A 55,814-nucleotide genomic window follows, 5' to 3' on the forward strand; every position below is an offset into this window, starting at 1 on the left:
ATGAGGGCTGTGGCCACGTTCCCTTGCACGTCGACTCGGCTAGTGCGTCGCTCGTTCGGTCGACGTCAATAGGTGATCCACTCGCGCGAACGAGCACATAGAGGTCGACTGCGCCCGCAAGGAAAAGCAAACCGGCCGCGAGGGCGGTGATGGTCACAGCGCCCGCCCATGATCTGAAGTCGATTGCCGGCCGGCTCGCGAAATCGCTGTTGGCGGTGCCTGCCAGAAACTGAAAGAATCCTCGGAAAATCGAAAAGAAGATTTTGCGATGGAGGTGCCAACTGAGCATCAGACTCACGAATGAGCTTGTCAGGCCAGTTAAAAAAAGCACCGTCGGAAAAAATGATCGCTCAATACCTTGGACTTGGTAGAGCGTGAACGTCCCTGCCAGGCCCGCCGCATTAATGATGACAAGGTGTTTGACGACCTCGATACCCCACGTGTCGACCCGGTTCGCCTGATCTTTCACTCCGTCTAACGTGATCTTGACTGTCTGATCAATTTTCTGCGGTTCCATTTCCCCGATTGCTTGGGACGGAACTTTGACAGTGCTGAAATCGAAGCCAAAGATAAACTCACCCACCCGCTCTTTTAGTTTCATAGTTTGGAAGATGAATGTTGCTCGCGCCAGTTAAAGGGCAGTGAATTCTGCATCGCCATGCAGATGGGTAGCTAGCGCGTTTTTCGGTGGCCGGAGATCCATCAAACCCGTAACCCAAAAGGGTCGTGGCAACTACATCAAAACAATGTCGTAGCGTTCCTACCTCGGTTACAGACCGCAAGGATTGCATTCGAGGACGGCTGTGACGCAAACCGCTAGGTCTGCTTCTATTTCATCGGCGGCTTTCCCGCGGCCGCGAGCTTAGCGTCAAGAGCTGCTCGCCGCTGACGAGCCCTTTCCGGCTGCACATAGAAGAAGTCGAACAGATCTTCGAGAACGTCAAGGTTCCACTCGGCTTCTTCCGGCTCTACAGGAAGAATTTGGCCCGTGCTCGTATCTTTCATCGGGTGCGCCGCGAAATTGCCGATGTTGCGGATAGCGTCGATATTCTCCGCGACGCCGGTGGGCAGCTTGCCGGAGTCAATTACAGCCTGAATCGCTTCAGCCAGATTGTATTGCGCGTACCCATGCTCGCGTAGGATGGTTTGAAGGCAGCGACGACTGAGCGCAGCTGAAGCTTTTGGACTAGCCTGGAAAATCGCGCTTGCCTCTCGATAGTCCTCAGCAATATGCGCCGGCACCTCCGACGGCGCCGGCGCGCGCCCCGTCGTTAGTGGATATGCCAAAAAGTTGTCGACGGTCGGCTTTCGCTCGCCGTCGCCACCTAGATAAATGATCGGCTCATTACACGACGGGCAACTCATATATGAAACGGTCCAGCGACGACCGCCAATTGCGTCGTACTTGACCCCGCCTCCGGGCACCCCGGTGAGTGCCATTCGCTCATTCGTGAAACCAGGATGGATTTCAACCAAGCAATGCGGACATTTCATAAAGCCACGTGTATATGATCGTTATAACGTGCGTAGATTGTCGTAAACACCGGAAATCTTCAAGGTTTAGTCCCCGCCGATGTTTGGTGGACTGATTCGTACAGCAGCCGCCTGAGCTTTACCGGCTGTGCATGATGGGCGGTCACGCCTCCGCCAAATCTCTGTACACATCCACGGGCCGCAAGGCCCGTTTTTGTTTGTACTCGCGCCGCACACTACACGCGCGCCAGCGCCTGGCTTCGACCTTGAAGCCGTACGAACTTGCGGAACAGGTGTGCGATTGCCCGTACGCGCCATAAGACAGCACGACGACAAACAACGCCCCCACCCCGCGTCACACACTAACCGCGTCGAGCTTCTCGCGTGCGTCGGCGCAACGCCGGTTCAGATCGCGATGCATCAACTGGCTGTCAAGCAGCGTGGACACATCGGTCAAGCCGTAATCAAAGCGCAAAACGTATTCGATGTCCGTGTAATCGTGATACGCGCCGCTGTCGGCCAGCTTCCGCGCTTCGGCGAAAGCAGCATGTTGCCGCTCGCCGTTCATCAAATCTCTGATCGCCATGATTGCCGCTCCGAGGAACAGTGATCCCATCATAGCAATGCCAATTCAAAGACAAGGTCGCGTGCGCGCAACACCTGGTGTTTTCCGGTAGAAGCGCTTCGTGCACCGGGAATGCGAGTACGCACCAGGTGCAGGAACCCGGAGCGCTCTCTTTACGGCGTCCCTGCTCCGCCGCCTTTATTCCGCATCTCCATCACACCGTCCTTAGACGACAGCCACCGGCGCCTTCGTCCCGTGCCATCTAACGACCAGGATACGGCCGACGTAGCACAGCGACCCTGCGACGCCCACCACAACGCCCATACCTTTCGGCGAGCCGTCCTGCCACAGTCCGACCGCGAGGCTCGACAGCGCGCCGAGCGCCAGTTGCACCGCGCCGAACACGGCAGCTGCCGCACCCGCATTCACCGGATAGCGATGCATCAGATCCGTCGTGCAATTGGCGGACAGCAAACCCACTACGCCAACGACAAAGAACAGGCCCGCAACGATCGACCACAGCCCGCCCCAACCCGTCAACGAGACAAGACAGACGAACAACGACGCAATACAGCTCACGCTCGCGGCGAACGAAATGATCGGCAGCGACCCAAGCCTGCCGACAAGCCGCGTATTCATGAAGTTGCCCAGCATGATCCCGACGATGTTCAGCGCGAACAGAAAGCCATAATGCTGCGCCGACACGTGAAAATATTGGATATAGACGAACGGCGTCGCCGTGATGTACGCGAACATCGACGCGAATGCCATGCCGCCGCACAGCATATGCCCCCAGGCAACCGGATCGCGTAACAGCCGGCCGTATGCAGCGAACGATTTGAATAGCGCCGAATGTGCACGCTTTTCGCGCGGCCAGGTTTCCGGCACTTTGAGAAACGCGGTTATCGCGCACACCATGCCGAACAGCGTCAACGCAATGAAGACGACGCGCCAGCCGCCAAGCAGCAGCAACTGTCCGCCGATCAACGGCGCGAGCAATGGTCCGATCGACGTGACGATGGCGAGCATGGACAACACGCGCGCAGCGTCGGTCGGACCATACGCGTCGCGGGCAATGGCGCGAGCCAGCACCGATGCCGCGCCCGCACCGAGCGCCTGCACGAAACGGAACGTGACCAGCGCGCCGATCGAGAACGACAGCGTGCACGCAATGCTCGCCAGCGCATACATGATGATGCCGCCCAGCAGCACAGGCCGGCGGCCATATGTGTCGGACAGCGGCCCATAAAGCAGCATGCCGATCGAGAAGCCGAACATAAAACTGGTCAACGTGGTTTGCGCGGCGCCCGTTCCGATCGCGAACGCCTGCGCGATGGTCGGCAAGCTCGGCAAATACATGTCGATGGAAATCGGCCCGCACGCGGCAAGCGCACCGAGCAACAGAATCAGCCGGCCATCTGGCCGGCGTCCGGTGACGTGAGACATGGGAATCCAGGTGAAGCGCGCGTCCTCGGAAAACCGGCGCGCGGGGATACAAAAAGACTGCAGTTGGTCGCATCGATTGTACGCGACGGTTAAGGCATCGACTTCGCCAGCAGCGAGCACGAGCCGCAGCATGAGGCCGTTGCAGGCTTGCAGGGCAAGCGCGCCGCTGATCGGTTAAGCTGCCGCGTGAACCGTTTCGGCCGTTCAGCATCGCCTGAAGATGCCAGCGGCGCGCGTCCCTCATACCTTTCTGTGCAACGTTGCGATGACTGCCTTCCTGCTGATCTGGAGCCCCAAGAAATGGCCGTGGCCAGAACTGCCCGATGTGGCCAAACGCGTTGCGGCGGGCGTCGCCGTAGCCGACGTGTGGGGTTGTGGATTCGCGCGCGGCATTCTGCCCGGCGACCGCGTGTTTTTGCATCGTGTCGCCACGGAGCCAAAGGGAATTTTCGGTTCGGGCTATGTGACACGCGCACCGTATGAGGTCCCGGACCCAGCCACGAAGCGCGGCTACCGCCTGTGCATCGACTTCGTGTACGACTGGCTCGTCGATGCACATGAAAGCGTGGTGATCCCTCGCGACATGTTGCGCGTGCATCCATTTTCGGTGCAGACCTGGGACGCGCAGAGTTCAGGCACGGTAATCAAACCGATCGCGGAAGGCGCGCTGGAAAAACGCTGGGCTGAACTCACGGGCAAACGCAAGCCGCCGCCACTGGACGCGCCGGTTGGCCCGGCACGCTCCACCAAAGCGACAGCGCACGCGGCGCAATCGCCCACCGGCGCATCGCCTGTGAAGGCACCCATCAAGACGCCCGCAAGGAAGCGCGCGCCCCGGCGCTGAGAATGCGTCTGAAAGCCACGTGGCTCCGCAAAACCTGTTCACACCGACTCCGGTACAATTTCTCTCATCTATCCCGGCGTCGCGCGAACCGCTCGCAGGCAAGCCGCGCCGCTGCGCAACCCAATTCCAGGCATCGTCATGTCCAACAATCAAACCCTCTTCGACCGCGCGCAACGCACCATTCCCGGCGGCGTGAATTCGCCGGTCCGCGCATTCCGCTCGGTCGGCGGCACGCCGCGTTTCATCGAACGCGCACAGGGTCCTTATTTCTGGGACGCCGATGGCCAACGTTATATCGACTACATCGGCTCCTGGGGACCCATGATTCTCGGGCATGTGCACCCGGAAGTTCTGGAAGCGGTGCAGCGCGTGCTGGCCAATGGCTTCTCGTTCGGCGCGCCTACCGAGTCGGAAATTGAAATCGCCGAGGAAATCTGCAAGCTCGTGCCGTCGATCGAACAGGTGCGCATGGTGTCGAGCGGCACCGAAGCGACCATGAGCGCGCTGCGTCTCGCGCGCGGCTTCACGAACCGCAGCCGCATCGTCAAGTTTGAAGGCTGCTATCACGGCCATGCCGACAGCCTGCTCGTGAAAGCCGGTTCGGGCCTGCTGACGTTTGGCAATCCGACATCGGCGGGCGTGCCGGTCGACATCGCAAAGCACACCACGGTTCTGGAATACAACAACGTCGCCGCGCTCGAAGAGGCATTCAAAGCCTTCGGCAACGAAATCGCCTCGGTGATCGTCGAGCCGGTGGCGGGCAACATGAATCTGGTGCGTGCCACGCCCGAGTTTCTGCAGGCGCTGCGACGCCTATGCACCGAATACGGCTCGGTGCTGATCTTCGACGAAGTCATGTGCGGTTTCCGCGTGGCGCTCGGCGGCGCGCAAGAGGTCTACGGCATCACGCCGGATCTGACGTGTCTCGGCAAAGTGATCGGCGGCGGCATGCCGGCGGCCGCCTTCGGCGGACGGCGCGACATCATGGCTCACCTTGCGCCGCTCGGCGGCGTCTACCAGGCGGGCACGTTGTCCGGCAATCCCATCGCGGTCGCCGCGGGACTGAAGACGCTGCAATTGATCCAGGCGCCGGGCTTCTACGAAACACTGGCCGCGCGCACTGCCCGTCTTGCGAAAGGTCTCGCCCGGGTCGCTCGCGAAGCCAATGTGCCGTTCGCGGCCGACTCCCTCGGCGGCATGTTCGGCCTGTACTTCACCGAGTCGATTCCGACAAGCTTCGCCGAAGTGACCAGGAGCGACGTGCCGCGCTTTAACGCGTTCTTTCACAAGATGCTCGACGCGGGCGTCTACTTCGCACCGTCGGCATATGAAGCAGGCTTTGTTTCGATTGCGCACGACGACGCGATCGTCGACGCAACTGTGGATGCCGCCCGTGGCGCGTTCGCGTCGCTGAGCGCCTGAGCGACCGAGCGTCCCGAAACCGTCGCCACCCTGCCACCGGACCTAACCACACACCGATGTTTTCGCAAACCGACTTCGTCCATATGGAACGCGCGCTTGCGTTGGCCAAGCGCGGCATGTACACGACCGACCCGAACCCGCGCGTGGGTTGCGTGCTCGTCAAGAACGGCGAAGTGATCGGCGAAGGCTTCACGCAGCCGGCCGGCCAGGACCACGCGGAAATCCGCGCGATGAAAGACGCGCGTTCGCGCGGTCACGATCTGCGCGGCGCCACCGCTTACGTAACGCTCGAACCGTGCAGCCACTTTGGACGCACGCCGCCGTGCGCGAACGCGCTGATCGAAGCGCAAGTCGCGCGCGTGGTGGCCGCGATGGAAGACCCCAATCCGCAGGTGTCCGGACGCGGTCTCGCGGTGCTGCGTGATGCCGGGATCGAAGTACGCTGCGGGCTGCTCGCCAATGAGGCGTACGAGTTGAACATTGGCTTCGTGTCGCGCATGACACGCGGCCGGCCGTGGGTTCGCATGAAAGTGGCAGCCTCGCTCGACGGCCGCACCGGCCTTCCCTCCGGCGTCAGCCAATGGATCACCGGCGAGGCCGCCCGGGCCGACGGACATGCATGGCGCGCCCGCGCGTCGGCGGTACTCACCGGCATCGGCACAGTCAGGGAAGACGATCCGCGCATGACCGTGCGCGCTGTCGACACGCCGCGTCAGCCGCAACGCGTGCTGATCGACAGTCAGCTGGAAGTCTCGCCACAGGCGCAGATCCTGGCCGGCGCGCCCACGCTGATTTTTTGCGGCAATCTCGATCAACGGCATAGCGACCGAGCGCAAGCACTACGCGAGCGTGGCGCCGAGATCGTTCAGCTGGCCAACGCGGCCGGCAAAGTGGACCTTCCGGCCATGCTGAAAGTGCTGGGCGAGCGCCAGGTCAACGAACTACACGTTGAAGCCGGCTACAAGCTGAACGGCTCGCTGCTGCGCGAAGGTTGCGTGGACGAACTACTCGTCTATCTCGCGCCCAGCCTGCTCGGCATTGACTCGATGAGCATGTTTAACCTGAGCGCGCCTGAAACACTTGAAGGACGCGTCAAGCTGGCTTTTCATAATGTTGAGCGGATCGGCGAAGATCTTCGGATTCTCGCGCGCCTCGTGCCGGCGGGCCTAACCGCAACCGGAACCGACACCGCGTCCCAACCCGTTTCGTTTTGAGGATTAGTACGATGTTCACAGGAATCGTCGCGGCAGTGGGCCGCATCGAGTCAGTCAGGCCTCTCGGCACGAACGGCGACGCGGGCGTGCGCCTGAACGTGCAAGCCGGCGGCCTCGATCTCGCCGACGTGCAACTCGGCGACAGCATCACCATTCAGGGCGCCTGCATGACCGTGGTCGCGAAGACCGACCATTCGTTCGAAGTGGACGTGTCGCGCGAAAGCCTGAATCGCACAGCGGGCCTTGGCGAAGTGGGCGAAGTCAACCTGGAAAAGGCACTGCGCGCGCACGACCGGCTGGGCGGGCATATCGTCTCGGGTCACGTGGACGGCCTGGGCACGGTCACCCACTTTGCGCCGGTAGGCGAATCGCACGAACTACGCGTGCTGGCGTCGCGCGAGATCGGCCGCTATCTGGCGTACAAGGGCTCTATCACTGTCAACGGAGTGAGTCTGACCGTCAACTCGGTTAAAGATCGTGACGACGGTTGCGAGTTTTCGATCAATCTGATTCCGCACACCGTGGAAGTCACCGCACTCAAGCATCTGCGCGAAGGCACGCCGGTGAATCTGGAAATCGATCTGATCGCTCGCTACGTGGAGCGCATGCTCAACGCACCGAAGTAGCCGGCAAAAACGCCAGCAACAACGCCAACAGCAACACCAGCAGGCGGCAACAACTCAAAGCGGCAGCCGCCGCCGGGCGCCCACGCATGCGGCGCCTTGCCGCTTCTCATCAGTCCATGCGTCTATCGTTCTGCCGAGCATATCAACGGCCGGTGACGCAGCGCCAGTCGGCCAAACGGCATATGCCGTCTGGCGGAGGCGACTTGGGACCGCGCGTGGCGTAAAATACGCGCTTTCCCGAAAAACTCGCCAACATGACGCTCGCCTCCACTACAGAGATCATCGCCGAACTTAAAGCCGGCCGGATGGTGATCCTCGTCGACGAAGAAGATCGCGAAAACGAGGGCGATCTTGTGCTCGCCGCCGAATTCGTGACGCCGGAAGCGATCAACTTCATGGCGCGCTACGGCCGGGGCCTGATCTGTCTCACGCTCACGCAGGAACGCTGCAAGCTGCTCAACCTGCCGCTCATGACGTACCGCAACGGCACCCAGTATGGAACCGCGTTCACCGTCAGCATCGAGGCGGCGGAGGGCGTGACGACCGGCATTTCGGCCGCCGACCGCGCCCGCACGATCGCCGCGGCAGTCGCACCGGACGCCAAGGCGGAGCATATCGTGCAGCCTGGCCACGTGTTCCCGATCATGGCCCAGCCGGGCGGCGTACTCGTGCGCGCCGGCCACACGGAGGCAGGCTGCGACTTCACCGCGCTGGCAGGCCTGACGCCGGCTGCAGTGATCTGCGAAGTCATCAACGACGACGGCACCATGGCGCGCCTGCCCGACCTGATGGCGTTCGCAAAAGAGCACGATCTGAAGGTCGGCACGATCGCGGATCTGATCCACTATCGCAGCCGCACCGAGTCGATCGTCGAGCGTATTTGCGAGCGCACCATGCAGACGGCGCACGGCGCTTTCCGCGCGGTCATGTATCTCGATCAGCCGAGCGGTCAGCCGCACATTGCTCTCGTGCGCGGCACACCGAACCCCGAGCACGACACGCCGGTGCGCGTGCACGAGCCGCTGTCGGTGCTCGACCTGCTCGAAGTCGGCGAATCCACTCATTCGTGGACGCTCGACGCAGCCATGAAAGAGATCGCCTCTCGCGAAGTCGGCGTGATCGTGCTGCTCAATTGCGGCGACTCGAAGGAACATCTGATCGACGTCTTCAAGGCGTTCGATTCGAAAGAAAAAGCAGACGCGCTCAAGCGCCGGCCCGTCGACTTCAAGACCTACGGCATCGGCGCGCAGATTTTGCGCGAGCTGGGCGTCGGCAAGATGCAGGTGCTGTCGAATCCGCGCAAGCTGGGCAGCATGTCGGGTTACGGCCTCGAAGTCACAGGCTTCATACCCATGCCAGGCAGTGCCGCGCAGCCTCCGCAATAACGCTGATCCGGTCATTCACGCGCCTCGCGCTCACCCCAAAACACTACGGAATTCACATGGAAATCGGACAATACCAACCGAACCTCGACGGCGACGGACTGCGCATCGGCATCGTTCAGGCGCGTTTTAACGAACCCGTCTGCAACGGCCTCGCCGACTCGTGCATCGAAGAACTCGAACGCCTCGGCGTGACCGGCGAAGACGTGCTGCTCGTCACCGTGCCGGGCGCGCTGGAAATCCCGCTGGCGCTTCAAAAGCTCGCTGAGAGCGCGCAGTTCGACGCGCTGATCGCGCTCGGCGCGGTGATCCGCGGTGAAACGTACCACTTCGAACTGGTGTCGAACGAAAGCGGCGCGGGCATCACGCGCATCGGCCTCGACTTCGGCATTCCTGTTGCAAATGCGGTGCTGACCACTGAGAACGACGAACAAGCCGTCGCTCGCATGACCGAGAAAGGTCGCGACGCGGCACGCGTGGCGGTCGAAATGGCGAACCTCGCGGTCGCGCTGGAACAACTCGGCGGCGACGAAGAAGAAGACGAAGAAGAGGAAGAGGCATGAAGAGCGCACGCCGACGCTCCCGCGAACTGGCCACGCAGGGGCTTTATCAGTGGCTGCTGTCGGGTTCGCCCGGCGGTGAGATCGACGCGCAACTGCGCGGCGCGCAGGGCTTCGACAAAGCGGACCATGAGCATCTGGACGCCGTTCTGCACGGCGTGATCCGCGATTCGGAGGCGCTGTCCGCCGATATCGCGCCTTGCCTGGACCGTCCGATCGAGCAGCTTTCGCCGGTCGAACGCGCAGTGCTGCTCGTCGCCGCGTTTGAACTGAAGAATCACCTCGATATTCCTTATCGCGTGGTGATCAACGAAGCGGTTGAACTGGCCAAGACCTTTGGCGGCGCCGACGGCTACAAGTACGTGAATGGCGTGCTCGACAAGCTGGCGGCCAAGCTGCGCGTCGCGGAAATCGAAGCCGCTCGCAAGAAGGGCTAGGCATGCGTGAGGTCGGCTCGCGCAACACGGCGGCAAAACCGTCGCAAATGTACGCGACGCCGACACAACGAAATGCATCGCCTGTCACAACGCTGCCGCGCGCGAGAACCGCGCGAACGGCGGTCGCGCTTTCGCATTTGAACTGGATTTGACCGTATGAACTCCGTGACCGAACCTCTTATGCGGCTCGCCGCGCGCGTCGACTCCATCCAGCCGTTCTACGTGATGGAGCTGGCAAAAGAGGCTGCGCTTCTTGAGCGCGACGGACGCGACATCATTCACATGGGAATCGGCGAGCCCGATTTCACCGCCCCCGAACCGGTCATCGAGGCAGCAGCGAACGCGCTGCGCCGCGGCGTCACGCAATACACCAGCGCACTTGGCCTGCACGCACTGCGCGAAGCAATTTCGGCGCACTACGCAGAGGTCTACGGCGTCAACGTGGATCCCGCCCGGATCGTGGTGACCGCAGGCGCGTCGGCCGCATTGCTTCTGGCGTGCGCGGCACTGGTAGATCGCGACGACGAAGTGTTGATGCCGGACCCCTGCTACCCGTGCAACCGCCATTTCGTGATCGCCGCCGAAGGCAAACCGGTGATGGTGCCAAGCGGCCCTGCCGAACGCTTCCAACTGACTGCCGCCGACGTCGAGCGGCTTTGGAACGAGCGCACGCGTGGCGTACTGCTCGCGTCGCCGTCCAACCCGACCGGCACGTCCATCGAGCCGGCGGAACTGGAACGCATCGTCAAAGCGGTGCGCGCGCGTGGAGGCTTCACGATCGTCGACGAGATTTACCAAGGCTTGAGCTACGACGCTAAACCCGTGTCGGCGCTGTCCTATGGCGACGACGTCATCACGGTCAACAGCTTCTCGAAGTACTTCAATATGACGGGCTGGCGCCTCGGCTGGCTGGTGGTCCCGCCGGGCATGGTGAGCGCATTCGAGAAACTGGCGCAGAATCTCTTCATCTGCGCGTCAGCGCTCGCCCAGCACGCGGCGCTCGCGTGCTTCGAACCGCAAACCATCGCAACGTACGAGGCACGCCGTCTCGAGTTCAAACGTCGGCGTGACTTCATCGCGCCGGCGCTCGAATCGCTGGGCTTCACAGTGCCCGTCATGCCCGACGGCGCGTTCTACGTCTACGCCGACTGCCGGAGCGTCGCTCACCCTGCCGCAGGCGACAGTTCGGCGCTCACGAAAGCGATGCTGCACGAGGCAGGTGTCGTGCTCGTGCCAGGAATGGACTTCGGCAGCCACGCGCCAAAACAATATATCCGGCTGTCGTACGCAACCGCCTACGAGAAGTTGGAAGAGGCGGTGGAACGCCTGGCGCGGCTTTTCGGCCAACGGCAGTAGGAGCGCAAGGCAGCCGGGCCTGACGAGTGCCTCGTGCGTAGCGAGAGGTGCCCGCAGCCAGGCACAGCCGGGCTCTGGACGCTGCTGTCTGTTTGTCTTTCGGCCGCGCGACCTCCCCAAAAGCAAAAAAGGACACCCGAGGGTGTCCTTTTTCTTGCCGTTCGCGTTCGTGTCAGGCGATCAGCATGAGGCTGGCTTTGCGAGCGATTCAGGCGCCCAGTTCCGCGGCAGACGCCACGTGTTTGGGAGCGCTCGTGCTGGCATCGTCCTGCTCCGAGACCGGCGTCTTGCCCGGCGCAGCGGCGCTCAACGGATGGCTTCCTTCCAGCGTGACCTGCACCCGCTTGCCGTTGCTGTTGTTCGCAGCAGCGGACGACGATGACGACGACGCATTATTCGATGCCGTGATAACCGGCGCCTGCGGCGCGTTGATCGGCACCTTGCGGCCGCGCGCCACGTCACGCAGACGCGCGCGTTCTGCCATCACCTTGGCGCCGTAGCCGCCGTCGTCCTGCGACGTCGAGCCGACATACAGCCGCAGTCCGCCCGGCAGCGAACCGCCGCGCGCGATGCAATCCTTCAGAACCAGCGCGCCCACCTTGATGTTCGCGACCGGCTCAAGCGCAGCGCTCTCGCCGCCGAAATACTGAAACTTGTCCGAATGAACCTTGGACATCACCTGCATCAGGCCCTGGGCGCCCACGCCGCTCTCGGCGTACGGGTTGAAGCCCGATTCGATCGCCATGACCGACAGCAACAGCAGCGGGTCGAGACCGACTTCGCGACCGGTGTCGAACGCAGCCTTGACCAGCTCGCCGACAGGCTCCTGGGCGACGCGGTAGCGACGAGCCAGGTACGACGCTACGAGAGCCTGTTCACGCGACGAAATCAGCACGCGATCGTCGCGCGCGTCGGCGGACACGCGTTGCGCAGGAATCAGCCGCGCCAACGCCGAAACGCTTTGCATCGTGCGCGGATCGAGGCCGTTGAGCGCCGCGATTCCCATGCCGGCCGAGCCGGAACCGTCGAACGCGCCGTCATAACTGGTGTTGCTGACGCTCACGCCCACGTTATTGCCGACGCTTGCTGCGTCAGCGCTGTTTGGGTTCGAGTTCGCGGACAGCGTTTCGTCCGACGAGGTACGCCCCGGCGGCCCGAAAGCAGGCAGCGGGTTGCCTTGCAGCAGGCGCGCGGGGCCAGCTTGCACAGCCGCGGAAAGGACCGGCATCAGCTTCGCCGCGAGGGTGCCGCGCCACGTGGGCATCAGCCACAGCGCGATTGCCAGCACCACGGCAATGCCGCCGACAATGCTGAACAGGTGATGACTCAATTGCGTCCCGCGACGGACTGCACCGCGCACGACTTGCGCGATACGTTCGTCGGGACGCCACGATAACCAGGCGTTCATTCAGATCTCCCATGTTGCATGATCCGCGAACCCCACCGGAAAAACAGGCGGTACCACACATTCGCAGAGTCAAGACATCGCGCGCTCTGTCTGGTTAGGGCAGCAGCGACGTCGGGAAAACGGCAAATACCGTTTGTGGGGAGCCTTCCTGAAAAGCGGTCCGCGGCATGCCGAAAACATGCGGGCGGTGGCTCCCACGCGAAAAACCAGCGTCAGTTGACGCTGGCAAGGACATCGATAAGACCGACGAATACCGTGCAGGGCTTCGGTAAGCGGTGACGCGTTGCGTCTAATGGGACCGGGGGCAGTGGTAAAAGGTTCACGCCCTGCAACCAACGTGGACGGATTCTAGGGCACGGTTTTATAGATCGTCAACACTATAAACTCGCGAAAGTATAACTAATTGTAATAACGACAAGGGTTCCGACCGCTCAAATGGCCGTACGGAGCGGTTTTTCGGCATTTTGGCGATTGCTGCTCGCCCTATTACGTTCGGCCGATCTACGTGCGCTAGCCAACGCAGGTAAAATCGACAATCGTCCTGGCGCCTCCTCCGCAGTCGCGCTTCCTCTATCGCCGCTCGCGGCACACAACCGCATCAGATGAAATACAAAGACCTGCGTGACTTCATCGGCCGTCTCGAGACGATTGGAGAACTGCGCCGTATCCCGCAAAAGGTATCGCCTGTACTGGAAATGACCGAACTGTGCGACCGCGTGCTGCGCGCCGGGGGGCCGGCTCTGCTGTTTGAGAACCAGGAGGCGCATGCGTTCCCGGTGCTTGGCAACCTGTTCGGTACGCCGCGCCGGGTAGCGCTCGGTATGGGCATCGACGCTGAAGCCGGCGAAGGCGACGGCGCCGCGCTCGATTCTCTGCGCGACGTCGGCCGGCTGCTCTCTGCGTTGAAGGAACCGGAGCCACCGAAAGGGCTGAAGGACGCGGGCAAACTGTTCTCGCTTGCGAAGGCGGTGTGGGACATGGCGCCACGAACCGTGAGCGCGCCACCTTGCCAGGAAATCGTGTGGGAGGGTAACGACGTCGACCTGGAAAAGCTGCCTATCCAGACTTGCTGGCCGGGGGACGCCGGCCCGCTGATCACGTGGGGCCTGACCGTCACAAAAGGCCCGAACAAGAGCCGACAAAATCTCGGCATCTATCGCCAGCAGTTAATCGGACGCAACAAGCTGATCATGCGCTGGCTCGCGCATCGTGGGGGCGCTCTCGACTTCCGCGAGTTCGCGTTGAAAAACCCCGGCCAGCCGTATCCGGTAGCGGTCGTGCTAGGTGCGGATCCGGCGACCATCCTCGGCGCGGTGACGCCAGTGCCGGACACGCTGTCCGAATACCAGTTCGCAGGCTTGCTGCGCGGTGCTCGGACGGAGCTGGCCAAGTGCATTACGCCGGGCGTCGACGGTCTGCAGGTACCCGCGCGCGCGGAAATCGTGCTCGAAGGCTTTATCTATCCGCAGGTAGGTGCGCCCCCGCCCGCTCCGGCCGGCGCGCCGCCGCGGCCGGCCAAGGGCGCCTCGGCCGCCTATGAGCACGCGCTGGAGGGCCCGTATGGCGACCATACCGGCTACTACAACGAACAGGAGTGGTTCCCGGTATTCACTGTTGAGCGCATCACGATGCGCCGCGACGCGATCTACCATTCCACGTACACCGGCAAACCGCCCGACGAGCCTGCCGTGCTCGGCGTCGCGCTCAACGAAGTGTTCGTGCCGCTTCTGCAGAAGCAGTTCAGCGAGATTACCGATTTCTATCTGCCGCCAGAAGGATGCAGCTACCGCATGGCGATCGTGCAGATGAAGAAGAGCTACCCGGGCCACGCCAAGCGCGTGATGTTCGGCGTCTGGAGCTTCCTGCGGCAGTTCATGTATACGAAGTTCATTGTGGTCGTGGACGAAGACGTCAACATTCGCGACTGGAAAGAAGTGATCTGGGCGATCACCACGCGCGTCGACCCGACGCGCGATACGGTGCTCGTCGATCGCACGCCGATCGACTATCTCGACTTCGCGTCGCCGGTCGCGGGCCTCGGTTCGAAGATGGGACTCGACGCGACCAATAAATGGCCTGGCGAGACCGATCGCGAATGGGGCCGGCCCATCGAAATGAGCGCGGCGGTGAAGCAGCGAATCGACAGTTTGTGGAACGAACTGGGACTGTGAGCGCGTCGAGCGTACCGAGCGCGCGGCCGCATAACAAACAGATGGAGCAGTTGCAGGCATGCATGCCTTCTCGATGATGTCGGACGGGTTCTTCCTGTCTTTGTCGTTGTGCCTCGACATCGGCCTCGTGAACGTCGCGATGATTTCGCTGGCGCTGTCGCACGGATTCAAGCCGGGCTTCTGGCTCGGCCTTGGGTCGTGCGTCGGCGATCTTATTTATGCGGCGCTTGCGCTAGCGGGCATGGCTGCGCTGCTGCAGTTCGAGTCGGTGCGCTGGGTCGTGTGGATTGGCGGCGCGGTCATCCTGCTGTTTCTTACCTGGAAGATGGCGCGCGAAGCGATGTTCCCGGCGTCGGCACCGCCTGTCGCTGGCGAGGCGGACGCCAGTTCGCCGCATCTGTCTGCGTGGCGCGGCTTCCTGCGCGGGGTGTTGCTGGCGGTGTCGTCACCCTCGGCGATTCTGTGGTTTGCCGCAGTCGGGGGCGCGCTGATCGCCAAAGCCGGCGCGACGAGCGCCAAAACCGCGCCCGTATTTCTCGGCGGTTTCTTTCTTGGCGGCTTGTGCTGGACGGTGTTCATCTGCGGCCTGGGCAGCCACGGCCGCAAGCGGGCCGGCACCGGTTTGCTGCGCGCGTGCCATGTGTTGTCCGCACTGCTGTTCGCCTACTTCTCTTACAGCGTGATCGTGAACGGTTACCGCGATCTGATTCTGCAAACGGCAGAGCGCTCGCCGGTTGCACAAGCGGCGAGTTGATATGCAACGGCCCGCCCTATGAACCTGGGGCGGGCCGTCTTCCTACCCGTCAAGCCGGCTTCGCGCCGGAAAACAATCAGGCCAGGTACTGCGCGAGCTTCTCGAGATCGACGTTACCGCCGCTCACCACCACGCCCACACGCTTGCCCTTCACTGGCACCACGCCGTTGAGCACGGCCGCCGCCGCGAGGCAGCCGGTCGGCTCAACGACGATCTTCATGCGTTGGGCGAAAAAGCGCATGGTGTCGATCAACTGCTCGTCGGTGACGGTTTCGATCCGCGCAACGAGCTTGCGAATGATCGCAAACGTGTAGTCGCCCAGATGCGTCGAGGCCGCGCCATCGGCGATGGTGCGCGGTGTGTCGATATGCACGATCTCGCCGCGCGCAAGAGATTGCTGACCGTCGTTGCCCGCTTGCGGCTCGACGCCGATTACCGTGCAGTCCGGGCTCAAGGCCGCCGCCGACAACGCGCTGCCGCCAATCAGCCCGCCACCGCCCAGACACACGAATAGCATGTCGAGCGGCCCCGTTTCGTCGATCAATTCCTTCACCGCCGTGCCCTGCCCCGCGATCACATGGGGATGATCGTATGGCGGAATCAGCGTCATGCCGCGCTCCTCGGCGAGCCGTCGGCCGATTTCCTCGCGGTTCTCCTTATACCGGTCGTAGCTGATTACCTCGCCGCCATAGCCCTTGGTGGCGGCCACTTTGGCCGCGGGCGCGTCGTGCGGCATGATGATCGTCGCGCGGATGCCGGCGAGGCGCGCCGACAGCGCAATAGCCTGCGCATGGTTGCCGGACGAATAGGTCAGCACGCCGGCCTTGCGCTGCTCCGCGTCGAAATGCGAGATCGCGTTATAGGCGCCGCGAAACTTGAACGCGCCCATTCGCTGAAAGTTCTCGCACTTGAAGAATACCGACGCTCCGGTGCGCTCGTTGAACGTGCTCGATGTCAGGACTGGCGTGCGGTGCGCGACGCCCTCGAGTCGCGCTGCGGCGTCGAGCACGTCGTCGAATGTGGGAGCGGGGAGTGGGTGCATCGGCTGCATTGGCGAAGTTCTCCAGAGCGGTGGGGAAACAGCCATTCTCCCAGCTTCGCTGACGCTTTGAAACGTCGGCAACAACTCACCAATGCCGTAAAAGCAAAACGGCGTAACGCGGCGACCAAGCCGGCGTTACGCCGTTAAGACTGTCTGCCCGCCTAGAGCGAGGCGCCAACCAGGCAGGTGTCGATCACAACTCGTGGGTAAGGCAGAATTAGCGCCGATAGTAACCGTGGCCATAACCACCACCGTAATAGCCGTGGCGATAATAAGGGCGACCGTAACCGTAATACCCACCCACTACGACGGGCGGCGGGCCGTAGACCACAGGCGGCGGCGCATAGACGACGGGAGGCGGCGGCGAATAGTACACCGGCGGCGGCGGGGCATAGACGGGCGCGGCATAGACAGGATAAGCCGGCGCGACCGGTACCCCGATACCGATACCGACAGAGACGTGTGCCTGCGCGGTGGCGGCAAGCCCCACGCCTAGTGCTGCGGCAACGACGAACGGAACGATCTTCTTCACTTTGTTCTCCTGGCGCGGCCCATTGAAGGTCGCCAACTTCGCATGCCGTGCATGCTACGAAATCAATTTATCCAAAAAGCCCGCGCGACGCTGTTCGCATTTGTTGCAAATTGCAATACGCGAAAAGGTTTTGCGCTGTCGCCTCGAAAGCAGTATCGCTTGAAAAGCGCGAACGGCCTGAGGAATCAACGGATTAGGCCTCTTCGCGGTGGACACGACGGTGTTGCGAGGCAATGGCGAGTTAAACGGACGCCGCGTCGGTAATCTTTAATTACAAATTAGCTTCAATGCTGACGGCGCAGAGCAACGGCCCAATAAAAAACCCGGCGCAGAGGCCGGGCTTTGTTAAGGCTCAAAACGGGTGTCGGTCAGCCGACCTTCACGTACGCGAATTCGCGGGACACGTTGGGTGGCACGTAGGCGGCGCTGATGCGCACGCGTGGGCTGAGACGCTTCTTCTGATCCCACCAGCGACGCCGCTGAGCGTGGGTCAAGAACCGCAAGTGCTTCCGGTAAGAAAAAATATTCATCGTAGCCTCCCCGAATCCGATTGCGAAATTGCGAAGCGAATACCCATAGACAGCCACGGCCGACCGGCCATCCGGAAATTGTGAGCAGTTTTCAAGCCCGCAGGGCGCGCGCGACGCCATGATCAGCAGCTCGCGTCATATCGCAGGCAAACTCATCTGACGACCGTTGCACGCGCTGCGCGCTTGCCGATGCGCGATACTGCTTGTTCCCTATCACGCCCCGTCTGGAGCACGTCGACATGTCCCAGTCCCAGCCCGACTCCCATTTGCCACGCCTCGGCTTTATCGGCGCGGGCCGGCTCGCGCGATGCCTCGCGCTGAGTTTTTCGCGCGCAGGCTATCCGGTGACGGCAGTGGCGAGCCGCACGCCGGCTTCCACTAGCCGGCTCGCCAGTCAAATTCCCAACTGCATGGCGCTCGACGATCCTCAGCAAGTCGTCGACGGCGCCGATGTTGTCTTTTTAGCCGTTCCCGACGACAGCATCGGTACGTCAGCGCACACACTGCGTTTCGCCCCCGATGCAGTCTATGGCAAGGCGCTCGTGCATTGCAGCGGCGCGTCGCCGGTCGAGTTGCTGGCGGGCGCGCGGGACCAGGGCGCGGCGATTGGAGGCTTTCATCCGCTCTACCTGTTCAGCGGCGAACTGGCCGACCTCGACCGTATCGCCGGCTGCTCGGTGACGATCGAGGCCGACGGCGACCTGAAAGACACGCTGACGGCGTTGGCCGTCGCGCTAGGCTGTCATCCGTTGTCGATTCCGCCGGGCGGCCGCATGCTTTACCACGGCGCCGCGCACTATGCGGCGAGTTTCGCGCTCTGCAGCCTGGCTGAATGCGTCGCGCTGTGGCGCACGCTCGGTTTTGCCGAGGACGAAGCATTGCGCGCGCTGTTGCCGATGCTCGCGGGCACCATCCAGACCGCTCGCGACAAGGGACTGCCCAACGCGCTAGCCGGGCCGGTCTCGCGCGGCGACACCGGTGTCGTGCAAAAGCAGTTGGCGTTGATGGAAAGCCTCGGCGGAGATCACGCTGCGTTGTACGGTTTGCTGTCACGGCGCGCGGTCGAGCTGGCGCAACGCCGCGCCACGCCGCCGGCGGCAATCGCCGCAATCGCCGACGCGGTGGAAGATTCGTTGAGCCGCTCGCTGAATCAGGCGGCAGCAGGTGCAAGCGTCAAGTAAGCCGTGATAATGTGACGTCCGGCGCCGCGCGCAATCCGCCGGCGCCTCGCTTCGGGACCAACAGACGAGAACGCACAATGATCAAGGTCAGCATCCTCTATCCGTATCGGGAAAACGGCCACTTCGACGTGGACTATTACTGCGTCACCCACATGCCGCTCGCGGCGGAACTGTTTGGCCCGTCGCTGAAGGGCTGGTCCGTCGACGTGGGCATCAACGCGGGCCCGCCGGGTACGCCGCCGCCTTATGTGGCCGCGGGTCACTTCCTGTTCGACAGCACGGATGACTTTTACAAGGTCTTCAAGCCGGCATCCGAACGCCTGCTGGCCGACATTCCGAACTACACCGACGGCGGCAACGGCGCCATTCTCATCAGCGAAATCAAGGTTTCCGTGTGACTGGCCGCACTTGATGCGGGGGCGGCTCTTCGTCCGTCGTTGAAATGCGAGCCTTGCACGACCCGTATCATCCGCTTGGCAATGCATGCGGCCGCGTCGGCGGCCGATGCCAGTTACTGACCCGCCTGTGCTCCAGACCGAAAAGCACCGGCGCCCATGCCGTTCCACGGCTGTCATCAGAAGCATAAGGACACACGATGTTTGGCGATATCGCCCGTTTTCTGCTCAATACCGTCTTCACCCTCTTCGGCGCGGCGTTGCTGCTGCGCGCCTGGCTGCAGGTCGTGCGCATGCCGCCGTACAACCCGGTCACGAACGCAGTGCTACAAGCGACGAACTGGATCGTTCTGCCGCTGCGCCGCATTCTGCCGAGCACGCGCAACGTCGACTGGGCGAGCCTCGTCGCGGCGCTGATCGCGGCGATCGTCTACGTCGTGCTGATGGTGGTCCTGACCGGCGCCGACCCGCTCACGCTGGTGCCGACGCTGCTGATCGTCGCGGTGCTGACCGTGATCAAGTGGGCGCTGAATCTGATCATCTGGATGACGATCCTGATGGCGCTGCTGTCCTGGCTGAATCCGCGTTCGCCGGCAATGCCGATCCTTTTTCAACTGACCGCACCGTTTCTGAATCCGCTGCGACGCGTCGTGCCGCATCTGGGAGGCATCGACCTCTCGCCGATTCTTCTGTTCGTGATCGTGCAGGTGCTGCTGATGGTGGTCACGCGCGCCGCCGTCCAACTGACTTACTTCGTGATCTGAAGCAAAGCGGAATGCCGGACGATGTCGCCGCGCACAGTGCGGCATAAGGAAGAGCAGCGGCGCAGTTTGCGCTCGCTGCCCTTTCGCGAGTAAAATAGCGCGCTCTGCGGGCGTCGTATAATGGTAATACCCTAGCTTCCCAAGCTAGAGCCGTGGGTTCGATTCCCATCGCCCGCTCCAGATACTTTCCGGCAGTTTGGCAACCCGCTCGCAACTGCTGCTTCGAAGAAAGTATCTGCATTCACCGCACTGAAGTTCAGTTACGCAAAGCAGAACACGCCTGATACGTCAAATCCACTGATTGGCTTTCCACGCCAAACGGGCGGACGCCGCATTGTGATAGCGGCCGAGAATATATCGAATTCCGCCGCGGCATTCTTCCACTGCATTGCCAAAAGACTTGACGCCATCCGGATTCAATTCATATTGCGACGGCAGCAATTGATACAGCCCGCGTGCGCCGGATTTAGGATTGCGCAGGTTCACCGCACCGCCCGACTCCTGCGCCATCAGCCACAGCAGATCGTTGAATTGAGTCAGCGGCACACCTTCAGTCGACATCGCTTCCCGAAGCGCATTCACGGACGTAGCGGGAATCTTGGTGGGTTTAATCGGGCTCCAGCCGGTTTTCGCTGGTTTTGCTTCGCGGTGATTGTGTGTGTGCTTACTCATAACGTATTCGCGTAGTTTAATCGTTGAAAAGGGCTGGCTTACAGAACGATTAAATCATACAAGACCTGCACCGTTATTAAAACGTAATGTGCGCTGCCTGCGGTCGCGGCGAACGGCGCGCTGTCTGGACGCACCCTTTCGCGTTGTGCTACCTTACGCGCACTTGCAACGCCCGCTCCACCTTGTTGCCGAGCCTTGGGCACTAATCAGGCACGAGCCGCCTCTACGAAGGCGGCTTTTTTGTAGCGACGGCTAGTCCGCGCGGCGACTGATCGCAATCCGCTTGCCGACATGACAACCGGCTCGTGCTGACGCGGTGCGCCGCGTCGTCATCAGCGAGCGACGATCAGCGCCAATTTTGGCCAACCCGCGCCGAGCAAGCCGCGAAGCCTTCATCCTTGTAGCAGCATCGACCATGATCCACGATCCCAACAACGCCGGCTTGCCCGACGACCTTCCGACGTCCTCCAACGAAACAGACGATGTCGCCGCCGCCGACGACGACTCCGCGCCGCACAGCGAAGCCTTGCATCTTCGGCGCATTCGCAGCTTTGTCACGCGCGCCGGCCGCGTGTCGACCGGTCAGCGCCGCGCGATGGACGAGCTCGGCCCGAGCTTCGTCGTTCCGTTCACGCCGCAGCAGCCGGACTGGAACAGCGTATTCGGCCGTGAAGCGCCGCGCGTGCTGGAGATCGGCTTCGGCATGGGCGCGACCACCGCGGAAATCGCCTCGCACCGTCCAACTGACGATTTTCTCGGCGTCGAAGTGCACGAACCGGGCGTCGGCGCATTGTTGAAGTTGATGGGCGAGCAGGCGCTGACCAACATCCGCATCATTCAGCACGACGCCGTGGAAGTGCTCGAACAGATGATCGCGCCGGACAGCCTCGACGGCGTGCACATCTTCTTTCCCGACCCGTGGCACAAGGCGCGCCATCACAAGCGTCGCCTGATTCAGCCGAAGTTCGTCGCGCTGCTCGCGTCGCGCCTGAAGCCCGGCGCGTATCTGCATTGCGCGACCGACTGGCAGAGCTACGCCGAGCAGATGCTTGAAGTGCTCAACGCCGAGCCGACGTTGCACAACACCGTCGACGGCTATGCGCCGCGCCCCGAATATCGTCCCGTAACGAAGTTCGAGCGACGCGGCCTGCGCCTCGGCCACGGCGTGTGGGATCTCGTGTTCCGCAAACGCGACGTCGCATAAACAAAAAGGTCCGCCACCTCAAGTGACGGACCTTTTTTCCGGCCTGCGAAAAGCGGGGAGACTTACTCCGTCCAGCTCAGCGCCCCGCTATAGCCGACTAGCAGGATCAGTAATCCAAAGCCGATGCGATACCACGCGAACGCCGTGAAATCGTGTCCGGCGATGTAGCGAAGCAACCATCGCACACACAGAAAGGCACTGACGAACGCAGCCACGAAGCCGAGCGCGAAAACGCCGAGCGCGTCGACGGACAGCAGATGCCAGTCCTTGTACAACTCGTAGGCAGTCGCGCCGAACATGATCGGGATCGCGAGGAAAAACGAAAACTCAGTGGCCACGCGCCGGTCGAGTCCGAACAACATCCCGCCGATGATTGTCGAGCCCGAGCGCGACGTGCCAGGGATCAACGCGAAACATTGAGCGAGGCCGACTTTCAGCGCGTCCATTGCGCTCAGATCGTCCACGCTGGTCACGCGCGCAACCCTGGCTTGTCCGCCTTCGCGAGCCTGCGCGCGCTGGCGCGCTTCTGCCCACAAGATGACGACGCCGCCCACCACCAGCGCGAACGCCACCGGCACCGGCGAAAACAGCGCAGCCTTGATCGACTTTTCCAGCAGTAGACCGAGCACGACCGCCGGAATGGTCGCGATGATCACGTTCAACGTAAAGCGCCGCGCTTCCGGACGGCTCGGCAGGCCGGTCACCACGCTGCCGATACGGCGGCGAAACTCCCAGCACACCGCGAGAATCGCGCCGAGCTGAATGACGACGTCGAAGGTCTTGGCATGTTCGTCGGTGAAGTTGAGGAGACTCCCCGCGACGATCAGGTGCCCCGTACTCGACACCGGCAAAAATTCCGTCAAGCCTTCTACGACGCCCAGAATCAACGCCTTGCAAGCCAATAACCAGTCCATCCGTGCCCCTCATCGTTTTCGTTTGTCGGCCCTGCCGGTCACGCGCAACGTCATTTCTCGACGATTTGCACGCGTATACCGTTTGTAAGGATGGTGATTGTACCGGGTTCGTAATTAACTCCGGCAAATTGAAGTTGTTCCGGCTTGAATGTATAGATCGGGTAATTGCTCAATAACTGCGTGGCGAGCACGGCGGCGGCGGCGTTGATCTGTTGCGTATAAGCCTGCGCGTCGCCGGTCACGCTGACGTTGTCGACGTTGGGCGATTTCAGCACGACGGATTTGCTCGCGGCGTCGTACGCAAGTTCGCTCGACAACGTGAAGACGCCGTCGACCGGCTGCGGCATGAACGGGCTCGCGAGGTGCGCATCGAGCTTCACCGAAACACGGTTCGCGTCGGGCAGCAAGCCGACCACCGGATGGCTCAGCGCGACGTCGAATACTTGTGAGACAGTGCGTTGATAAGGGAATTTGCGCTGCACGGCGTCTTGCACTTGCTGCTGCGAGAACGTGTAGTGCGACGGAATGAATGGAAAGATCGACGCGGCGCAGGCCGTGAGCGAGACAACGCCAAGCGCGCCGGCACCGGCCAGCGCTGCGAGTAGAAAACGGCGCCTGGTGGGCGCGACAAGTCCAGTCATACACAATCTCCGATCAACCACAGTTGAGAGCCTGCCTCGGTCCAGGTACTTGCTTTATCCAACTTCCGGCCGGGTCTGCGCTTCGAGCAGCGTGAGCCATGCAAGCGCGCTTTCTCTGTCCGGCCCACACATTTCCAACTGCGGCTGCAGCCCCGAGCAGCATGCCGGCCGCTCGGGCCGGCCGAAGATCGCGCATCGCAAGTCTTCGCCTAGTTGCACGCAGCGCACGCCCGCCGGCTTGCCGTTCGGCATGCCCGGAATCGGACTCGAAATCGACGGCGCGATACAACACGCGCCGCAATCGGGGCGGCACGCATGATCTGCCACATCAAACGGAGAGTCGCGTTTCGTCACGCGATCGCGCACATCACTCACTACACATTGTCCTTAAATCGAAGAGCGGCGTATCGCCACCCGACCCGCATTGTGCCACTGCGTCGCGTGCGACCTTTTTACACAATCCGGCGCGAGACCGCTCACGTAAACTCGACTGACCCTCAAGGCCACGCTCGTGAGGCGCCGCGAGTTCCGTTCATCAATGCGGGAAACAGCGGAGTTCCCGCCTCTTTGCCGGTGGCCATCACAACGAGCCCTTCATGACCACCGCCAATTCGCTGTTTCGCCCGGATCTGCTCGCCAAGTACAGCGCGAACGGCCCACGTTATACGTCCTATCCCACTGCCCTTCAGTTCCGCGACAACTTCTCCGTTGCCGACTATTTACGCGCCGCAGCGGACCCCGGCGCATCGGCCGCGGACCTCTCGCTGTACTTCCATATTCCGTTCTGCGACACAGTTTGCTTCTACTGCGGCTGCAACAAGATCGCGACGAAAAACCGCGCGCGCGCCCGCCCGTACCTCGAACAGCTGAAGCGCGAAATGGCCTTGCAGGCAGCGTGTTTCGATACGCGCCGGCCAGTATCGCAATTGCATCTGGGCGGCGGCACGCCCACGTTCATGTCGAACGATGAACTGGCCGAGCTGATGAGCGCGGCCCGCGAGCACTTCACCTTGCTGCCCGACGACGAAGCCGAATATTCGATCGAAGTCGATCCGCGCGAGGCTTCGCCCGAGACCATCGCGCATCTACGCAAGCTCGGCTTCAATCGCCTGAGTCTCGGCGTGCAGGACTTCGATCCGCTCGTGCAGCGCGCCATCAACCGCATTCAGCCGCTCGATATGACTGCCTCCGTCATGCAGGCCGCGAGGCATACAGGCTTTCATTCGATCGGCGTCGATCTGATCTACGGGCTGCCGCATCAAACGGTGGAAAGCTTCACTCGCACGCTCGATACGATGATCGAACTCGCGCCTGATCGCGTCTCCGTGTTCGCGTATGCGCATATGCCGCAGCTCTTTAAAATGCAACGTCAGATGGACGCGGCCACGCTGCCCTCGCCTGCAATGCGGCTCGCTATCTTGCAACGGGTAGTCGAGCGTCTGACAGCGGCGGGCTACGTCTACATCGGCATGGATCACTTCGCGCTGCCCACCGATGAACTGGCGCGCGCGCAGGCACAGCGAACCTTGCACCGCAACTTCCAGGGCTACAGCACGCGTGCCGAATGCGACCTGATCGGCTTCGGCGCGTCGTCGATCGGCAAGGTCGGCGACGTCTACACGCAGAACGCGAAAGACCTGCCCGCATATGGCGCGGCGATCAACGCCGGCAAACTGGCAATTGCACGCGGTGTACGCCTCACCGCCGACGACCGTCTGCGCCGCGACATCATCACCCAGTTGATGTGCAATCTGGAATTGCGGTTCGACGAATTCGAAGCGATGTACGGCATCCGCTTCGTCGATACGTTCGAGCCCGAACTCGACCGCTTGCGCGGCTTCGAGCAGGACGGCCTCTTGTCGCTGTCCGAGCGCAAGCTGGAAGTGCAGACGGCCGGGCGCATGCTCGTGCGCAACATCGCAATGGTGTTCGACCGCTATCTCGGCCAACAGACGCTCGAACGTTTCTCGCGCACTGTTTGACGGCATGGCGGGCGGCGGCTGCAACCGGCTTGCCCGTCGTCGAATTTTCGGCCATAATCTGCGTCTTCGCGACGCGCCAGTATCTCGCGCGTGCGCTGCAAGACGTGCCCAGGTGGTGAAATTGGTAGACGCAGGGGACTCAAAATCCCCCGCCGCAAGGCGTGCCGGTTCGATTCCGGCCCTGGGCACCAAACATTTTCGTAGTCAGCACGAAATCAGCGGCAAATCAGCCGCAAGATGTATCGCAAACCCGCGCAAGCCAAACGCTTCGCGGGTTTTTGCTTTTGGGCGAGCACGGCTCTCGCCGTGCTCGCCTCATCCTCCTAGCGTCCCACCACCCGCGCGGCAACATGCGCCGCCGCGCGACGACGCTTGAACGCATAACCCGCCCACATCACCACGAGCCAAACCGGCACGAGCAGCACGGACACCGACAGGCCAGGGGTCATCGCGAGAATCACGAGGATCAGCGCCATGAACGCGAGGCAGATCCAGTTGCTGACGGGAAACCAGAACGACTTGAAGACGAGTGTCTCGCCCGCTGCGACCATCGCCCGGCGCGACTTCAAATGCGTGAGGCTGATCAGCGCCCAGTTCAGCACGAGTGCAGCGACGACAAGCGCCATCAGCAAGCCGAGCGCCTCGGCGGGAATCAGATAGTTGACGATCACACAGGTGAACGTGGCCAGCGCCGATAAGCCGATCGCCATATACGGCACACCGCGCCGGTCGACCTTCATCAGTGCACGGGGCGCATTGCCCTGTTCCGCGAGACCGTACAGCATGCGGCTATTCGCATAGACGCCGCTGTTGTACACGGACAGCGCCGCGGTCAGCACCACGACGTTCAGCACGTTGGCGGTCAGCGTCGAACCGATCTGCGAAAAGATCATCACGAACGGACTGCCGCCGGCCGCGACTTCGTTCCACGGATACAGCGACAGCAGCACCGCGAGCGAGCAGATATAAAAAATCAGGATCCGGTAGATGACCTGATTCACGGCCTTCGGAATGCTCTTTTGCGGCTCGTCAGCTTCGGCCGCGGTAATGCCGATCAGTTCCAGCCCGCCGAACGAAAACATGATGACCGCGAGCATCGTGAACAGTCCGTGGAAACCATGCGGGAAAAATCCGCCATGGCTCCAGAGATTGCTGATCGACGCCTGCGGCCCGCCATGTCCGCTGACGAGCAGATAGCCGCCGAACAGGATCATGCCGATGACCGCCACGACCTTGATGATTGCGAACCAGAATTCCGTCTCGCCGTACGCTTTGACGTTCGCGAGGTTGATCGCGTTGATGCCCGCGAAGCACACCAGCGCCGACACCCACGTCGGCACACCGGGCCACCAGTAATGAACGTATGTGCCGACCGCAGTCAATTCGGCCATGCTGACGAGCACGTACAGCACCCAGTAGTTCCAGCCAGACAGAAAGCCAGGAAAGTCGCCCCAATACTTGTACGCGAAATGGCTGAACGAGCCGGCCACGGGTTCCTGCGCGACCATTTCGCCCAACTGCCGCATGATCATGAACGCGATGACACCGCCGATTGCATAGCCGAGAATCATCGAAGGGCCCGCGGCCTGCAGTACGCTTGCCGAGCCGAGAAAGAGTCCCGTGCCGATCGCGCCGCCCAATGCGATGAGCTGGATGTGGCGGTTCTTCAGCCCGCGCTTCAAGCCGTCTTGCTGTAGTGCATTGTCCAAATTGCGCCCCAGTGTATGGATTTCGATCGCCCGACCGGACTTGTGGTCCGCCCCGGCAGAACCGAAAATTTTACCTCGGCCGATATTGCCCAAATACTGGTACCAACCCGCGCTTTTTTTGCACCGCACCGGCACGGGAGGATAGCGGTTGTCACTGCCGCGTCGCTTCTGTATGTTGCCGTAGTCGGGTTCGATGCCTGAGGAGATGCAACATGTCGCCCAAACACCTGTTTTGCGCCGCCGTCCTTTGTCTCGGTTTCGAAAGCCTCGGCGTTTTTGCGCAAAACGTCGCACAGAACACGGCGCCTGCAGCCACGCCACCTGCGGCACCGGCCGCGGAACGCACGCCCGAACCCGCCCAGTCCGCCGAGCAGGTTACTCCTCCAGCAGCTGAAACCAGCCCATCTACGGTGCCATCCGCCGCCTCCGGGGCGCCCGCTACAGCCTCGGCCGCCAAGCCCGCCATCGCGACGATGACAGGACCGGTGCGCAATGTCGTGCTGGTTCACGGTGCGTTCGTCGACGGCTCGAGCTGGAACGGCGTCGTCGCGAAATTGCAGCAGAAGGGCTACCACGTGAGTTCGGTGCAAAACCCGCTGACCTCGCTCGCCGACGACGTCGCCGCGACACGTCGCGTGCTTGCTCGTCAGGAAGGCCCGACGATGCTCGTCGGCCACTCATGGGGCGGCGTCGTGATTACCGAAGCGGGGGCGAATGCGCCGAACGTCGCGGGGCTCGTGTACATCGCGGCAATCGCGCCCGATCTGCACGAGTCGACAATGGACCTGCTGAAGCGCGCCGCGCCCATGCCCTCAGGGCAGAGCATCATCAAGGACGCGAGCGGTTTTCTGTGGTTGGACCGCAGTAAATACCACGCTGACTTCGCCGCCGACGTCCCCGAAAATCTGACGCGTGTGTTGTCCGCCGCGCAAGTACCGATCGCCGCCAAGGCTTTCGGCGAAACGGTGAGCCAAGTCGCGTGGAAAGAGAAGCCGTCGTGGTACGTGGTGACGACAAAAGACCGCGCAGTGTCGCCGGACGTCGAAAGATTCATGGCGGAGCGGATGGGCGCGAAGATCGTGCCGATGGCGTCGAGCCATCTCGCGCCGGTGTCGCATGCGGGCGCGATTGCCGACGTGATAGACCGTGCCGCGCGCGAATTGAGCAGGCAGCAGTAGTACAGCCGTTCAATGACTCGCGGCGCGTCCTTCAACACAAACGCAGAACGCAAACGCTAGCGCAGCATGAACGACATCGCGGATAAACAGTTGAGCATGCGCACCGCATGTTCAGCCGATTCCGCGCCGAAGCGCAACGTGACGGCATCGACACGCGTGATAGTCGGCCACTGGCAAAACAGATCGGCTAGCGCGCTTGTCTGCACGCGCAATTCGCACTCGACAGGCTTGGCCGCGCCGCGTGTTGCTTGCGAAGGGTGACCGTTGGCGAGATGCTGCTGCACCACCTCGCGTGCAGCGCTTTCGATAGCTGCGCGAGCGCTGGCCGGCGACTGCGTGACGCCGCTCGCGTGTCCGGTTGCACTCTTCGTCACGACAAAGCGCGCGCCGGGAAAGCGCGGCGCGGTTTCGTCGGCGAAAACGTCGTCGCCGGATAAAAGCGCTACCTGTGCGCCATATTCTTCCGCCAGCGCGCCGTAGAGCCCCGCCTCGCCCACCTCTTCCCCGTTCAGCGACACGCGTGCAAACGCGAAACTGTTGATGGTATGCGCGAGGATGCCGCGCGTTTGCGACATTGCGTGATATCCAATCATGAAAACGAGCGCGGCGCCGTATTCCAGACCAGCCATCATGCCGAGCGTGCGCGGCTTGCCGAGCACCACCTGAGCTCGCGGGTCGAGCAGGTCGGGCAGCAGATTGCGGAACCCGCCGTGCGAATCGTTGACCCACACTTGAGTCGCGCCGCCGGCGAACGCACCTTCAATCGCCGCGTTCGCTTCGAGCGTCATCCAGCGGCGCGCAGCTTCGTATTCGCCGTTGCCCGAGCGTGTTTGTTCAGGATGGAACACGCCGGCAATCCCTTCGATGTCGGCGGAAATAAGGACTTTCATCAGGACTTTCTTTTCAGTAAATGCGCGAGATCGGGAGCGCTCTCGCCCAGTGATAAACGTCGATGCCCATCGCGGCCGGTCACGGACTCCGCGCTCCACAACGCATCGAGAATCGCCTGTTCGACGCTGTCTGCGCAGGCGCGAAAGAGCGGGTCCATGTGTTGATCGGCGAGCAGAGGCGGGAGCGCGATGAATTCGGCGATATGCGGCACCGTGTAGGCCGTTGAAAAAGCGAGCGCAATATCGCCGCTACCGTGACCATAGACGGAACCCGTGCGCGCAAGGCCCGCGGCCGTGCGCAACGAAAGGCGCTTGAGTTGACGCGCGTCGAGCGGTGCATCGGTTGCGACGATCATGATGATCGAGCCCTGCTCGGGCTTCGCGACGTCCGCACGTTTGCCAGCCGATTCCGCCTTCTCTGTTGCCGCACGCCCGGCAAGAATTCGCCCGAGCGGAGTACCGTCGACAATCAGCATCGGCAAACGGCCGAAGTTGGCGAGCACGAGCGCGCCCACTGTGTATTCACGTTGACCGATCCGCACCACACGCGAAGCATTGCCAATGCCGCCCTTCAGATCGAAGCACGACATGCCGCGCCCCGCTCCGACCGACCCGCTCGCAACGTTCGTACTCGCCGCGTCGTATGCCTGATTGAAGTGCTGCTCGCCGACTGCTAACGCCTGGATATCGTTCAGATATCCGTCGTTGCATTCGAACACCAGCGGATTAACGGTCGGCCACTCGCGGCCGATGCCCGGATTGGCGCGTATGGCCGCGCGAATCTGCGCCTGCGCCACAGCACCCACGCCGAAAGTATTGGTCAGCGCGATAGGCGTTTCGAGCGTGCCCAGTTCGTCGACCTGCACGAGGCCCACGCTCTTGCCAAAGCCATTGATTACCGACGACGCCGCCGGCACCTTGTCGAGAAACGGATCACCCGCATGCGGACGAATCACGGTCACGCCGGTTTGTAGCGCGCCATCATCGAGCGTGCAGTGTCCGACGCTCACGCCATGCACGTCGGCAATCGTGCCCAGCGGGCCGCACTGCAACTCGCCGATATGCGGTACCTCCGGCAAGTTGTGCAAACCCGGCAACTGCGTCGATCTCATGGGCGATCGAGCTTCGGGTCGAGCGCATCGCGCAAGCCGTCACCCAGCAGATTGAACGCGAGCACGGTCAGGAAGATCGCGAGACTCGGAAACAGCGCGATATGCGGAGCCGTGACCATATCCGCGCGTGCTTCGTTGAGCATTGCGCCCCACTCGGGCGTTGGCGGTTGAGCGCCCAGTCCGAGAAACGACAGACTAGCGGCGGTGATGATCGAGGTGCCGATACGCATCGTGAAGTACACGACCACCGACGAGATCGTGCCCGGCAAGATATGACGCACGATGATGGTCCAATCCGATGCGCCAATGCTACGCGCCGCTTCGATATACGTTAGCTGCTTGAGCATCAGCGTATTGCCGCGCACGAGCCGCGCGAAGGCTGGAATGCTGAAGATCGCCACCGCGCAGATCACGTTGATCATGCCGTTGCCGAGAATCGCGACCACACCGATTGCAAGCAGAATGCCGGGGAAAGCGAACAGCACGTCGGCCACGCGCATGGTGATGCGATCCCACCAGCCTTCGTAGTAGCCTGCGAGCAGCCCGAAGAAAGTGCCGATCACCGCGCCGATGGCTACAGACAAAAAGCCGGCTTCGAGTGAAATGCGTGAGCCCGCGAGAATACGGCTGAAAATATCGCGGCCCAATGAATCCACGCCGAACCAGTGGGCGGCCGAAGGCCCTGCATTCAACGCGTCGTAGTCGAAGAAGTTCTCAGGGTCGTAGGGCACGATATGCGGCGCGGCAATCGCGATCACGACCAGCAGCAACACGAAAATGCCCGCGGCGAGCGCGACGTGCTGCTTGCGAAACTTGCGCCAGAACTCGCTCCATGGCGTGCGGATCGCGCGCTCAGCGCCGGAAGGTTTGGCCGCGTCGGGCCCGGTGGCTGTCGTGCTCATGCAGGCCTCACTTGAAACGGATGGTCGGATTGATCACGGCGTACAGCACGTCGACGACCAGATTGATGATGATGAATTCGAGCGAGAACAGCAGCACCTCGGCCTGAATCACCGGATAGTCGCGCATCGACACCGCATCCACCAGCAAGCGACCGAGGCCCGGCCAGTTGAACACGACCTCGACCACGATGGAGCCGCCGAGCAGAAAGCCGAATTGCAGACCCATCATCGTGACGACGGGGATCATTGCGTTACGCAGACAGTGTTTGACGATCACGAGCCGCTCGGGCACGCCCTTCGCGCGTGCGGTGCGCACGAAGTCCTCGTTCATCACTTCGACGAACGAGGCGCGCGTGAAGCGCGCCATCACCGCCGCGACAGCCGCACCAAGGGTGAGCGAAGGCAGTATGTAGCTCTGCCACGAGCCGTCGCCGACAATGGGCAGCCAGCCGAGCTTCACCGAGAAAATCTCCATCAGCAGCATGCCGAGTGCAAATGCGGGAAAGGAAATACCCGACACCGCGAGCGTCATGCCGAGCCGGTCAGGCCAGCGGTTACGCCACACCGCCGACACGATGCCGATGCCCATGCCCATCACGACCGCCCACACCATGCTTGCGAGCGTGAGCAGCAGCGTCGGCATGAAACGCTCGCCGATCTCCTGGCTCACGGGCCGCTTGCTGCGCGTGGACGTGCCGAAATCGCCGTGCGCGATCTTCACGAAGAAGTGCGCGAACTGCTGCGGCATCGGCTTGTCGAGTCCGAGGTCGGCGCGCACCAGTGCGACGGTCGCTTCGTCGGCATCGGGACCGGCGGCGAGCCGCGCCGGATCGCCCGGCAAAAGATGCACGAACAGAAAGACCAGCACCGCGACGATAAAGAGCGTCGGCAGCAGGCCAAAGAGACGTTTGACGAGGAAGTTCAGCATTGAAGCTCAATCCGGCAATGAAGCGGGCAACGAGGTGTCATGTAGGGCAGCGATACGGGAGCGCGGCGCTGCATGTCCTGATGCGACAGGCAGCGCCGCACGGTCAACTCATCACTTGACCGCGATCTCGTCGAAATTGAACGAGCCGTCCGGCGCGACATAAGCACCCGACAGACGCTTGCTGCGCGCATACACGACCTTTTCCTTGACGAGGAAAATCCACGGCGCGTCGGCCCAGATGCGTTTTTGCGCGTCCGTGTAAAGCGCGGCCTTCTGCGTGCGATCCGTGGTTTCTAGCGCCTGCTTCAGGTCGCCGTCGACCGTATCGTTCTTGTAGTAAGCGGTATTGACCATTTTCGGCGGGAACGAGACCGACGCGAGCAGCGGCGTGATCGCCCAGTCGGCTTCGCCTGTGGACGACGACCAGCCGGCGTAGTACATGCGCACCGGCGCGGTCGCCGCGTCTTGCGCACTTTCCACCTTGGCTACGCGCTGGCCGGCTTCGAGCGCCTCGACCTGCGCCTTGATGCCGACTTGCGCCAGTTGCTGCTGCACGAACTGAATGACCTTCTGCGCAGTCGAGTAGTTATACGCAGACCACAGCGTGGTTTCGAAACCGTTCGGGTAACCCGCTTCCTTCAGCAACGCGCGAGCCTTCGCGGGATCGTACGGCCAGGGCCCGAGCTTCACCGCGTAGTCCACGCCTTGCGGCACGACGCCGTCGGCAGGCGTTGCATATCCGGCGAACACGACCTTGGTCAGCGCCTCCTTGTTGACCGCGTAGTTCAGCGCCTCGCGCACCTTCGGATTGTCGAACGGCTTCTGATTCACGTTCAGGCTGATGTAGCGCTGAATGATCGACGGCGACGCGATCAGATCGACCTTCGGGCTCGACTGCAATTGCGCGGCCTGCTCGAACGGCACCTGAAACGCGAAGTCGGCTTCGCCCGTGCGCATCAGCGCGGCGCGCGTGTTGTTGTCGACCACCGGCTTCCAGTCGATCGCGTCGACCTTCGGATAGCCCTTCTTCCAGTAGCCGCCGAACTTCTTCACCGTCAGGTCACCTGCCGGGTCCCACTTCACGAATTCGAACGGGCCCGTGCCGACCGGATGGAACGCAATGTCCTTGCCGTACTTCTTCAGCGCGTCCGGCGAAATCATCACCGCCGACGGATGCGCAAGCACGTTGACGAAGGCCGAGAACGGCGCCTTCAGCGTGATCTTCACCGTGTACGGATCGACCACTTCCGTCTTCTCGATGCGGTTGAACATGTTGTAACGCTTCAGCTTGTTCGCCGGATCCGTCACGCGGTCGAAGTTAGCCTTGACTGCGGCGGCATTGAAGTCGGTACCGTCCTGGAACTTCACGCCGTGGCGCAGCTTGAAGGTGTAGACGCGCGCGTCCGGGCTCGCTTCGTAGCTATCGGCGAGCACGTTGACGAGCTTCATGTCCTTGTCGAAGCCGAAAAGCCCCTGGTAGAACGACTTCGCAACGGCTTGCGACAGCGTGTCGTTCGCATCGTACGGATCGAGCGTGGTGAAGGTCGAGGCGACGGCCATCACCGCGGTGGTTTCGGCGTGCGCCATATTGCCCGCGAGCATCGCGAACATTACCGCGCCGCCGCTGATCAGCGCGCGCAAACGGAACGTGGAAGACGGGACCGGCAGGTTCATGAGTGTGCTCCAGGCTGCGAAAATGAAATGGTTTAAGTTGCTGCGAGACGATTTGCTTTAAGTTGCTTTACGTTGCTTTAAGTTGCTGCATCGGGTTTTTTGTCCGGCTTGTTGTCCGGCTTTGTTGCCGTTCAATACGCGCCGCCGACGCGATGTTGTGCGACGAAGTGCCCCGGCCCCACGGCGACGAGCGGCGCCACGGCCGGTTCATCGTTCAATGAGCGGATCGGGCTCGGGATTTCATCGGCGGCGAGCATCCGTTTCGCGTGACGTCGCGCCGGATCGGCAACGGGCACCGCGCCCATCAGCTTTCTCGTGTACGGATGCTGCGGCGCTTCGAACACTGCGCGGCGCGGACCGATCTCGACGATCTGGCCGAGGTACATCACTGCAACGCGATGACTGACGCGCTCCACCACCGCCATGTCGTGCGAGATGAACAGATACGCGACGCCGAGCTCGCGCTGCAGATCGAGCATCAGATTGACGATCTGCGCCTGCACGGAGACGTCGAGAGCAGAAACGGATTCGTCGGCAATCACGACTTTCGGATTCAACGCGAGCGCGCGCGCAATCGCGATGCGTTGCCGCTGGCCGCCGGAAAATTCATGCGGGTAACGGCGCGCGGCTTCGGGCGGCAAGCCCACTTTTTCGAGCAGCCACGCGACCCGCGCCTGCGCCTCGGCGCCTTGCGCGACGCCATGCACGAGGAGCGGCTCCATGATCGAGAAGCCAACCGTCAGCCGCGGGTTGAGCGACGCAAACGGGTCCTGAAAAATAAACTGGATATCGCGACGCAGTGCCTGCAACGCAGGTCCTGTGAGCGAGCTGATTTCCTTGCCGTCGAACTCGATCGAACCGCTCTGACTTTCCACGAGCCGCAACAGCGAGCGGCCCGTGGTCGACTTGCCGCAGCCCGACTCGCCGACTAGGGCGAGCGTTTCACCGGGCCGCAGATCGAAACTGACTTTTTCGACTGCATGCACGCGGCCCGTCAGGCGGCCAAAAAGCCCGGTCCTGACCGGAAAGCGCGTGACCAGATCGCGTACGCGCAGAATCGGCGGCGTGCTTTCGTCGACATGCGGTTGCGCTTCCTTCGCGACGGCGGCTGCCGGGCGCACGGGTTCATCGGCACCGCTCGCGCCCGCCTGCTCGACCGTCAGAATCGGAAATTTCGCGGGTTGATCGGTGCCTTGCATTGCGCCCAAACGCGGCACGGCGGCGAGCAACGCCTTCGTATAAGGATGCGAGGGCGCGGCGAAGAGCGCGTCCGACGCACCCTCTTCCACCTTCTCGCCGCGATACATCACCAGCACGCGGTCCGCCACTTCGGCGACCACGCCCATGTCGTGCGTGATGAAGATCACGCCCATGTTCATCTCGTCCTGCAAACCGCGAATCAGTTGCAGGATCTGCGCCTGAATGGTCACGTCGAGCGCGGTGGTCGGTTCGTCCGCGATCAGCAACGCGGGCTTGCACGACAGCGCCATCGCGATCATTACGCGCTGGCGCATTCCGCCCGACAGTTGATGCGGAAACCGCGCCGCCACGCGTCGCGCCTCGGGAATGCGCACGAGTTCGAGCAGACGCAGCGTTTCCGCGAACGCCGCCGAGCGGCTCTTGCCCTGATGCAGCGAGATCGCCTCACTGATCTGGTCGCCCACCGTGAAGACTGGGTTGAGCGAGGTCATCGGCTCCTGAAAAATCATCGCGATGTCGGCGCCGCGAATCGAGCGCATCGTGCCGGACGACGCTTTCGCGAGGTCGAGCACACTGCCGTCGCGGCGCCGGAATGCGATGCTGCCGCCGGCAAGGCGCCCACCGCCATGCTCGATCAGCCGCATCAACGCGAGCGATGTCACTGATTTGCCTGAACCCGATTCGCCCACTATCGCCAACGTCTCGCCGCGCTCGACCATCAGCGACAGATTGCGCACCGCGTTGAAGGTGGTCTCGCCGCTGCGAAACGCGACCGACAGGTTGTCGACTGCGAGCACGCGTTGCGTCGGCAGGTTTCCAGTAATCGGGCTGGCGGTGTGCGATGAAGTCGGCACAATGATTCCTTTGAATTCGAACGCGCTAGCGGTCTTCAGCAATGTTCAGGGTAACGAACTAACGGTAGATCGCCGTCGTCGGCGCCTCGCCAATACGCGCGAAACCGCGGTACATACCCTCGGTATTGAACGGCAACGCGATATTGCCGAGTGCGTCGACGGCGATCAGGCCGCCGCGGCCGTCGATCTTCGGCAGGCGGTTCATCACGACGTCGTGCGCGGCTTCCTGCAACGACACGTTGCGGTAGGCCATTTGCGCGGCGACGTCGTAAGCCGCGACCATGCGCATGAACATTTCGCCCGAGCCGGTGGTCGAGACCGCGCAGGTTGCGTCGTCCGCATAGCAGCCCGCGCCGATCAGCGGCGTATCGCCCACGCGCCCGACCTGCTTGTTGGTGACGCCGCCCGTCGACGTCGCCGCCGCAACGTGGCCGTGCCTGTCGAGTGCGACCGCGCCGACAGTGCCGAACTTGCGATTCGGATCGATCGGCTCGTGCGGCACGGGATCGCTGTTGTCTGTAGCCGACGGCGACGCGGCGAGCGACGCGCCGTCGTGATCGAGCATTGCGCGCTGCTGATCGCGCGCGAGCAGCCATTGACGAAGACGCGCCTCGGTATCGAAGTACTGCGGTTCGACGAATTCGAGTCCCTGCGCGGCCGCGAAACTTTCCGCGCCTTCGCCGGCGAAGAGCACATGTTCGCTGCACTCGAGCACGCGGCGCGCGGCCAGAACCGGATTGCGCACGCGCTTCACGCAGCAGATCGCGCCGGCCTCGAGCGTGCTGCCGTCCATGATCGCCGCGTCGAGTTCATGCGTGCCCGCTGCCGTGTAGACCGCACCCCGGCCCGCGTTGAACAGCGGGCAGTCTTCGAGCAACCGCACGGCCTCGCTGACTGCGTCGAGCGCGCTGCCGCCGTCCGCAAGCACGCGTTGGCCGGCGGCGAGCACCGCGTGCAGAGCGGCGTGGTATTCGGCTTCGGCACTGGCCGACAGCGACGCGCGCAGGATCGTGCCCGCGCCGCCATGAATGGCAATGACTGCGTTGTCGTTCATCGTTTGAGTTTGGATTTTGCCTGGGTGGTGCGAGGGTTCGGTACTGCGCCTACTGACGTACGCGCAGTGCGCGCCGGTTCGCGCACGGCTTCGCCCGCCCCACTCGCGGATGCGGACAGCGGATCGGTGAGCCACGGCAATACGAACTCGGTAACGTCGGCGGCTGCCTTCACCGAGCGCTTCGCCCGATAGGCGACCGCGTCGCATAGCGCTTCGATCACAGCAAGAACAGCGGCATCCGCGTTCGCCGCGAGGCGGCGTTCAGAGCGCACGTATAACGAGAGATCGGCGAACTGCGCGAGCGGCGAGCGCGGTCCGTCGGTCAGCGCCAGCACCCGCGCGCCGCGAGTTGCCGCACGGCGCGCGAGCTCGATGGTGTCGTCGACATAACGCGGAAACGCAATGCCGATCACGAGATCGCCCTTGCCGCAGTTGAACAGGCGCCGCGCCGCATGCGACGGTCCGCCGATGAACGCGAGCGATTGCACGTTGTCGTGATACGCCATCAGTCCGTGCTCCATCAGCCCGGCCAGGAACGCGCTCGTGCCCGCGCCCAGCACGAACACACGCCGCGCGGCGAGTATCGCTTCGACCGCGGCCTCGGCGGCGGCGCTGTCGATCGCCGTGCGGGTCAGGTGCAGGTTGTTGGCAGCCTGTTCGAGCGACGCGTCGACCACGTCGTCGCCCGCAGCGAGTGACTCCTGCGCGCTGCGCAGACGTTCGACCGGCGCGAGCGTCGCCTCGAAGCCGCGCACGAGCGCCTCACGAAACTGCGGATAGCCGTCGAAACCGAGCGCGCGGGCAAAGCGATTCGCGGTCGCCACCGACGCGCCGACCACGCTCGCCAGTTCGTCGATTCGCATGGTGGCCGCGCGGAACAGATTGGCCAGCACGTACTCGCCCATACGCCGATGAATCGGCGTGAGTGTAGGCATGGCCGCCTCGATGCGCGCAGCGATGGCCTGCTCGGCCGGATTGGATGCAACGGACGGTTGATGAATCATGCGAGCGAAGCGGCGTGTCAGCGCGGCAGTGCGTAGAGGGTGTAAGCAAATTGGATGAAAGTATATTTACATGGAATTGGTCCGAGAAAAAATTCATTTTCATTTTTTGGGGGTTTGCCCTGGCGCTCGTCGTGTAGCGACGTTGATCTTCAGCAAGCCGTGACGCGTTCGTCGGGAATGGCCGCGAGCCGCGCCGCAGGTGACATCGCGATGATCGACGCCTGCACGAAAAAGGCCACTGCGGCGGCGATCAGGCAGGCGTCCATGTTCCAGCGCGCGCTGATCGCCGCGCCGAGCAGTGCGCCTGCCGGCCGCGCGCCATAAGTCGCGGTGCTGTTCAGCGCGGAGACGCGGCCCATCATCCGTTGCGGCGTGATGGCCTGGCGCAGCGTGGTCGAGCCGACCACCCACAGAATCGGTCCGGCACCGAGCAGAAAGAAACTGAGCAGCGCAAGCCAGAACGACGGCGCGACGAGCGTCCCCACCATCACGAGCGACGCGAGCAGCCCGCACGACGGCCCGATCAGGAGCACACGGCCGAACGCGAGGCGTCGCGCGACGGCGGGTGCGGCCAACGCACCGCACACCATGCCGACGCCATACGCACCCAGCGTGATGCCTACCGCCGAGGCGCTCAGTCCCAGCCGATGCACCGCGTACGGCACATACACCGCTTGCAGCACGAAGAAGCCGAGATTGAAAAAGACGGCCGTCGCGAGCATGGGAAGCAGCAGTGAATCGCGCAATACGAAGCGCGTACCCTCGCGCAACTCCACCATGAAGTGACGCGCAGGCGTTGCCGCGCGCGACGGTTCGCGCAGTCCCGCGAGCAAGCCCACTGCGAGCGCGGACAATGCGGCCGCGCAGCCGTATGCCCATCCAGCGCCGATCCAGCCGACCAGCAGGCCGCCCAGCGCCGGCCCAGCCGAATACGCGACGCTGCGCGCAAGTTCCAGACGGCCGTTCGCGCTGGCGTACGTTTCGCGCGAGACTAGCGACGGCACGAGCGAAGGCGCGGCGACGTTGTAGGCCACTGTGCCAGTCGCGGCCACGAAGCCGAGCGCGGCGAGCAACGGCAGGCTGAGCGCATGGGTCATCAGCAGCAGAAGCACGCAGAGCATTGCTACGACACGCACGCTTTCGGCGAGCGCCATCAACGTGCGGCGCGAGCGGCGGTCGGCCCATACGCCGAGCGGGATCGACAGCAGCAGGAAAGGCAATGTCTGCGCTGTCTGCAGAAGTCCCGTGCCGCGTGCGTCGGCGCCGAGCGCGAACACGGCGACGAGCGGCGCGGCGGCGAGGCTGATCTGCTCGGCGGATTGCGCGACGAGGTTAGACCACGCGAGCCGCTGGAAAGCGGCCGGCAAACGGACACGGGTTGAAGACGGCGAGGCGTGCATCGATGGCTCCGGCAACGAAACAGGAGCGACCATCGTGGCCGCGAACCCACCGCGGGACGCCCCGCTTCTTGCGGTGTTATTCTTCGCTCGCCATGAATCTCGAAAGCATTCTCTTCACCCAAGGCTTCGGCTCGCGCCGCCAATGCCGCGCGCTCATAAACGACGCTCGCGTGAGCATCGGCGGAACACTGTGCACCGACGCCGACGCCGATTTCCCGACTGACGATGCGTCGTTCTGCTTCAGCGTCGACGGCGTGGTCTGGCCGTACCGGGAGCGCGCATATCTGCTGCTCAACAAGCCGCCCGGCTACGAGTGCTCGCGCGATCCGCAGCATCACCTGAGCGTATTCAGTCTGCTGCCGCCGCAGTTCGCCGAGCGGGGCGTGCAATGCGTCGGCCGGCTCGACCAGGACACCACCGGCTTGCTGCTGCTCTCCGACGACGGCAAGTTCGTCCACATGTTCACGTCGCCCAAACGCAAAGTCCCGAAGGTGTATGTCGCGACAACCCGTCATGCGATCGACGACGCGCAGTTGAGCGCGCTGCGCAATGGCGTGTTATTGCACGGCGAGTCGAAGCCGGTCGCGGCGGTCGCGGCCGATGCACGCGGCGAGCACACGCTGGCGCTCACCGTGATGGAAGGCAAGTATCACCAGGTCAAGCGGATGATCGCGGCGGCCGGCAACCGTTGCGAAGCGCTGCACCGCGAGCGCGTCGGCGGACTCGCTTTGCCCGCGAGCCTCGCGCCGGGCGCGTGGCAATGGCTCGACGAAGCCGACCTCGGATCTTCACGGAGCGGGTAAACCGGTAGGTCGCGCGCAACCTTCTGACAAGATTAGGAAAGCCCTGTGCGCAGGCGCACATTCGCGCGAGCGCGCATGCAATCGACGCTGCGCTGCAGCATGCTCTTCATCAGGCCGCGCCCTATACTCGTTTAAACAAAGACTACAAAGAGTTCAAGGAGCGGCCATGATCGTCCATAACGGAGTCATGCTCTCGTACGTGTTGCCGGCGTTCGTGTGTGTCGGGTTGCTGGTGATCGGCGGACTGCTGATCGCCATGCGGTTGCGGCACAAATACGATCCGAATCTGATCGGCGCGTTGATCGGCGGGATGTTGTGTTTCCTGCTGCTCGAAGCACTGCCCGCGCTGACCTGAGGCACGAGGCGCGCTGCTATGCGGTGCTGTGGTGTGCCGCGCGGCGACGCTTCACAAAGTTGTCCGGCCGATGTCCGGCGGAATTTCTTTGCCGCTGCGTCGCCGGGCTTTTAAGGCATCGAGATAGCTCTGCCGGGCCTTCACGGCGCGTCTTTACTCACTTCCCCAGCGCCTGCCGCTTCACGCAAAAAATCTTCGACGCTCGGATAGCGCAGGCGTACGCCTAGCTCTTCTTTCAGGCGGCGGTTCACGAGCCGTCTCGACTCGCGCATGAACGACAGCAAGGTCGGCTCGATCTGCTCTTCAGCCTGAGCGCGCGTGATGCGCGGCGCACGTGCCAAACCGAACGTGTCGGCGACGAGATCGAAGTACTCACCCATTTTCAGCGACGAGTCGTCGGACGCGTGAACCACGCGCGCCGGCCTGCCATGAGTGGCGAGGCGCACGAGGATCGCGGCGAGGTCGTCCGCATGAATGTGGTTGGTGTAGACGTCGTCGGCATCGACGAGCGCCGGCGTGCGTTTTTCAAGCCGCGCGAGCGGCAGGCGATTGGCTGCATAAATGCCCGGAATCCGCGCGATGCTCGCGGCAATCGACCCGCGAGCCGTCGCGCGTCGCAATTGCTGCTCGGCCGACACGCGGCGTTTCGCACGCGCATTGGCGGGCTCAGTGACGCGCGTCTCGTCGATCCACGCCCCGCCGCAATCGCCATAGACGCCTGTCGTGCTCGCATACACGAAGCGCAGCGGCGCGCGTGAAGCGGCGGCGCGGCGAAGGCCGTCGGGTACAATATCGGCTGGTTCCGGGAGTGGCCGTGCTTGTGCCCATGAAGCGCGCGCGCGGCGCAAGCGCCCGACCGGCGCGACGGTGGCGCGGGTCCCATGCTTGCCTGACACCGCGCGAGCGCGGCGCATCGCAAGAGCTGATAGCAACGCGCGAGTGCGGCGGTCGTCGTCGCCGGTTTTCTGCGGCGGCGCGAGATGCAGCACTGTGGGTGCGAGGCCCGCGAGCCGTTTCAGGCTGCGGCGTTCGTCGAGATCGCCGACCAGCGGCGAAACGCCCGCGGCACGCAACTCGGCGCTGCGCTCCGCATGGCTTGTCAGTGCAAAGACGTGAGCGCGCTGCAACAGCGGTACGCAGCGCATGCCGACATCGCCGCAACCTACGATCAGCACGCGCGGACGGCGGAAGTTTCGTGTGGCTTTCATGGTGCACGCATTGTAGCCGTCAAGCTCGCGGGGCGCGGGGCGACAATACCGCTGGCTCCAACGATCCCGGCTTTGCGTGCCCCGCCCCTCCGTTTAACGATTACAGACTTTTCGACTTCGAACACTTTATGGCATTCAACGTCACGCTCCGGCAAAGCGGCCGGCAGTTTCAGGTAGAACAGGACGAGCCGGTGCTGAACGCCGCCTTGCGTCAAGGCATCGGTCTGCCGTACGGCTGCAAGAACGGCGCGTGCGGTTCGTGCAAAGGCGCTGTGATCAGCGGCCAGGTGGAACAGCGCGCACACTCGTCGTCGGCTTTGTCGAACGAAGAAAAAACGCGCGGCATGGCGCTCTTCTGCTGCGCAACGGCGTGCTCCGATCTCGAAATCGATATCCGCGAAGTGGCAGGTGTGGGCGACGTGCAGGTGAAGAAACTGCCGTGCCGTGTGAATGCGATCGAGCGCAAGGCCGACGACGTCGTCGTGCTCAAGCTGCAATTGCCCGCTAACGAACGTCTGCAATATCTTGCCGGCCAATACCTCGAATTCATTCTGAAGGACGGCAAGCGCCGCAGCTATTCGATGGCGAATGCGCCGCACGTCGAAGGCCCGATCGAATTGCACATTCGCCACATGCCCGGCGGCGCGTTCACCGACCACGTGTTCAACGCTATGAAAGAGCGCGATATCCTGCGCTTCGAAGCGCCGCTCGGCACGTTCTTCCTGCGCGAAGAGTCGGACAAGCCGATCGTGCTGCTTGCTTCGGGCACCGGCTTCGCGCCGCTGAAGGCAATCGTCGAGCATGCGGTGTTCAAGAACCTGAACCGCCCAATGACGTTGTACTGGGGCGCGCGTCGCAAGAAAGATCTGTATCTGCTCGAACTGGCCGAACAATGGGCGCGCGAGATTCCGAACTTCAAGTTCGTGCCGGTGCTTTCGGAGCCGGACCCGAGCGATGCGTGGACCGGCCGTGTCGGCTTCGTGCATCGGGCAGTGATCGAAGACCTTCCCGACCTGTCCGCGTATCAGGTATATGCGTGCGGCGCGCCGGTCATGGTCGAGTCGGCACAGCGCGATTTCACGCAGCATCACAGCCTGCCCGAAGACGAGTTCTACGCGGACTCGTTCACGAGCGCCGCGGACCTGGCGAACGCGGTTTAACTCGAAACCTGCTGAAAGAAACGGCCCGCTCGTAACAACGAGCGAGCCGTGCCTGAGACAACATGTCAGCATGAAGACAGGCGCGCAAAAACTGCCAGACGCGCCCATCGCGATGAATTCGTGCAAATTCAAGGTTTACACCAGCGCTTTTATTGTCGTATTCTTTCGCGCATGAACCGCATCCAATCCGAACTTCGACGTCGCCGCTCGCCGCTTCCCTAGGGACGCCGCCGGCTTCGTCACGGATTCGCGCTACAACAAAGCGCAAGCTGTTCGAATCATGAAAGCCACGGCATGCCGTGGCTTTTTTGTTTTTCCGGCCCGTTTGCTCATCGGCTGACGTGCGCCAACGCCTTATCCACCTCTTACCCGCTGTCTGGAGCCTGCCGTCATGAATTTCAATGAATATCCGATCGAGTCGCTGATGTACATCACCAACCGGCCCGAAATCGTTTTCACGCACGGCAAGGGCTCGTGGCTCTACGACAACAACGGCAAGCGATATCTGGACTTCATTCAGGGCTGGGCGGTCAATTGCCTCGGTCATTGCGACGAAGGCATGATCGAAGCGCTGAACCAGCAGGCGAAGCTGCTCTTCAATCCGTCGCCGGCTTTCTACAACGAGCCGATGGCGAAGCTCGCGGCGCTGCTCACGCAGCATAGCTGCTTCGACAAGGTGTTCTTCGCGAACAGCGGTGCCGAAGCGAACGAAGGCGCGATCAAGCTCGCGCGCAAGTGGGGCAAGAAATTCAAGGACGGCGCATTCGAAATCATCACGTTCGATCACAGCTTCCACGGCCGCACGCTCGCCACGATGTCGGCAAGCGGCAAGCCGGGTTGGGACACGATCTACGCGCCGCAAGTGCCTGGCTTCCCGAAAGCGGATCTGAACGACATCGCGTCGGTGGAAAAGCTCATCAACGCGAAGACGGTCGCGGTGATGCTCGAACCGATCCAGGGCGAAGGCGGCGTGATTCCGGCAACGCGCGAATTCATGCAGCAACTGCGTGAGCTGACGCGCAAGCACAATGTGCTGCTGATCGTCGACGAAGTGCAAAGCGGCTGCGGCCGTGCCGGCACGCTGTTCGCGTATGAGCTGTCGGGCGTCGAGCCGGACATCATGACGCTCGGCAAGGGTATTGGCGGTGGCGTGCCGCTCGCGGCGCTGCTCGCGAAAGCTGAAGTCGCCGTGTTCGAAGCAGGCGACCAGGGCGGCACGTACAACGGCAATCCGTTAATGACCGCGGTCGGTTACTCGGTGATCTCGCAACTCACCGCGCCGGGCTTCCTCGAAGGCGTGCGTGCGCGCGGCGAGTATTTGCGCGCGAAGCTGCTCGAGTTGTCGGAAGAGCGCGGTTTCAAGGGAGAGCGCGGCGAAGGTCTGTTGCGTGCACTGCTGCTCGGCAAGGACATCGGCAACCAGATCGTCGAAAAGGCGCGTGACATGCAGCCCGACGGCCTCCTGCTGAACGCGGCGCGCCCGAACCTGCTGCGCTTCATGCCTGCGCTGAACGTCACGAACGAAGAGATCGACCAGATGATGGCGATGCTGCGTTCGATCCTCGACACGCTGTAATTGCACAGAACGCGTATGACGACGACCGCGAGCGCAACGCTCTCTATTCGCCGCTTCGACGCGAGCGACACCGACAACGTGGTCGCGCTGTGGCAACAGGCCTTCCCGGAATACAGGGACGTGACGAAGCCGCAGCGCAACCCGCATCTGTCGATTGCGAACAAGCTCGCGATGCAGCCCGAGCTGTTCTTTGTAGCGGTGCTCGGTGAGCGAGTGGTTGGCACGGTGATGGGCGGCTACGACGGTCATCGCGGCTGGCTTTATTCGCTCGCGGTGGACGAGTCGGTGCGGCGACATGGCATCGGCTCGCGGCTGGTCGCACACGTCGAAGACGCGTTGACGGCTTTGGGCTGTCCGAAGCTGAACCTGCAGGTGTTGTCCGCGAAGAGCGACGTCCGCGCGTTTTACGAGGCGCTCGGTTATCGCGCGGATGCGGTGGTCAGTTTCGGCAAACGTCTTGGTGAGTTGGCGGACTCGCCGCCGGTTTAGTTTGCAGGCGCTTCATGCGTCGTAAAAAGAGAAAGGCCGCATGCGTTTGACTCACGCATGCGGCCTTTTTTCATCGGCGGTTCAGCTTGAAAGCTTATTCACCCAACTCATTCACCCAGCTTATTCACCGAGATAAGCCGCCCGGACCTTCGGATCGTCCAGCATCTGCTTCGCATCACCCGACATCGTGACGAGACCCGAGTCCATCACATAGCCGCGGTTCGCCGCCTGCAACGCGAGACGCGCGTTCTGCTCGACGAGCAGCACGGTCATGCCTTCAGCGGAAATGGCGCGCACCACTTCGAAGATCTTCTCGACCATGATCGGCGACAAGCCCATCGACGGTTCGTCGAGCAGCAGCAGTTTGGGACGCGAGATGATCGCGCGCGCCATGGCCAGCATCTGCTGTTCGCCGCCCGAAAGCGTGCCCGCGTATTGCGTGGCGCGTTCTTTCAGACGCGGAAAGAAACCGAACATACGGTCGACGTCGGCCTTGATGCCGTCGTTGTCGCTGCGCAGATACGCACCCATCTGCATGTTCTCGACGATCGACATGCGCGCGAAGATACCGCGGCCTTCCGGCACCATCGCGAGGCCGCGCTTCAGAAGCTCATGCGGCGGCACGCCCTTGATCGACTGACCCATGTACTCGATGTCACCTGCGGCATACGGCTTGAGCCCGGTGATCGCCTTCATCGTCGTGGTCTTGCCCGCGCCGTTCGCGCCGATCAGCGTGACCAGCTCGCCCTGCCCGACCTCGAGGTCGATGCCCTTCACTGCCTGGATGCCGCCGTAATTGACCTGCAGGCCCTTGATTTTCAACATTGCTTGCGTCGTGGACATCAGTGGACTCCTGCACCCAGATAAGCTTCGATCACCTTCGGATCCTTCTGCACGTCTTGCGGCAGTCCTTGGGCAATCACCTTGCCGTAGTCGAGCACCGTCATCTGGTTGCACAGACCCATCACGAGCTTCACGTCGTGTTCGATCAGCAGGATCGTCTTGCCGTCGGCGCGGATCTTGTCGAGCAGTCGCGTGAGTTCGACCTTTTCCGTTGCGTTCATGCCGGCAGCGGGTTCGTCGAGCGCGAGCAGCTTCGGATCGGTTGCAAGCGCACGCGCAATTTCGAGGCGGCGCTGGTGGCCGTACGACAGATTGCGCGACGTGTAGTCCGCGTACTGCGCAATGCCGACGTACTCCAGCAGTTCGATCGCGCGTTCCTTGATCTCGCGCTCTTCCTTGCGCTCGGCCGGCGTCTGGAACACCGCGCCCAGCAAGCCGTGTTTCGTGCGCACGTGCCGCCCGACCATCACGTTTTCCAGAGCGGTCATGCCACCAAAGAGACGGATGTTCTGGAACGTACGGGCAATACCTGCCTTCGCCACCTGATACACCGCGGTCGGCGTGTAGTTCTGGCCGTCGAGCTTGAAGTCGCCCGAGTCAGGCGTGTACAGGCCCGTAATCACGTTGAAGAACGTTGTCTTGCCGGCACCGTTCGGGCCGATCAGACCATAAATCTGGCCGGCCTTGATTTCGAGGCCGACGTCGGACAGTGCCTGCAAACCGCCGAAGCGCTTGTTGACGCCCTTTACCGACAGTCGAATGTTATCGCTCATGTTTTTTCTCCCTGTCCGTCAGGCGCGCACCGGCTTCTTGCCGCTACGCTTCGACAGTTTCGCAATCTTGTCTTCGTGCTTCGGCGACGGCCACAAGCCTTCCGAGCGATACAGCATGATCAGCACCATCGCGAGTGCGTAGACCAGCTGGCGGATCACTTCGGTGTCGACGATTTCATGGCCGAACAGCATGTGCTGCAGCGGACCCATCGTCGAGCGCAGGAACTCCGGCAGCACAGCGAGCAGCACAGCGCCGAGAATCACGCCAGGAATGTGGCCCATGCCGCCCAGCACCACGCACGCCAGCACGACGATCGATTCCGGCAGCGTGAACGATTCCGGCGACACGAAGCCCTGGAACGCTCCGAACATCGCGCCCGACAGGCCGCCGAACGACGCGCCCATCGCGAACGCGAGCAGTTTCACGTTACGCGTGTTGATGCCCATTGCCTTGGCGGCGATTTCGTCTTCGCGGATCGCGGCCCATGCACGGCCGATACGCGAGTGTTGCAAACGCGTACAGACCCAGATCACGAGCAGCGCGGCCAGCACGAACAGGTAGTAGTACGAGTACACCGAGGGGAACTGGAAGCCGAACAGCGAGTGCGTCTGCGCGAGACTGAAGTCGCCAAGGTGCACCGAATCGATCCCGGTAATGCCTTTCGGGCCGTTGGTGATGTTCACCGGACGGTCGAGGTTGTTCAGGAAAATCCGGACGATTTCCCCGAAGCCCAACGTCACGATGGCGAGATAGTCGCCTCGCAGACGCAGCGTCGGCGCCCCGAGTATCACGCCGAAAAACGCCGCCACCGCCATCGCGCACGGCACGATGATGAGGAACGGCACGTGCAGCCCGTTCGGTGCGAGATGCGCGATCCACTCGAACTGCGAGGTCAGATGCGGCGAAGACAACAGCGCCGCGGTATAGGCGCCCACCGCGTAGAAAGCGATATAACCCAGGTCGAGCAGGCCGGCAAAGCCGACCACGACATTGAGACCGAGTGCCAGCATCACGTACAGCATCGCGAAGTCGAGCACGCGAACCCAGTAGTTGCCGCCGGCGGTGCCGATGATCATCGGCGCAGCGATCACGAAGAACGCAGTGATGATGCCGACGGTCAGCGTCTTCGCCAGGTTCTTCTCGGGAATGAGCGTCGTGGACGGCTCGATCGGTTGAATTGAGGTCATTTGATTTACTCCTTGGCCTGGATCAAGCGCGATCCGCAACGCGTTCGCCGAGCAGACCCGACGGACGGAACACCAGCACGATGATCAGCACGATGAACGCAAACACGTCCTGATAGTTACTGCCGAACACGCCACCGGTCAGGTTGCCGATATAGCCGGCGCCCAACTGTTCGATCAGCCCCAGAATCACGCCGCCGACCATCGCGCCGCCGAGATTGCCGATACCGCCGAGCACCGCCGCGGTAAAGGCCTTCAGGCCGGGGATGAAGCCCATGTAGAAGTGCGCGTTGCCGTATTCGGACGCGATCATCACGCCGGCAAGCGCAGCAAGCGCAGAGCCGATCATGAAGGTGGCCGAGATCACGAAGTTCGGGTTCACGCCCATCAGCGAGGCGACGCCCGGGTTCTCGGCGATGGCGCGCATTGCGCGGCCGAGCTTGGTCTTGTGCACGAGCAGCAGCAGGCCTGCCATGACGAGGAACGCGACGACGATGATCACGATTTCAGTCATCGAGATCACGGCGCCAGGCGTCGTGTCGGTGGCCTTGATCACGTTCAGCGGATCGGTGGGCAGAAGCTGCGGGAAAGGCAGCGGGTTGCGCGACCAGATCATCATGGCGAGCGTTTGCAGCAGGATCGACACGCCGATCGCGGTGATCAGCGGCGCGAGACGCGGCGCCTTGCGCAACGGCCGGTAAGCCACGCGCTCGATCGTGTAGCCCACCACCGCGCAAACCACGGCGGCGATTGCCAGCGCGATGCACAGCGTCGGCACGTTGCCGAGGCCAGGGAAGTGGTTTTGCAGCACGCCTATGGCGGAGAGCGCGACCATCGCGCCCACCATCAACACATCGCCGTGAGCGAAGTTGATGATGCCAAGAATGCCGTAAACCATCGTATAGCCCAGTGCGATGATGGCATAAACGCTGCCCAGCACCAGTCCGTTTAGGATCTGCTGGATGAAGATATCCATTTAATGCTCCTTAGCCCGTGCGACTGGATTCGCGCTCTTCATCAGCCGGTGGGCGGTGATGCGTCACGGAATCTCAACGGCACTGCGGGTACTGATGTAAAAGACCGGTAAGGGTTTATCCGCCGCCGGTTTGCCCAGACGACTGGGTCACAGTCGCAGGCTCGCCTTCAGCGGATGCAAAAACGGCACCGTTGGGTGGTTCGGTGCCGTCAGGCTGAACGTCCCGTCATTACATCTTCACGACGTCGAGAACCGCTTTCTTGCCGTCCTTGAAGTCGTAAAGCGTAATGGCGCCCTCTTTCAAATCACCCTTGTCGTCGAACGCGATACGGCCGATTACCCCGTTGTAATCGGTGGACGGCATCGCAGCCAGCACCTTGGGCGCCTCGATCGAATTAGCGCGCTTCATTGCATCGACAATCACGTACACAGCGTCATACGTGAACGGTGCGTAAATCTGCACCGGCGTGTGGAAGCGGTCCACGTACTTCTTTTCGAAGTCCGCTCCCCTGTCCATTTTCGAAAGCGCGAGTCCCGCTTCCGAACAGACCAGGTTTTGCACGGCGGTTCCCGCCAGCTCCCCCACCTTGTCGGTACACACGCCGTCGCCGCCAAGGATTTTTGCCCTGATACCGAGCGCCGCCGCCTGTTTGGCAAACGGCCCGCCCGTCGCGTCCATGCCGCCGAACATGATGGCGTCCGGATGAACACTTTTGATCTTTGTGAGGATGGCCCGGAAGTCCGTGGCCCGGTCGTTCGTCGCTTCCCGCGCGACGATCTTCGCTCCGCTCGCCTCGACGGTCTTCGCGAATTCGTCCGCGAGCCCCTTACCGTAGGCGGTTGCATCGTCCACGACGGCGATGCGTTTGGCGCCCAGCGCCTTCGTGGCGTAATTGGCGAGCGCCGGACCTTGCTGCGCGTCTGTCGCGACGACGCGATAGGTCGTCTTGAAACCTTGCTGCGTGTACGCCGGGTTCGTCGACGAAGGCGAGATCTGCACAATGCTTGCGTCGCTATAAATCTTCGAAGCCGGAATCGACACACCCGAATTCAGATGCCCGACCACGGCCACCACGTGATCGTCGACGAGCTTCTGCGCGACCGCCGTACCGGCCTTCGGATCCGCCGCGTCGTCTTGCGCGTCGAGCTGCAAGTCGATCTTGTGGCCGTCGATCGTCAGTCCTTGTGCGTTGATTTCCTCGACCGCGAGACGCGCGCCGTTTTCATTGTCCTTGCCCAGATGCGCGATGCCGCCCGTCAGCGGGGCTGCATGGCCGATCTTCACAACGATTGCTTCGCTCGCCGGCGCAGCGGATGCCGCCACTGCCGCCGATGCTCCTGCTCCCGCCTCGCCATCCTGTTTTTTGCCGCACGCGGTCAGCATCGCAACCGCGGCCGCGATGGACACGGCGTAAGCAAACTTGACTCGCATTAAATAGGTCTCCCGCGCCTTGCAAAATCTATTGTTCGGGACCCTAAGGCCTTGAGAACGCGCGCATTGTAACTCCAATTTTGCGACGGGCAATATTGTTGAACCGGCAGGGTTTTCCTGCATTGCAACCGCTTTTCAAGACCGCATCGAAGCCGGAGGCGCAACCCGGTTGCGACTGATTTTCGTGCATCAGTTGCACCAGCGTGGGATCCGCTCGCATCAAGTGTTGCGGACGGTTGGTTCAAGGCCCGGTCGCAGCGCGCTTTCGCTTAAATCATATTTAAACGGCGCTGCGTCTCTCTCGGCACCATGTTAGTGCGTCAAAATAGTTTGCGGCCGGATCAGGCCTCATAAAACGGGGCCACAGTCATCAAATTTCAATAAATGTCGGATCGAATTCGCGAAAAAATATCGAAACGGGAGGCGAAAAGCGGGCGTCCTGGACGATGTGGCACCAATTGCTGGTCGTACTCGCTAGCCACGCGCAAAAAAAAGCGCGCCCGAGGGCGCGCACTTTTTGACTATTTCAGAGAGGTCAGGCTGGCAGACCCAAGCCACGCGGCAACGGGAACGCGATGTTTTCCTCAATGCCCTCGAGCGCGCGCACGTTGCGCACGCCGAGTTCGCGCAGACGGGCAATCACGGCCTGCGCAAGCACTTCAGGAGCCGAGGCACCGGCAGTCACGCCGATCCGGCGTTTGCCCTCGACCCATGCCGGATCGATCTGGTCGGGCGAATCCACCATATAGGAAGGCACGCCGAGCTTTTCAGCGAGTTCCCGCAGCCGGTTGGAGTTCGAACTGTTGGGGCTGCCGACCACGATCACCAGGTCGCACTGCGGCGCCATGAATTTCACGGCGTCCTGGCGGTTCTGCGTGGCGTAACAGATGTCCTGCTTCTTCGGCTCGCGAATGGAAGGATATTTCGCCTTGAGCGCGCCGATGATCTCCGCTGCGTCGTCGACGGAAAGCGTAGTTTGCGTGACGAACGCAATCCGATCTGGGTGAGCCAGTTGCAGCGCCTGCACGTCTTCGATGTCTTCGACGAGGTACATGCCTTCGCCCGCCTGGCCCATCGTGCCTTCCACTTCTGGATGGCCCTTGTGACCGATCATGACGATGTCGAAGCCGTCTTGCCGCATCTTCGCCACTTCGATGTGCACTTTGGTGACGAGCGGACAGGTGGCGTCGTAGACGCGCAGCCCGCGCGATTCGGCCTCGCTGCGCACCGCTTTCGAGACACCGTGCGCGCTGAAAATGACCGTATTGCCGGAGGGCACCTCTTCCAGACGCTCGATGAAAATAGCGCCCTTCTTGCGCAGATCTTCGACGACGTAGGCGTTATGGACGATTTCGTGGCGCACGTAGATCGGCGAGCCGTGCAGCTTGATGGCCCGCTCGACGATCTCGATAGCCCGATCGACGCCGGCACAGAACCCGCGCGGCTGAGCCAGCAGGATCTCCGTTTCGGCAAGGGTCGTATCCGCGATGATCATGTTTAAAGAATCCCGATGATTTTCACTTCAAATGCCAGCGCCTGGCCGGCAAGCGGGTGGTTGAAATCGAACAGGGCCGACGTTTCGTTCACTTCTTTCAGAACGCCAGCGTAGCGGCCGCCGCCCGGCGCGTTGAATTCGACCAGGTCGCCTGGCGAAAAATCCTCGCCGATCATGCTGTTTTCCCGCAGCGTGGCCAGAGACACGCGCTGGATCAACTCCGGATTACGGGGACCGAATGCGGCCCCCGGGGCTAGCTGAAAGGTCGAATGGTGGCCGACCTTTAAACCCATCAGAATGTCTTCCAGCGGCGGTGCGAGCTGTCCCGCACCGAGCAGCAGCGTGGCGGGCTTGTCGTTGAAGGTATTGATGACTTCGGCGCCATCGGCAAGGGAAAGCCGGTAGTGAAGCGTCACGTGTGAACCGGCCTTCACTTCGGAAATGTCGATGATGCTCATGCAATGCTCGCTCAGTCGAAGCGCGCTCTCACGCGTGCGCCGCGGGGCGCAGCTGACGCGTGCGGCAAACCGTCGGCGTGCCGTGCGCAAAGCGTCTATTGTAAGCCACATGGCTGGCCTCGGCTTGCGTCCATCGCGCGCACCGGGCCGAACCCCAAGCGGAGGAATTGTCTGTATATGTCTGATTATGCGTCGACGATCGACGAACCAATGTTGGATTTCGCTCGTTCGCCAAGGGGTGCTCCGGCTCCCACGGCGGATGGATTGCGTCGCAGGCGCAAATGGCCCAAACGTGACATGCCGCGTGAGCGGCTGATCGACCAGGGCCCCGGCGTACTGTCAGACACTGAGATGATCGTGCTGGTACTGGGCTCCGGCTTGCCGGGCCACGACGTTTTCAGTGTGGCTCGCGAGCTGCTCGACCGTTTCGGCTCACTGCGGGCAATGCTCGACGCCACTTACACGGACTTCGACGGGCTGCGCGGCATCGGGCCCGCGAAAAAAGCGCAATTGCTCGCGATCATGGAAATGGCGCGGCGCTCTCTGGTCGACAAAATGCGCCGCCGGTCGCTCATGAACTCTCCGGAAGCGGTCGAAAACTACCTGCGCCTGCTGATAGGCGGCCGTCCGCACGAAGTGTTCGTGTCGCTGTTTCTGGACGCCCGGCACCGGCTTATCCGCAGCGAGGAAAGCGCGCGCGGCACGCTCACGCGTATGGCGGTGTATCCGCGCGAGATCGTGCGGCGTGCGTTGACGCTCAATGCGGCAAGCCTGATCGTCGCGCATAATCATCCGTCTGGCGCTGTGCGGCCGAGCGCGAGCGACTGCAGTCTGACGCGCGCACTGCGCGAAGCGCTTGCGCTGATCGACGTCCAACTGGTCGACCATCTGGTAATCGGCTCGGACAGCGTATACTCCTTTGCCCGCGACGGCTGGCCCTGACGTTGGACCATGCGTCGGCGCCTGTAGCTCGTCCCGAAACGGTATGAAAAAAGCGCGGACGGCAAAGGAAAAGGCCCTGCGCTTTGTCTTGCTGCCGCAAATAAGGTTTGATTTTGCGGCTTTTTTTCTGCTAGAATTCCGGTTTGCCTGTTTCCAACCCCCTGTTCCGAAGCCACCAAGGCGTTCCGGAAAGGATACGTGCCTGAATTTCAGCGCGACTCTTTTCGGGAAACTTTCACGGCGTTCGAACTCAGAATTAGCGTATTAGGAGTGCTCTCATGGCACGCGTATGCCAAGTAACTGGGAAAGCGCCGATGAGCGGCAACAACGTTTCCCACGCGAACAACAAAACCAAGCGCCGGTTCCTGCCGAACCTGCAAAGCCGCCGTATTTGGGTGGAAAGCGAAAACCGTTGGGTGCGTCTGCGTATTTCGAACGCCGGCCTGCGCCTGATCGACAAGAACGGTATCGACGCTGTGCTCGCAGATCTGCGCGCACGCGGTGAAGCCTAAGGAGTAAATCATGGCGAAAGGCGCACGCGACAAGATCAAGCTGGAATCGACCGCAGGCACGGGTCACTTCTACACGACGACGAAAAACAAACGCAACATGCCGGAAAAGATGCTGATCAAGAAATTTGATCCGGTCGTCCGTAAGCATGTTGAGTACAAGGAAACCAAGATTAAATAAATCTTGGCTCCTGCCGCCTGACGACGGCAAGACATACACAAAAAGCCTCGCATTCGTGCGAGGCTTTTTGTTTTGGTCCAACCAAACCAGCTGACCCTGATGAGCCGCCATCGTCGGCGATACATAGCCTTATAACGTTCAGCCAGCTTTCCCTCGACCGTCGCGGCGCGTATCCTTTCCCGTTTTAGCAGCGCGTAAATCGCACGCTGCTACAGCAAAACGAAAGACGGAGATGCGAGCAATGGAATTCGATGTGGCGATTGTCGGTAGCGGTCTCGCGGGACTGAGCGTCGCGCTCAACCTCGCGCAGACGCGGCGGGTCGCGGTGATCGCCAAGCGGTCGATAACCGAGGGTGCAAGCGATTGGGCGCAAGGCGGCATTGCAGCGGTGCTCGATTCGGCGGACAGCATCGAAAATCACGTGCGCGATACGCTCGTTGCAGGCGCCGGCCTGTGTGATGAAGCCGCTACGCGCTTCATCGTCGAGCACGGGCGCGCTGCGATCGAATGGCTGATCGAACAAGGCGTGCCGTTCACCAAAGACGACTCCGCGGAACTCGGCTTCCATCTGACTCGCGAAGGCGGCCATAGCCATCGGCGGATCATTCATGCGGCGGATGCGACGGGCCATGCGGTAGTTGCCACGCTGAGCGAACGCGTGCGGCAGCATCCGAACATCACGCTGCTGGAAGATCACTACGCAATCGACCTGATCACGTCTGACCGGCTCGGACTGCCGGGCCGCCGTTGCCATGGCCTGTACGCGCTCGATGTGGAAAGCGGACGCACCGTCACGATCGAGGCGCCGCATACGGTGCTTGCCACCGGGGGCGCCGGCAAGGTCTATCTGTACACGACAAATCCCGATACCGCGACGGGCGACGGCATCGCGATGGCATGGCGCGCAGGCTGCCGGGTCTCGAATATGGAATTCATCCAGTTCCATCCCACCTGCCTCTTCCACCCGTACGCAAAGTCGTTCCTGATCTCTGAAGCGGTGCGCGGCGAGGGAGGCGTCCTGAAGCTGCCGGACGGCACGCGGTTCATGCCGAACCACGATGAACGCGCTGAACTCGCGCCGCGCGACATCGTGGCGCGCGCGATTGACTTCGAGATCAAGAAACGCGGCATAGATTGCGTGTATCTAGATATCAGCCATCAGCCGGCGGACTTTCTCCGCGAGCACTTTCCGACGATCCTCGCTCGGTGCCTCGAATTCGGTATCGACATTACGAAGGAGCCGATCCCCGTAGTCCCGGCGGCACACTACACGTGTGGTGGCGTAGTTACCGACCTGGCCGGCCGCACCGATCTCGCAGGCCTCTATGCAGTCGGCGAAACATCTTGCACTGGATTGCACGGCGCGAACCGCCTTGCCAGCAATTCGCTGCTCGAGTGCCTCGTGCTTGGCCGCTCGGCGGCACGCGCGATCGAAGAAGAGGGATTCTGCGGCGCCGTCCACGCGCCTTTGCCAGACTGGGACGAGAGCCGCGTTTCGGACCCCGACGAAGAAGTGGTCGTCGCCCACAATTGGGACGAGCTTCGCCGGCTCATGTGGAACTACGTCGGCATCGTGCGCACGGACAAACGCCTCGCGCGAGCCAAACACCGGCTGGCGCTATTGCGCGACGAGATCCACGAGTATTACGCGAACTTCAAGGTGAGCCGCGATTTGCTGGAGTTGCGCAATCTGGTGGACGTAGCCTCGTTGATCGTGGACGGCGCGCGCTCGCGGCGCGAAAGCCGCGGCCTGCATTTCAGCCGCGACTGGCCGGCAACTTTGCCGAAAGCGCTGCCGACCGTGCTCTCGCCCGAGCACGTCCGAAACCGCAACGTGTGATCGAAGGCAAAACGCCACCGCAGGCTCCGGGCCGGCGGTGGCGTTTTACAAGCAGGAACTTCCGTCAGACGATCCGCAGGGAGTAATCGGTCGCTCGCACGTCTTTCGTCAGGGCGCCGATCGACACACGGTCGACGCCCGTTTCGGCAATCGTCCGCACTGTTTCGAA

Annotated in this window: 56 protein-coding genes and 2 tRNA genes (2 of these 58 cut by a window edge); 27 read left to right on the forward strand and 31 right to left on the reverse strand. The window is 62.3% G+C overall.

Annotation, left to right across the window (positions count from 1 at the left end; translation table 11 throughout):
* The 4 genes from H281_RS0120640 to H281_RS0120655 form a co-directional block, all read right to left on the reverse strand.
* A protein-coding gene (locus H281_RS0120640) for a hypothetical protein (protein ID WP_020069056.1) crosses the window boundary here: on the reverse strand, window positions 1-601 show its 5' portion. The gene continues 41 nt to the left of window position 1, outside the view; the window shows 601 of its 642 coding nt (coding positions 1-601); the start codon lies at window positions 599-601; its stop codon lies beyond the left edge, outside the window.
* Window positions 602-828: 227 nt separating this feature from the next.
* Window positions 829-1,440 carry a DUF4145 domain-containing protein gene (locus tag H281_RS0120645; RefSeq protein ID WP_020069057.1) on the reverse strand — a complete coding sequence of 204 codons (612 nt, stop codon included), beginning with the start codon at window positions 1,438-1,440 and terminating at the stop codon, window positions 829-831.
* A 388-nt stretch (window positions 1,441-1,828) separates the two neighbouring features.
* Window positions 1,829-2,059 (reverse strand): hypothetical protein, encoded by a 231-nt coding sequence (locus H281_RS0120650; RefSeq protein WP_020069058.1) that lies wholly within the window; start codon window positions 2,057-2,059, stop codon window positions 1,829-1,831.
* A 204-nt stretch (window positions 2,060-2,263) separates the two neighbouring features.
* Window positions 2,264-3,484 (reverse strand): Bcr/CflA family multidrug efflux MFS transporter, encoded by a 1,221-nt coding sequence (locus H281_RS0120655; RefSeq protein WP_027804804.1) that lies wholly within the window; start codon window positions 3,482-3,484, stop codon window positions 2,264-2,266.
* A gap of 265 nt (window positions 3,485-3,749) precedes the next feature.
* Here H281_RS0120655 and H281_RS0120660 point away from each other — a divergent pair, with 265 nt between their 5' ends.
* From H281_RS0120660 to H281_RS0120700, 8 genes are all read left to right on the forward strand, one after another.
* Entirely contained in the window at window positions 3,750-4,328 is a 579-nt protein-coding gene (locus H281_RS0120660) for a hypothetical protein (protein ID WP_020069060.1), read from the forward strand.
* Window positions 4,329-4,466: 138 nt separating this feature from the next.
* The gene (gene hemL, locus H281_RS0120665) at window positions 4,467-5,750 is read left to right on the forward strand and encodes a glutamate-1-semialdehyde 2,1-aminomutase (RefSeq protein ID WP_020069061.1); all 1,284 of its coding nucleotides are present in this window, start codon (window positions 4,467-4,469) and stop codon (window positions 5,748-5,750) included.
* Window positions 5,751-5,806: 56 nt separating this feature from the next.
* Window positions 5,807-6,964: a bifunctional diaminohydroxyphosphoribosylaminopyrimidine deaminase/5-amino-6-(5-phosphoribosylamino)uracil reductase RibD gene (gene ribD / locus H281_RS0120670; protein ID WP_020069062.1), complete on the forward strand. Its 1,158-nt coding sequence runs from the start codon at window positions 5,807-5,809 to the stop codon at window positions 6,962-6,964.
* A gap of 11 nt (window positions 6,965-6,975) precedes the next feature.
* Window positions 6,976-7,590 (forward strand): riboflavin synthase, encoded by a 615-nt coding sequence (locus tag H281_RS0120675; RefSeq protein ID WP_020069063.1) that lies wholly within the window; start codon window positions 6,976-6,978, stop codon window positions 7,588-7,590.
* Between the two features lie 254 nt (window positions 7,591-7,844).
* A complete protein-coding gene (gene ribBA / locus H281_RS0120680) occupies window positions 7,845-8,975 on the forward strand; it encodes a bifunctional 3,4-dihydroxy-2-butanone-4-phosphate synthase/GTP cyclohydrolase II (protein ID WP_020069065.1) in 1,131 nt (376 codons plus the stop codon).
* A gap of 56 nt (window positions 8,976-9,031) precedes the next feature.
* Window positions 9,032-9,535 (forward strand): 6,7-dimethyl-8-ribityllumazine synthase, encoded by a 504-nt coding sequence (gene ribH, locus H281_RS0120685; RefSeq protein WP_020069066.1) that lies wholly within the window; start codon window positions 9,032-9,034, stop codon window positions 9,533-9,535.
* Window positions 9,532-9,969 (forward strand): transcription antitermination factor NusB, encoded by a 438-nt coding sequence (gene nusB, locus H281_RS0120690; protein ID WP_020069067.1) that lies wholly within the window; start codon window positions 9,532-9,534, stop codon window positions 9,967-9,969. The genes ribH and nusB overlap by 4 nt, the downstream gene beginning before the upstream one ends.
* A gap of 156 nt (window positions 9,970-10,125) precedes the next feature.
* Complete coding sequence (locus tag H281_RS0120700) at window positions 10,126-11,325, forward strand: pyridoxal phosphate-dependent aminotransferase (protein WP_027804805.1); 1,200 nt, start codon at window positions 10,126-10,128, stop codon at window positions 11,323-11,325.
* A 208-nt stretch (window positions 11,326-11,533) separates the two neighbouring features.
* Here the strand turns inward: H281_RS0120700 and H281_RS0120705 are convergent, their stop codons facing one another.
* Window positions 11,534-12,733, reverse strand: coding sequence for a lytic transglycosylase domain-containing protein (locus H281_RS0120705; RefSeq protein WP_020069070.1), 1,200 nt, complete (start codon window positions 12,731-12,733; stop codon window positions 11,534-11,536).
* A gap of 602 nt (window positions 12,734-13,335) precedes the next feature.
* Between H281_RS0120705 and H281_RS0120710 the strand changes: the two genes are divergently transcribed.
* Together H281_RS0120710 and H281_RS0120715 are read left to right on the forward strand one after the other, a co-directional pair.
* Window positions 13,336-14,904, forward strand: a complete 1,569-nt coding sequence (locus tag H281_RS0120710) for a UbiD family decarboxylase (protein ID WP_020069071.1) — start codon at window positions 13,336-13,338, stop codon at window positions 14,902-14,904.
* Between the two features lie 58 nt (window positions 14,905-14,962).
* Entirely contained in the window at window positions 14,963-15,658 is a 696-nt protein-coding gene (locus tag H281_RS0120715) for a LysE family translocator (protein WP_020069072.1), read from the forward strand.
* Window positions 15,659-15,734: 76 nt separating this feature from the next.
* Here H281_RS0120715 and H281_RS0120720 read toward each other — a convergent pair whose 3' ends face one another.
* The 3 genes from H281_RS0120720 to H281_RS36925 all read right to left on the reverse strand — a co-directional run bounded on the left by H281_RS0120720 (window position 15,735) and on the right by H281_RS36925 (window position 17,762).
* Window positions 15,735-16,700, reverse strand: a complete 966-nt coding sequence (locus H281_RS0120720) for a threo-3-hydroxy-L-aspartate ammonia-lyase (RefSeq protein ID WP_027804806.1) — start codon at window positions 16,698-16,700, stop codon at window positions 15,735-15,737.
* 217 nt (window positions 16,701-16,917) lie between these two features.
* Window positions 16,918-17,232 (reverse strand): hypothetical protein, encoded by a 315-nt coding sequence (locus tag H281_RS0120725; protein WP_020069074.1) that lies wholly within the window; start codon window positions 17,230-17,232, stop codon window positions 16,918-16,920.
* 368 nt (window positions 17,233-17,600) lie between these two features.
* Window positions 17,601-17,762: a hypothetical protein gene (locus tag H281_RS36925; RefSeq protein WP_164701921.1), complete on the reverse strand. Its 162-nt coding sequence runs from the start codon at window positions 17,760-17,762 to the stop codon at window positions 17,601-17,603.
* A 239-nt stretch (window positions 17,763-18,001) separates the two neighbouring features.
* Between H281_RS36925 and H281_RS0120740 the strand changes: the two genes are divergently transcribed.
* The 4 genes from H281_RS0120740 (at window position 18,002) to H281_RS0120755 (ending at window position 20,282) form a co-directional block, all read left to right on the forward strand.
* Window positions 18,002-18,943, forward strand: a complete 942-nt coding sequence (locus H281_RS0120740) for a Rossmann-like and DUF2520 domain-containing protein (RefSeq protein ID WP_020069077.1) — start codon at window positions 18,002-18,004, stop codon at window positions 18,941-18,943.
* Window positions 18,944-19,020: 77 nt separating this feature from the next.
* The gene (locus H281_RS0120745; protein WP_020069078.1) at window positions 19,021-19,341 is read left to right on the forward strand and encodes an EthD family reductase; all 321 of its coding nucleotides are present in this window, start codon (window positions 19,021-19,023) and stop codon (window positions 19,339-19,341) included.
* Window positions 19,342-19,538: 197 nt separating this feature from the next.
* Window positions 19,539-20,102: a YggT family protein gene (locus H281_RS0120750; RefSeq protein WP_020069079.1), complete on the forward strand. Its 564-nt coding sequence runs from the start codon at window positions 19,539-19,541 to the stop codon at window positions 20,100-20,102.
* Between the two features lie 106 nt (window positions 20,103-20,208).
* Window positions 20,209-20,282: transfer RNA gene (locus tag H281_RS0120755), tRNA-Gly, on the forward strand.
* A gap of 108 nt (window positions 20,283-20,390) precedes the next feature.
* Here H281_RS0120755 and H281_RS0120760 read toward each other — a convergent pair.
* On the reverse strand, window positions 20,391-20,774 hold the full coding sequence (locus tag H281_RS0120760) for an aggregation-promoting factor C-terminal-like domain-containing protein (protein ID WP_020069080.1): 384 nt from the start codon (window positions 20,772-20,774) through the stop codon (window positions 20,391-20,393).
* A gap of 415 nt (window positions 20,775-21,189) precedes the next feature.
* Here H281_RS0120760 and trmB point away from each other — a divergent pair, with 415 nt between their 5' ends.
* Complete coding sequence (trmB, locus tag H281_RS0120765; protein WP_020069081.1) at window positions 21,190-21,978, forward strand: tRNA (guanosine(46)-N7)-methyltransferase TrmB; 789 nt, start codon at window positions 21,190-21,192, stop codon at window positions 21,976-21,978.
* 62 nt (window positions 21,979-22,040) lie between these two features.
* Here the strand turns inward: trmB and H281_RS0120770 are convergent, their stop codons facing one another.
* From H281_RS0120770 to H281_RS0120780, 3 genes are read right to left on the reverse strand one after another with little or no spacing between them, the layout of a single operon-like run.
* Entirely contained in the window at window positions 22,041-22,892 is an 852-nt protein-coding gene (locus H281_RS0120770) for an undecaprenyl-diphosphate phosphatase (RefSeq protein ID WP_020069082.1), read from the reverse strand.
* Window positions 22,893-22,942: 50 nt separating this feature from the next.
* Window positions 22,943-23,533, reverse strand: a complete 591-nt coding sequence (locus H281_RS0120775) for a DUF1439 domain-containing protein (protein WP_020069083.1) — start codon at window positions 23,531-23,533, stop codon at window positions 22,943-22,945.
* A 54-nt stretch (window positions 23,534-23,587) separates the two neighbouring features.
* Window positions 23,588-23,908: a YkgJ family cysteine cluster protein gene (locus H281_RS0120780; RefSeq protein WP_020069084.1), complete on the reverse strand. Its 321-nt coding sequence runs from the start codon at window positions 23,906-23,908 to the stop codon at window positions 23,588-23,590.
* A gap of 221 nt (window positions 23,909-24,129) precedes the next feature.
* Between H281_RS0120780 and hemN the strand changes: the two genes are divergently transcribed.
* A complete protein-coding gene (hemN, locus tag H281_RS0120785) occupies window positions 24,130-25,515 on the forward strand; it encodes an oxygen-independent coproporphyrinogen III oxidase (RefSeq protein WP_020069085.1) in 1,386 nt (461 codons plus the stop codon).
* Between the two features lie 106 nt (window positions 25,516-25,621).
* A tRNA-Leu gene (locus tag H281_RS0120795) sits at window positions 25,622-25,706 on the forward strand.
* Window positions 25,707-25,838: 132 nt separating this feature from the next.
* Here the strand turns inward: H281_RS0120795 and H281_RS0120800 are convergent.
* Window positions 25,839-27,224, reverse strand: coding sequence for an amino acid permease (locus H281_RS0120800; protein WP_020069086.1), 1,386 nt, complete (start codon window positions 27,222-27,224; stop codon window positions 25,839-25,841).
* 212 nt (window positions 27,225-27,436) lie between these two features.
* Here H281_RS0120800 and H281_RS0120805 point away from each other — a divergent pair, with 212 nt between their 5' ends.
* Entirely contained in the window at window positions 27,437-28,402 is a 966-nt protein-coding gene (locus tag H281_RS0120805) for an alpha/beta hydrolase (RefSeq protein ID WP_020069087.1), read from the forward strand.
* A 56-nt stretch (window positions 28,403-28,458) separates the two neighbouring features.
* Here H281_RS0120805 and H281_RS0120810 read toward each other — a convergent pair whose 3' ends face one another.
* From H281_RS0120810 to H281_RS0120850, 9 genes are all read right to left on the reverse strand, one after another.
* On the reverse strand, window positions 28,459-29,292 hold the full coding sequence (locus H281_RS0120810) for a M55 family metallopeptidase (protein ID WP_020069088.1): 834 nt from the start codon (window positions 29,290-29,292) through the stop codon (window positions 28,459-28,461).
* Window positions 29,292-30,404, reverse strand: coding sequence for a DmpA family aminopeptidase (locus tag H281_RS0120815; protein WP_020069089.1), 1,113 nt, complete (start codon window positions 30,402-30,404; stop codon window positions 29,292-29,294). Before H281_RS0120815 ends, H281_RS0120810 begins: the two co-directional genes overlap by 1 nt.
* Entirely contained in the window at window positions 30,401-31,306 is a 906-nt protein-coding gene (gene gsiD, locus H281_RS0120820; RefSeq protein WP_020069090.1) for a glutathione ABC transporter permease GsiD, read from the reverse strand. The genes H281_RS0120815 and gsiD overlap by 4 nt, the downstream gene beginning before the upstream one ends.
* A gap of 7 nt (window positions 31,307-31,313) precedes the next feature.
* Entirely contained in the window at window positions 31,314-32,234 is a 921-nt protein-coding gene (gene gsiC / locus H281_RS0120825; RefSeq protein WP_020069091.1) for a glutathione ABC transporter permease GsiC, read from the reverse strand.
* Window positions 32,235-32,345: 111 nt separating this feature from the next.
* On the reverse strand, window positions 32,346-33,908 hold the full coding sequence (gene gsiB / locus H281_RS0120830; RefSeq protein ID WP_020069092.1) for a glutathione ABC transporter substrate-binding protein GsiB: 1,563 nt from the start codon (window positions 33,906-33,908) through the stop codon (window positions 32,346-32,348).
* 131 nt (window positions 33,909-34,039) lie between these two features.
* Window positions 34,040-35,962 carry a dipeptide ABC transporter ATP-binding protein gene (locus tag H281_RS0120835; RefSeq protein WP_027804808.1) on the reverse strand — a complete coding sequence of 641 codons (1,923 nt, stop codon included), beginning with the start codon at window positions 35,960-35,962 and terminating at the stop codon, window positions 34,040-34,042.
* 58 nt (window positions 35,963-36,020) lie between these two features.
* Complete coding sequence (locus H281_RS0120840) at window positions 36,021-37,016, reverse strand: isoaspartyl peptidase/L-asparaginase family protein (protein ID WP_020069094.1); 996 nt, start codon at window positions 37,014-37,016, stop codon at window positions 36,021-36,023.
* Window positions 37,013-38,020, reverse strand: coding sequence for a MurR/RpiR family transcriptional regulator (locus H281_RS0120845; RefSeq protein WP_020069095.1), 1,008 nt, complete (start codon window positions 38,018-38,020; stop codon window positions 37,013-37,015). The genes H281_RS0120840 and H281_RS0120845 overlap by 4 nt, the downstream gene beginning before the upstream one ends.
* Before the next feature lie 149 nt (window positions 38,021-38,169).
* Complete coding sequence (locus H281_RS0120850; protein ID WP_020069096.1) at window positions 38,170-39,420, reverse strand: MFS transporter; 1,251 nt, start codon at window positions 39,418-39,420, stop codon at window positions 38,170-38,172.
* Window positions 39,421-39,512: 92 nt separating this feature from the next.
* Between H281_RS0120850 and H281_RS0120855 the strand changes: the two genes are divergently transcribed.
* Together H281_RS0120855 and H281_RS0120860 are read left to right on the forward strand one after the other, a co-directional pair.
* Entirely contained in the window at window positions 39,513-40,223 is a 711-nt protein-coding gene (locus H281_RS0120855) for a pseudouridine synthase (RefSeq protein ID WP_020069097.1), read from the forward strand.
* A gap of 166 nt (window positions 40,224-40,389) precedes the next feature.
* Window positions 40,390-40,578 (forward strand): hypothetical protein, encoded by a 189-nt coding sequence (locus H281_RS0120860; RefSeq protein WP_020069098.1) that lies wholly within the window; start codon window positions 40,390-40,392, stop codon window positions 40,576-40,578.
* Between the two features lie 140 nt (window positions 40,579-40,718).
* Here H281_RS0120860 and H281_RS0120865 read toward each other — a convergent pair whose 3' ends face one another.
* Entirely contained in the window at window positions 40,719-41,786 is a 1,068-nt protein-coding gene (locus H281_RS0120865) for an NAD-dependent epimerase/dehydratase family protein (RefSeq protein ID WP_020069099.1), read from the reverse strand.
* 128 nt (window positions 41,787-41,914) lie between these two features.
* Here H281_RS0120865 and H281_RS0120870 point away from each other — a divergent pair, with 128 nt between their 5' ends.
* The 3 genes from H281_RS0120870 (at window position 41,915) to H281_RS0120885 (ending at window position 45,011) form a co-directional block, all read left to right on the forward strand.
* Window positions 41,915-42,946: a CDP-6-deoxy-delta-3,4-glucoseen reductase gene (locus tag H281_RS0120870; RefSeq protein WP_020069100.1), complete on the forward strand. Its 1,032-nt coding sequence runs from the start codon at window positions 41,915-41,917 to the stop codon at window positions 42,944-42,946.
* Window positions 42,947-43,337: 391 nt separating this feature from the next.
* Window positions 43,338-44,522, forward strand: coding sequence for an acetylornithine transaminase (locus H281_RS0120880; protein ID WP_020069102.1), 1,185 nt, complete (start codon window positions 43,338-43,340; stop codon window positions 44,520-44,522).
* A gap of 15 nt (window positions 44,523-44,537) precedes the next feature.
* Window positions 44,538-45,011, forward strand: a complete 474-nt coding sequence (locus H281_RS0120885) for a GNAT family acetyltransferase (RefSeq protein WP_020069103.1) — start codon at window positions 44,538-44,540, stop codon at window positions 45,009-45,011.
* Between the two features lie 120 nt (window positions 45,012-45,131).
* Here the strand turns inward: H281_RS0120885 and H281_RS0120890 are convergent, their stop codons facing one another.
* From H281_RS0120890 to H281_RS0120920, 7 genes are all read right to left on the reverse strand, one after another.
* Window positions 45,132-45,836 carry an ABC transporter ATP-binding protein gene (locus H281_RS0120890; protein WP_027804809.1) on the reverse strand — a complete coding sequence of 235 codons (705 nt, stop codon included), beginning with the start codon at window positions 45,834-45,836 and terminating at the stop codon, window positions 45,132-45,134.
* Window positions 45,837-45,853: 17 nt separating this feature from the next.
* Window positions 45,854-46,627, reverse strand: a complete 774-nt coding sequence (locus H281_RS0120895) for an ABC transporter ATP-binding protein (RefSeq protein ID WP_013340264.1) — start codon at window positions 46,625-46,627, stop codon at window positions 45,854-45,856.
* Between the two features lie 18 nt (window positions 46,628-46,645).
* Window positions 46,646-47,815: an ABC transporter permease subunit gene (locus H281_RS0120900; protein ID WP_020069105.1), complete on the reverse strand. Its 1,170-nt coding sequence runs from the start codon at window positions 47,813-47,815 to the stop codon at window positions 46,646-46,648.
* Window positions 47,816-47,837: 22 nt separating this feature from the next.
* Complete coding sequence (locus H281_RS0120905; RefSeq protein ID WP_013340266.1) at window positions 47,838-48,788, reverse strand: branched-chain amino acid ABC transporter permease; 951 nt, start codon at window positions 48,786-48,788, stop codon at window positions 47,838-47,840.
* Between the two features lie 229 nt (window positions 48,789-49,017).
* A complete protein-coding gene (locus tag H281_RS0120910; RefSeq protein ID WP_020069106.1) occupies window positions 49,018-50,220 on the reverse strand; it encodes a branched-chain amino acid ABC transporter substrate-binding protein in 1,203 nt (400 codons plus the stop codon).
* Between the two features lie 535 nt (window positions 50,221-50,755).
* Complete coding sequence (gene ispH, locus H281_RS0120915; RefSeq protein ID WP_020069107.1) at window positions 50,756-51,715, reverse strand: 4-hydroxy-3-methylbut-2-enyl diphosphate reductase; 960 nt, start codon at window positions 51,713-51,715, stop codon at window positions 50,756-50,758.
* Window positions 51,716-51,717: 2 nt separating this feature from the next.
* Window positions 51,718-52,173, reverse strand: coding sequence for an FKBP-type peptidyl-prolyl cis-trans isomerase (locus H281_RS0120920; protein ID WP_020069108.1), 456 nt, complete (start codon window positions 52,171-52,173; stop codon window positions 51,718-51,720).
* 177 nt (window positions 52,174-52,350) lie between these two features.
* Here H281_RS0120920 and radC point away from each other — a divergent pair, with 177 nt between their 5' ends.
* From radC to nadB, 4 genes are all read left to right on the forward strand, one after another.
* Window positions 52,351-53,115: a RadC family protein gene (gene radC / locus H281_RS0120925; protein WP_027804810.1), complete on the forward strand. Its 765-nt coding sequence runs from the start codon at window positions 52,351-52,353 to the stop codon at window positions 53,113-53,115.
* Between the two features lie 278 nt (window positions 53,116-53,393).
* Window positions 53,394-53,627, forward strand: coding sequence for a 50S ribosomal protein L28 (rpmB, locus tag H281_RS0120930; protein ID WP_006050117.1), 234 nt, complete (start codon window positions 53,394-53,396; stop codon window positions 53,625-53,627).
* 10 nt (window positions 53,628-53,637) lie between these two features.
* The gene (gene rpmG / locus H281_RS0120935) at window positions 53,638-53,805 is read left to right on the forward strand and encodes a 50S ribosomal protein L33 (protein ID WP_007180630.1); all 168 of its coding nucleotides are present in this window, start codon (window positions 53,638-53,640) and stop codon (window positions 53,803-53,805) included.
* A gap of 241 nt (window positions 53,806-54,046) precedes the next feature.
* A complete protein-coding gene (gene nadB, locus H281_RS0120940; RefSeq protein WP_020069110.1) occupies window positions 54,047-55,645 on the forward strand; it encodes an L-aspartate oxidase in 1,599 nt (532 codons plus the stop codon).
* Between the two features lie 64 nt (window positions 55,646-55,709).
* On the opposite strand, the gene nadC is transcribed toward nadB, so the two are convergent.
* Window positions 55,710-55,814: the 3' end of a carboxylating nicotinate-nucleotide diphosphorylase gene (gene nadC / locus H281_RS0120945; RefSeq protein ID WP_020069111.1), read on the reverse strand. The gene runs 825 nt beyond the window's last position; 105 of the gene's 930 nt are visible here — the last part of the coding sequence; its start codon lies beyond the right edge, outside the window — the gene reads right to left on this strand; it ends in the stop codon at window positions 55,710-55,712.

Origin of the sequence: Paraburkholderia caledonica (genome assembly GCF_000383275.1) — a bacterium.
GTDB classification, from domain to species: Bacteria; Pseudomonadota; Gammaproteobacteria; order Burkholderiales; family Burkholderiaceae; genus Paraburkholderia; species Paraburkholderia caledonica.

Coding starts and splice junctions, on each gene's coding strand:
- rpmG (WP_007180630.1), top strand. CDS start 53,638: ATGGCGAAAGGCGCACGCGACAAGATCAAGCTGGAATCGACCGCAGGC.
- H281_RS0120905 (WP_013340266.1), bottom strand. CDS start 48,788: ATGGATATCTTCATCCAGCAGATCCTAAACGGACTGGTGCTGGGCAGC.
- H281_RS0120880 (WP_020069102.1), top strand. CDS start 43,338: ATGAATTTCAATGAATATCCGATCGAGTCGCTGATGTACATCACCAAC.
- ribH (WP_020069066.1), top strand. CDS start 9,032: ATGGAAATCGGACAATACCAACCGAACCTCGACGGCGACGGACTGCGC.
- H281_RS0120760 (WP_020069080.1), bottom strand. CDS start 20,774: ATGAGTAAGCACACACACAATCACCGCGAAGCAAAACCAGCGAAAACC.
- H281_RS0120840 (WP_020069094.1), bottom strand. CDS start 37,016: ATGAACGACAACGCAGTCATTGCCATTCATGGCGGCGCGGGCACGATC.
- ribBA (WP_020069065.1), top strand. CDS start 7,845: ATGACGCTCGCCTCCACTACAGAGATCATCGCCGAACTTAAAGCCGGC.
- H281_RS0120745 (WP_020069078.1), top strand. CDS start 19,021: ATGATCAAGGTCAGCATCCTCTATCCGTATCGGGAAAACGGCCACTTC.
- H281_RS0120650 (WP_020069058.1), bottom strand. CDS start 2,059: ATGGCGATCAGAGATTTGATGAACGGCGAGCGGCAACATGCTGCTTTC.
- H281_RS0120655 (WP_027804804.1), bottom strand. CDS start 3,484: ATGTCTCACGTCACCGGACGCCGGCCAGATGGCCGGCTGATTCTGTTG.
- H281_RS0120810 (WP_020069088.1), bottom strand. CDS start 29,292: ATGAAAGTCCTTATTTCCGCCGACATCGAAGGGATTGCCGGCGTGTTC.
- gsiD (WP_020069090.1), bottom strand. CDS start 31,306: ATGAGCACGACAGCCACCGGGCCCGACGCGGCCAAACCTTCCGGCGCT.
- H281_RS0120895 (WP_013340264.1), bottom strand. CDS start 46,627: ATGAGCGATAACATTCGACTGTCGGTAAAGGGCGTCAACAAGCGCTTC.
- hemL (WP_020069061.1), top strand. CDS start 4,467: ATGTCCAACAATCAAACCCTCTTCGACCGCGCGCAACGCACCATTCCC.
- H281_RS0120775 (WP_020069083.1), bottom strand. CDS start 23,533: ATGACTGGACTTGTCGCGCCCACCAGGCGCCGTTTTCTACTCGCAGCG.
- ispH (WP_020069107.1), bottom strand. CDS start 51,715: ATGATCATCGCGGATACGACCCTTGCCGAAACGGAGATCCTGCTGGCT.
- H281_RS0120710 (WP_020069071.1), top strand. CDS start 13,336: ATGAAATACAAAGACCTGCGTGACTTCATCGGCCGTCTCGAGACGATT.
- H281_RS0120870 (WP_020069100.1), top strand. CDS start 41,915: ATGGCATTCAACGTCACGCTCCGGCAAAGCGGCCGGCAGTTTCAGGTA.
- H281_RS0120910 (WP_020069106.1), bottom strand. CDS start 50,220: ATGCGAGTCAAGTTTGCTTACGCCGTGTCCATCGCGGCCGCGGTTGCG.
- H281_RS0120815 (WP_020069089.1), bottom strand. CDS start 30,404: ATGAGATCGACGCAGTTGCCGGGTTTGCACAACTTGCCGGAGGTACCG.
- H281_RS0120865 (WP_020069099.1), bottom strand. CDS start 41,786: ATGAAAGCCACACGAAACTTCCGCCGTCCGCGCGTGCTGATCGTAGGT.
- nadB (WP_020069110.1), top strand. CDS start 54,047: ATGGAATTCGATGTGGCGATTGTCGGTAGCGGTCTCGCGGGACTGAGC.
- H281_RS0120750 (WP_020069079.1), top strand. CDS start 19,539: ATGTTTGGCGATATCGCCCGTTTTCTGCTCAATACCGTCTTCACCCTC.
- H281_RS0120645 (WP_020069057.1), bottom strand. CDS start 1,440: ATGGCACTCACCGGGGTGCCCGGAGGCGGGGTCAAGTACGACGCAATT.
- gsiC (WP_020069091.1), bottom strand. CDS start 32,234: ATGCTGAACTTCCTCGTCAAACGTCTCTTTGGCCTGCTGCCGACGCTC.
- H281_RS0120890 (WP_027804809.1), bottom strand. CDS start 45,836: ATGTTGAAAATCAAGGGCCTGCAGGTCAATTACGGCGGCATCCAGGCA.
- H281_RS36925 (WP_164701921.1), bottom strand. CDS start 17,762: ATGAATATTTTTTCTTACCGGAAGCACTTGCGGTTCTTGACCCACGCT.
- H281_RS0120855 (WP_020069097.1), top strand. CDS start 39,513: ATGAATCTCGAAAGCATTCTCTTCACCCAAGGCTTCGGCTCGCGCCGC.
- H281_RS0120885 (WP_020069103.1), top strand. CDS start 44,538: ATGACGACGACCGCGAGCGCAACGCTCTCTATTCGCCGCTTCGACGCG.
- gsiB (WP_020069092.1), bottom strand. CDS start 33,908: ATGAACCTGCCGGTCCCGTCTTCCACGTTCCGTTTGCGCGCGCTGATC.
- H281_RS0120770 (WP_020069082.1), bottom strand. CDS start 22,892: ATGGACTGGTTATTGGCTTGCAAGGCGTTGATTCTGGGCGTCGTAGAA.
- H281_RS0120740 (WP_020069077.1), top strand. CDS start 18,002: ATGTCCCAGTCCCAGCCCGACTCCCATTTGCCACGCCTCGGCTTTATC.
- H281_RS0120700 (WP_027804805.1), top strand. CDS start 10,126: ATGAACTCCGTGACCGAACCTCTTATGCGGCTCGCCGCGCGCGTCGAC.
- H281_RS0120715 (WP_020069072.1), top strand. CDS start 14,963: ATGCATGCCTTCTCGATGATGTCGGACGGGTTCTTCCTGTCTTTGTCG.
- H281_RS0120675 (WP_020069063.1), top strand. CDS start 6,976: ATGTTCACAGGAATCGTCGCGGCAGTGGGCCGCATCGAGTCAGTCAGG.
- H281_RS0120720 (WP_027804806.1), bottom strand. CDS start 16,700: ATGCACCCACTCCCCGCTCCCACATTCGACGACGTGCTCGACGCCGCA.
- H281_RS0120705 (WP_020069070.1), bottom strand. CDS start 12,733: ATGAACGCCTGGTTATCGTGGCGTCCCGACGAACGTATCGCGCAAGTC.
- rpmB (WP_006050117.1), top strand. CDS start 53,394: ATGGCACGCGTATGCCAAGTAACTGGGAAAGCGCCGATGAGCGGCAAC.
- trmB (WP_020069081.1), top strand. CDS start 21,190: ATGATCCACGATCCCAACAACGCCGGCTTGCCCGACGACCTTCCGACG.
- H281_RS0120920 (WP_020069108.1), bottom strand. CDS start 52,173: ATGAGCATCATCGACATTTCCGAAGTGAAGGCCGGTTCACACGTGACG.
- nusB (WP_020069067.1), top strand. CDS start 9,532: ATGAAGAGCGCACGCCGACGCTCCCGCGAACTGGCCACGCAGGGGCTT.
- radC (WP_027804810.1), top strand. CDS start 52,351: ATGTCTGATTATGCGTCGACGATCGACGAACCAATGTTGGATTTCGCT.
- H281_RS0120860 (WP_020069098.1), top strand. CDS start 40,390: ATGATCGTCCATAACGGAGTCATGCTCTCGTACGTGTTGCCGGCGTTC.
- H281_RS0120845 (WP_020069095.1), bottom strand. CDS start 38,020: ATGATTCATCAACCGTCCGTTGCATCCAATCCGGCCGAGCAGGCCATC.
- H281_RS0120660 (WP_020069060.1), top strand. CDS start 3,750: ATGACTGCCTTCCTGCTGATCTGGAGCCCCAAGAAATGGCCGTGGCCA.
- H281_RS0120900 (WP_020069105.1), bottom strand. CDS start 47,815: ATGACCTCAATTCAACCGATCGAGCCGTCCACGACGCTCATTCCCGAG.
- hemN (WP_020069085.1), top strand. CDS start 24,130: ATGACCACCGCCAATTCGCTGTTTCGCCCGGATCTGCTCGCCAAGTAC.
- H281_RS0120805 (WP_020069087.1), top strand. CDS start 27,437: ATGTCGCCCAAACACCTGTTTTGCGCCGCCGTCCTTTGTCTCGGTTTC.
- H281_RS0120850 (WP_020069096.1), bottom strand. CDS start 39,420: ATGCACGCCTCGCCGTCTTCAACCCGTGTCCGTTTGCCGGCCGCTTTC.
- ribD (WP_020069062.1), top strand. CDS start 5,807: ATGTTTTCGCAAACCGACTTCGTCCATATGGAACGCGCGCTTGCGTTG.